Source organism: Streptomyces sp. NPDC032745, from assembly GCF_055579465.1.
The window spans coordinates 294-55,854 of sequence record NZ_JBVING010000020.1; the positions used below are offsets into that span (position 1 = coordinate 294).

55 protein-coding genes (1 of these 55 running past the window's edge) are annotated in these 55,561 nt (G+C 71.9%); 39 read left to right on the forward strand and 16 right to left on the reverse strand.

Translation table 11 applies throughout. The features are described 5' to 3' along the window. Positions 1-368: 368 nt before the first annotated feature. Complete coding sequence (locus tag ACZ5WG_RS36175; protein WP_468728803.1) at positions 369-1,616, reverse strand: MFS transporter; 1,248 nt, start codon at positions 1,614-1,616, stop codon at positions 369-371. A 133-nt stretch (positions 1,617-1,749) separates the two neighbouring features. On the opposite strand from ACZ5WG_RS36175, the gene rpe reads away from it, so the two are divergent. The 5 genes from rpe to ACZ5WG_RS36200 all read left to right on the forward strand — a co-directional run bounded on the left by rpe (position 1,750) and on the right by ACZ5WG_RS36200 (position 4,824). Continuing rightward, on the forward strand, positions 1,750-2,436 hold the full coding sequence (rpe, locus tag ACZ5WG_RS36180) for a ribulose-phosphate 3-epimerase (RefSeq protein WP_468728805.1): 687 nt from the start codon (positions 1,750-1,752) through the stop codon (positions 2,434-2,436). A gap of 125 nt (positions 2,437-2,561) precedes the next feature. Further along, positions 2,562-3,575, forward strand: a complete 1,014-nt coding sequence (locus tag ACZ5WG_RS36185) for a sugar-binding transcriptional regulator (RefSeq protein ID WP_468728952.1) — start codon at positions 2,562-2,564, stop codon at positions 3,573-3,575. Positions 3,576-3,690: 115 nt separating this feature from the next. Then, positions 3,691-3,912 (forward strand): CarD family transcriptional regulator, encoded by a 222-nt coding sequence (locus ACZ5WG_RS36190; RefSeq protein ID WP_053788968.1) that lies wholly within the window; start codon positions 3,691-3,693, stop codon positions 3,910-3,912. 70 nt (positions 3,913-3,982) lie between these two features. Further along, positions 3,983-4,429, forward strand: coding sequence for a guanyl-specific ribonuclease (locus ACZ5WG_RS36195; RefSeq protein WP_468728807.1), 447 nt, complete (start codon positions 3,983-3,985; stop codon positions 4,427-4,429). After that, positions 4,426-4,824 carry a barstar family protein gene (locus tag ACZ5WG_RS36200; RefSeq protein WP_468728809.1) on the forward strand — a complete coding sequence of 133 codons (399 nt, stop codon included), beginning with the start codon at positions 4,426-4,428 and terminating at the stop codon, positions 4,822-4,824. Before ACZ5WG_RS36195 ends, ACZ5WG_RS36200 begins: the two co-directional genes overlap by 4 nt. 67 nt (positions 4,825-4,891) lie before the next feature. Here the strand turns inward: ACZ5WG_RS36200 and ACZ5WG_RS36205 are convergent, their stop codons facing one another. The 5 genes from ACZ5WG_RS36205 to ACZ5WG_RS36225 all read right to left on the reverse strand — a co-directional run bounded on the left by ACZ5WG_RS36205 (position 4,892) and on the right by ACZ5WG_RS36225 (position 8,373). Beyond that, positions 4,892-5,371: a group II truncated hemoglobin gene (locus ACZ5WG_RS36205; protein WP_389593264.1), complete on the reverse strand. Its 480-nt coding sequence runs from the start codon at positions 5,369-5,371 to the stop codon at positions 4,892-4,894. Next, the gene (locus tag ACZ5WG_RS36210) at positions 5,368-5,703 is read right to left on the reverse strand and encodes a putative quinol monooxygenase (RefSeq protein ID WP_030157498.1); all 336 of its coding nucleotides are present in this window, start codon (positions 5,701-5,703) and stop codon (positions 5,368-5,370) included. Before ACZ5WG_RS36210 ends, ACZ5WG_RS36205 begins: the two co-directional genes overlap by 4 nt. 83 nt (positions 5,704-5,786) lie before the next feature. Beyond that, a complete protein-coding gene (locus tag ACZ5WG_RS36215; RefSeq protein ID WP_468728811.1) occupies positions 5,787-6,314 on the reverse strand; it encodes a hypothetical protein in 528 nt (175 codons plus the stop codon). A 68-nt stretch (positions 6,315-6,382) separates the two neighbouring features. Further along, positions 6,383-8,104, reverse strand: coding sequence for an FAD-dependent oxidoreductase (locus ACZ5WG_RS36220; RefSeq protein ID WP_468728812.1), 1,722 nt, complete (start codon positions 8,102-8,104; stop codon positions 6,383-6,385). Continuing rightward, on the reverse strand, positions 8,101-8,373 hold the full coding sequence (locus ACZ5WG_RS36225) for a UBP-type zinc finger domain-containing protein (protein WP_468728813.1): 273 nt from the start codon (positions 8,371-8,373) through the stop codon (positions 8,101-8,103). The genes ACZ5WG_RS36220 and ACZ5WG_RS36225 overlap by 4 nt, the downstream gene beginning before the upstream one ends. 267 nt (positions 8,374-8,640) lie before the next feature. Between ACZ5WG_RS36225 and ACZ5WG_RS36230 the strand changes: the two genes are divergently transcribed. From ACZ5WG_RS36230 to ACZ5WG_RS36360, 27 genes are all read left to right on the forward strand, one after another. Continuing rightward, positions 8,641-9,465 (forward strand): type 1 glutamine amidotransferase domain-containing protein, encoded by an 825-nt coding sequence (locus tag ACZ5WG_RS36230; RefSeq protein WP_468728814.1) that lies wholly within the window; start codon positions 8,641-8,643, stop codon positions 9,463-9,465. An 8-nt stretch (positions 9,466-9,473) separates the two neighbouring features. Then, on the forward strand, positions 9,474-11,117 hold the full coding sequence (locus tag ACZ5WG_RS36235; RefSeq protein WP_468728815.1) for a thiamine pyrophosphate-binding protein: 1,644 nt from the start codon (positions 9,474-9,476) through the stop codon (positions 11,115-11,117). A gap of 53 nt (positions 11,118-11,170) precedes the next feature. Beyond that, positions 11,171-11,602: a nuclear transport factor 2 family protein gene (locus ACZ5WG_RS36240; protein ID WP_267000525.1), complete on the forward strand. Its 432-nt coding sequence runs from the start codon at positions 11,171-11,173 to the stop codon at positions 11,600-11,602. Between the two features lie 35 nt (positions 11,603-11,637). Beyond that, positions 11,638-12,093, forward strand: a complete 456-nt coding sequence (locus ACZ5WG_RS36245; protein WP_229341618.1) for a nuclear transport factor 2 family protein — start codon at positions 11,638-11,640, stop codon at positions 12,091-12,093. 13 nt (positions 12,094-12,106) lie between these two features. Beyond that, positions 12,107-12,487, forward strand: coding sequence for a nuclear transport factor 2 family protein (locus ACZ5WG_RS36250; RefSeq protein WP_468728817.1), 381 nt, complete (start codon positions 12,107-12,109; stop codon positions 12,485-12,487). Between the two features lie 13 nt (positions 12,488-12,500). Next, positions 12,501-14,114 carry a GMC family oxidoreductase gene (locus ACZ5WG_RS36255; RefSeq protein ID WP_468728818.1) on the forward strand — a complete coding sequence of 538 codons (1,614 nt, stop codon included), beginning with the start codon at positions 12,501-12,503 and terminating at the stop codon, positions 14,112-14,114. Beyond that, positions 14,107-14,718 (forward strand): DJ-1/PfpI family protein, encoded by a 612-nt coding sequence (locus ACZ5WG_RS36260; RefSeq protein WP_468728820.1) that lies wholly within the window; start codon positions 14,107-14,109, stop codon positions 14,716-14,718. Before ACZ5WG_RS36255 ends, ACZ5WG_RS36260 begins: the two co-directional genes overlap by 8 nt. Beyond that, positions 14,718-15,149: a VOC family protein gene (locus tag ACZ5WG_RS36265; RefSeq protein WP_266631139.1), complete on the forward strand. Its 432-nt coding sequence runs from the start codon at positions 14,718-14,720 to the stop codon at positions 15,147-15,149. Before ACZ5WG_RS36260 ends, ACZ5WG_RS36265 begins: the two co-directional genes overlap by 1 nt. Position 15,150: 1 nt before the next feature. Next, positions 15,151-16,980: an AGE family epimerase/isomerase gene (locus ACZ5WG_RS36270; protein WP_468728822.1), complete on the forward strand. Its 1,830-nt coding sequence runs from the start codon at positions 15,151-15,153 to the stop codon at positions 16,978-16,980. Positions 16,981-17,017: 37 nt separating this feature from the next. Beyond that, positions 17,018-17,374: an STAS domain-containing protein gene (locus ACZ5WG_RS36275; protein WP_468728823.1), complete on the forward strand. Its 357-nt coding sequence runs from the start codon at positions 17,018-17,020 to the stop codon at positions 17,372-17,374. Next, positions 17,371-19,506 carry a glycogen debranching protein GlgX gene (gene glgX / locus ACZ5WG_RS36280; protein WP_468728824.1) on the forward strand — a complete coding sequence of 712 codons (2,136 nt, stop codon included), beginning with the start codon at positions 17,371-17,373 and terminating at the stop codon, positions 19,504-19,506. The genes ACZ5WG_RS36275 and glgX overlap by 4 nt, the downstream gene beginning before the upstream one ends. A 52-nt stretch (positions 19,507-19,558) precedes the next feature. Continuing rightward, a complete protein-coding gene (locus tag ACZ5WG_RS36285) occupies positions 19,559-19,870 on the forward strand; it encodes an STAS domain-containing protein (RefSeq protein ID WP_266668944.1) in 312 nt (103 codons plus the stop codon). Positions 19,871-19,875: 5 nt separating this feature from the next. Continuing rightward, positions 19,876-20,340 carry an ATP-binding protein gene (locus tag ACZ5WG_RS36290; RefSeq protein ID WP_468728825.1) on the forward strand — a complete coding sequence of 155 codons (465 nt, stop codon included), beginning with the start codon at positions 19,876-19,878 and terminating at the stop codon, positions 20,338-20,340. Further along, positions 20,322-21,587 carry a PP2C family protein-serine/threonine phosphatase gene (locus tag ACZ5WG_RS36295; RefSeq protein WP_468728827.1) on the forward strand — a complete coding sequence of 422 codons (1,266 nt, stop codon included), beginning with the start codon at positions 20,322-20,324 and terminating at the stop codon, positions 21,585-21,587. The genes ACZ5WG_RS36290 and ACZ5WG_RS36295 overlap by 19 nt, the downstream gene beginning before the upstream one ends. Next, positions 21,587-22,330 carry a MinD/ParA family ATP-binding protein gene (locus ACZ5WG_RS36300; protein ID WP_468728828.1) on the forward strand — a complete coding sequence of 248 codons (744 nt, stop codon included), beginning with the start codon at positions 21,587-21,589 and terminating at the stop codon, positions 22,328-22,330. The genes ACZ5WG_RS36295 and ACZ5WG_RS36300 overlap by 1 nt, the downstream gene beginning before the upstream one ends. A 70-nt stretch (positions 22,331-22,400) precedes the next feature. Beyond that, positions 22,401-23,141 carry a type 1 glutamine amidotransferase domain-containing protein gene (locus tag ACZ5WG_RS36305; RefSeq protein ID WP_468728829.1) on the forward strand — a complete coding sequence of 247 codons (741 nt, stop codon included), beginning with the start codon at positions 22,401-22,403 and terminating at the stop codon, positions 23,139-23,141. 36 nt (positions 23,142-23,177) lie between these two features. Further along, positions 23,178-24,662 (forward strand): aldehyde dehydrogenase family protein, encoded by a 1,485-nt coding sequence (locus ACZ5WG_RS36310; protein WP_468728830.1) that lies wholly within the window; start codon positions 23,178-23,180, stop codon positions 24,660-24,662. A gap of 67 nt (positions 24,663-24,729) precedes the next feature. Then, positions 24,730-25,344 carry an NADPH-dependent F420 reductase gene (locus ACZ5WG_RS36315; protein ID WP_468728831.1) on the forward strand — a complete coding sequence of 205 codons (615 nt, stop codon included), beginning with the start codon at positions 24,730-24,732 and terminating at the stop codon, positions 25,342-25,344. A gap of 2 nt (positions 25,345-25,346) precedes the next feature. Beyond that, complete coding sequence (locus tag ACZ5WG_RS36320; RefSeq protein ID WP_468728833.1) at positions 25,347-25,889, forward strand: (2Fe-2S)-binding protein; 543 nt, start codon at positions 25,347-25,349, stop codon at positions 25,887-25,889. Positions 25,890-25,894: 5 nt separating this feature from the next. Further along, the gene (locus ACZ5WG_RS36325) at positions 25,895-28,300 is read left to right on the forward strand and encodes a xanthine dehydrogenase family protein molybdopterin-binding subunit (RefSeq protein ID WP_468728834.1); all 2,406 of its coding nucleotides are present in this window, start codon (positions 25,895-25,897) and stop codon (positions 28,298-28,300) included. Then, positions 28,297-29,121 carry an FAD binding domain-containing protein gene (locus tag ACZ5WG_RS36330; protein WP_468728836.1) on the forward strand — a complete coding sequence of 275 codons (825 nt, stop codon included), beginning with the start codon at positions 28,297-28,299 and terminating at the stop codon, positions 29,119-29,121. The genes ACZ5WG_RS36325 and ACZ5WG_RS36330 overlap by 4 nt, the downstream gene beginning before the upstream one ends. A gap of 25 nt (positions 29,122-29,146) precedes the next feature. After that, positions 29,147-30,412 (forward strand): MFS transporter, encoded by a 1,266-nt coding sequence (locus tag ACZ5WG_RS36335; RefSeq protein WP_468728837.1) that lies wholly within the window; start codon positions 29,147-29,149, stop codon positions 30,410-30,412. After that, positions 30,409-31,923 (forward strand): ATP-binding protein, encoded by a 1,515-nt coding sequence (locus ACZ5WG_RS36340; RefSeq protein WP_468728839.1) that lies wholly within the window; start codon positions 30,409-30,411, stop codon positions 31,921-31,923. The genes ACZ5WG_RS36335 and ACZ5WG_RS36340 overlap by 4 nt, the downstream gene beginning before the upstream one ends. Next, on the forward strand, positions 31,924-32,280 hold the full coding sequence (locus ACZ5WG_RS36345) for a nuclear transport factor 2 family protein (protein ID WP_078987675.1): 357 nt from the start codon (positions 31,924-31,926) through the stop codon (positions 32,278-32,280). It abuts the gene before it with no gap. Positions 32,281-32,397: 117 nt separating this feature from the next. Continuing rightward, positions 32,398-33,045 (forward strand): TMEM175 family protein, encoded by a 648-nt coding sequence (locus ACZ5WG_RS36350; protein ID WP_468728841.1) that lies wholly within the window; start codon positions 32,398-32,400, stop codon positions 33,043-33,045. 71 nt (positions 33,046-33,116) lie between these two features. Continuing rightward, positions 33,117-34,445 (forward strand): IS701 family transposase, encoded by a 1,329-nt coding sequence (locus tag ACZ5WG_RS36355; RefSeq protein WP_468728842.1) that lies wholly within the window; start codon positions 33,117-33,119, stop codon positions 34,443-34,445. Beyond that, complete coding sequence (locus ACZ5WG_RS36360; RefSeq protein ID WP_468728843.1) at positions 34,445-35,602, forward strand: XdhC family protein; 1,158 nt, start codon at positions 34,445-34,447, stop codon at positions 35,600-35,602. Before ACZ5WG_RS36355 ends, ACZ5WG_RS36360 begins: the two co-directional genes overlap by 1 nt. A 24-nt stretch (positions 35,603-35,626) precedes the next feature. On the opposite strand, the gene ACZ5WG_RS36365 is transcribed toward ACZ5WG_RS36360, so the two are convergent. Then, the gene (locus tag ACZ5WG_RS36365; protein ID WP_468728844.1) at positions 35,627-36,832 is read right to left on the reverse strand and encodes a serine hydrolase domain-containing protein; all 1,206 of its coding nucleotides are present in this window, start codon (positions 36,830-36,832) and stop codon (positions 35,627-35,629) included. Positions 36,833-37,074: 242 nt separating this feature from the next. On the opposite strand from ACZ5WG_RS36365, the gene ACZ5WG_RS36370 reads away from it, so the two are divergent. Both ACZ5WG_RS36370 and ACZ5WG_RS36375 read left to right on the forward strand, forming a co-directional pair. Further along, complete coding sequence (locus tag ACZ5WG_RS36370; protein ID WP_468728845.1) at positions 37,075-38,517, forward strand: GuaB1 family IMP dehydrogenase-related protein; 1,443 nt, start codon at positions 37,075-37,077, stop codon at positions 38,515-38,517. Positions 38,518-38,717: 200 nt separating this feature from the next. Continuing rightward, positions 38,718-39,311, forward strand: a complete 594-nt coding sequence (locus tag ACZ5WG_RS36375) for a sigma-70 family RNA polymerase sigma factor (RefSeq protein ID WP_468728846.1) — start codon at positions 38,718-38,720, stop codon at positions 39,309-39,311. Here the strand turns inward: ACZ5WG_RS36375 and ACZ5WG_RS36380 are convergent. The 7 genes from ACZ5WG_RS36380 to ACZ5WG_RS36410 form a co-directional block, all read right to left on the reverse strand. Then, positions 39,233-42,109, reverse strand: a complete 2,877-nt coding sequence (locus tag ACZ5WG_RS36380) for an ATP-binding protein (RefSeq protein ID WP_468728847.1) — start codon at positions 42,107-42,109, stop codon at positions 39,233-39,235. The genes ACZ5WG_RS36375 and ACZ5WG_RS36380 overlap by 79 nt on opposite strands. A gap of 94 nt (positions 42,110-42,203) precedes the next feature. After that, positions 42,204-43,439: a histidine kinase gene (locus ACZ5WG_RS36385; RefSeq protein WP_468728849.1), complete on the reverse strand. Its 1,236-nt coding sequence runs from the start codon at positions 43,437-43,439 to the stop codon at positions 42,204-42,206. Next, the gene (locus ACZ5WG_RS36390) at positions 43,436-45,238 is read right to left on the reverse strand and encodes a sodium/solute symporter (RefSeq protein ID WP_468728851.1); all 1,803 of its coding nucleotides are present in this window, start codon (positions 45,236-45,238) and stop codon (positions 43,436-43,438) included. Before ACZ5WG_RS36390 ends, ACZ5WG_RS36385 begins: the two co-directional genes overlap by 4 nt. A 116-nt stretch (positions 45,239-45,354) precedes the next feature. Further along, positions 45,355-45,630: a hypothetical protein gene (locus ACZ5WG_RS36395; RefSeq protein WP_468728852.1), complete on the reverse strand. Its 276-nt coding sequence runs from the start codon at positions 45,628-45,630 to the stop codon at positions 45,355-45,357. Positions 45,631-45,841: 211 nt separating this feature from the next. Continuing rightward, positions 45,842-46,663 carry a LytR/AlgR family response regulator transcription factor gene (locus ACZ5WG_RS36400; RefSeq protein ID WP_468728854.1) on the reverse strand — a complete coding sequence of 274 codons (822 nt, stop codon included), beginning with the start codon at positions 46,661-46,663 and terminating at the stop codon, positions 45,842-45,844. 107 nt (positions 46,664-46,770) lie between these two features. Next, on the reverse strand, positions 46,771-47,748 hold the full coding sequence (locus ACZ5WG_RS36405) for an SCO0930 family lipoprotein (RefSeq protein ID WP_468728953.1): 978 nt from the start codon (positions 47,746-47,748) through the stop codon (positions 46,771-46,773). Between the two features lie 124 nt (positions 47,749-47,872). Continuing rightward, complete coding sequence (locus ACZ5WG_RS36410; RefSeq protein ID WP_468728855.1) at positions 47,873-48,886, reverse strand: GDSL-type esterase/lipase family protein; 1,014 nt, start codon at positions 48,884-48,886, stop codon at positions 47,873-47,875. Between the two features lie 442 nt (positions 48,887-49,328). On the opposite strand from ACZ5WG_RS36410, the gene ACZ5WG_RS36415 reads away from it, so the two are divergent. After that, on the forward strand, positions 49,329-50,798 hold the full coding sequence (locus ACZ5WG_RS36415; RefSeq protein WP_468728857.1) for an amino acid transporter: 1,470 nt from the start codon (positions 49,329-49,331) through the stop codon (positions 50,796-50,798). A 10-nt stretch (positions 50,799-50,808) separates the two neighbouring features. Then, positions 50,809-51,264 (forward strand): Lrp/AsnC family transcriptional regulator, encoded by a 456-nt coding sequence (locus ACZ5WG_RS36420; RefSeq protein ID WP_150210868.1) that lies wholly within the window; start codon positions 50,809-50,811, stop codon positions 51,262-51,264. 149 nt (positions 51,265-51,413) lie between these two features. Here ACZ5WG_RS36420 and ACZ5WG_RS36425 read toward each other — a convergent pair whose 3' ends face one another. Next, the gene (locus ACZ5WG_RS36425) at positions 51,414-51,728 is read right to left on the reverse strand and encodes a WhiB family transcriptional regulator (RefSeq protein WP_468728859.1); all 315 of its coding nucleotides are present in this window, start codon (positions 51,726-51,728) and stop codon (positions 51,414-51,416) included. A gap of 99 nt (positions 51,729-51,827) precedes the next feature. Then, on the reverse strand, positions 51,828-52,553 hold the full coding sequence (locus ACZ5WG_RS36430) for a GNAT family N-acetyltransferase (RefSeq protein WP_468728861.1): 726 nt from the start codon (positions 52,551-52,553) through the stop codon (positions 51,828-51,830). Between the two features lie 492 nt (positions 52,554-53,045). On the opposite strand from ACZ5WG_RS36430, the gene ACZ5WG_RS36435 reads away from it, so the two are divergent. The 3 genes from ACZ5WG_RS36435 to ACZ5WG_RS36445 form a co-directional block, all read left to right on the forward strand. Beyond that, complete coding sequence (locus ACZ5WG_RS36435; RefSeq protein ID WP_468728863.1) at positions 53,046-53,417, forward strand: hypothetical protein; 372 nt, start codon at positions 53,046-53,048, stop codon at positions 53,415-53,417. A gap of 169 nt (positions 53,418-53,586) precedes the next feature. After that, on the forward strand, positions 53,587-54,387 hold the full coding sequence (locus ACZ5WG_RS36440) for a carbon-nitrogen hydrolase family protein (RefSeq protein WP_468728865.1): 801 nt from the start codon (positions 53,587-53,589) through the stop codon (positions 54,385-54,387). A gap of 51 nt (positions 54,388-54,438) precedes the next feature. Continuing rightward, a protein-coding gene (locus ACZ5WG_RS36445; RefSeq protein WP_468728867.1) for a flavin monoamine oxidase family protein crosses the window boundary here: on the forward strand, positions 54,439-55,561 show its 5' portion. The gene runs 575 nt beyond the window's last position; the window shows 1,123 of its 1,698 coding nt (coding positions 1-1,123); it begins with the start codon at positions 54,439-54,441; its stop codon lies off the right edge, out of view.

Below are 55,561 nucleotides of genomic sequence, written 5' to 3' on the forward strand. Positions count from 1 at the left end.
GCGGCTGCCGCCTGTCGCCCGCCCCCGGCCGGCCGTCCGTCCGTGCCGGAGGGTGGGGACTCGCCTGCCCTCCTCTGGCCGGTCCACCCGTCCCCGGGCGTGTGGACTCGCCCGTCGGCTCCCGGCCGGGCCGTCCGGCACCGAGGGGGCGGCTGCCGCCTGTCGCCCGCCCCCGGCCGGCCGTCCGTCCGTGCCGGAGGGTGGGGACTCGCCTGCCCTCCTCTGGCCGGTCCACCCGTCCCCGAGCGCGTGTCTCCCGACCGTCGAGGGTCCGGTCGGTCTGTTCGACGCCGACCGTGTGTCTTCCGTCCGTCCGTTCCCCTCGGTCCTTCCGGCCCCGCCCCTCGCGGTCCCCGCCCCCGCCCGCCTCACATCCCCTCCACCCGCCCCCTCACCGGCGACAAGGACAGCGGGAGCCAGGCCAGGGACATGATCGTGGCTCCCGTCCAGAGGGTGGTGTGGAGGGTCGTGAGGTCCGTCAGGAGGCCCGACAGGGCCGCGCCCAGGGCCAGGGCGCCGGTCAGCATGAAGCGGAAGGTGGCGTTCATGCGGCCCAGCAGGGGGTGCGGGGTCAGGTGCTGGCGGAGGCTGACGCCCAGGACGTTGTTCGAGCCGATCTTCATCATGGCCACCAGCCACCCGGCCCCCGCCACCCAGAGCCAGACTCCGCGGTCGAGCAGCGGTACCAGCAGGGTCGCCGGGGTCAGGCTCAGGACCAGGGCGCGGCCGTAGCCCACGCGCGCCGCGAAGGGCCGGGCCAGTCGGGCGCCCAGGAGCAGGCCCATGCCGCCCGCGGCCCAGAAGAGGCCGAGGGCGGCCGGGGACAGCCCGAGCTCCCGTACGAAGAGGACCGGGAGCATGGTGTTGATGATCGCGCCGCCCAGGTTGCTGAGGGAGGCGTTCAGTGCCAGGGCGCGCAGCTCGGGGTGGCCCAGTACGTGCCGCAGTCCCTCCCGGATCTGGGCCCGCAGCGGTGTCCGGTCGCCGGCCGGAGGGGCCGGGCTGGCGTCTATGCGGGTCAGGCGGAGCGCGGAGGCGAGGTACGCGGCCGAGGCGAAAGCCAGTGCGAGGGGTGCCGAGAGGGCGGCGACCAGGGCTCCGCCCGCGCCGCGGCCGGCGATGTTGGCGACGGCCATCAGGGTGACGATGGCCGCGTTGGCCCGGACCAGCCCCGCGCGGCCGATCAGCCGTGGCAGCACGCTCTGCGCGCCGACCTCCGAGAAGACGGTGGCGCAGCCGCCGAGCAGCACGACCGTGTACAGCTGCGCGAGCGTGAGCACGTCCAGCCACCAGGCGAGCGGGAGCGAGGCGAACAGGGCCGCACGGGCGAGGTCCGCGGCGATCAGGACCCTGCGGGTGCGCAGGCGGTCCACCCAGGCGCCGGCCGGCAGTCCGATGAGGAGGAACGCGGTGGTGGACAGTGCTGCCAGGGTGCCGACCTGGCCGGCGGTGGCGTCGAGGGCGGTGAGGGCGAGCAGCGGCGCGGCCACGTGGCCGGTGTTGGTGCCGAGCTGGCTGAGGGTGGTGGCGGAGAAGAGGGTGCGGAAGTCCTTGGTGCGCCAGGGCGAGGGGTCGGTGGTCCCGGACCCGGTATCGGTCTCGGTGGCGGGTGTCATGCGGAGAACCGTGCCGGAAGACGATCTATAAGGACAAGTTAATTGTTCTCCGATATTGATTAAGCAGTGCTACGGCCGTCTCGAGTTCCGGGGTCGTGGCCGGAAGTGCGCGCAGGCATGGCAGGCTTGGGGCATGGCCGCTCAGATTTATCCCAGCATCCTGTCCGCCGACTTCGCGCGCCTCGCCGACGAGGTGAAGGCCGTGGAGGGGGCCGACTGGCTGCATGTCGACGTCATGGACAACCATTTCGTCCCGAACCTCACCCTCGGTATGCCCGTCGTGGAGTCCCTGAGCCGCGCTACGGACATCCCGCTGGATCTGCACCTCATGATCGAGGACCCGGACCGCTGGGCCCCGCAGTACGTCGAGGCCGGAGCCGGGTCGGTCACCTTCCACGCCGAGGCCGCCGCCGCGCCCGTGCGGCTCGCGCGGGAGATCCGGGCCAAGGGGGCGCGGGCGTCGATGGCGCTCAAGCCCGCCACGCCGATCGAGCAGTACGAGGACATCCTCCCCGAGCTCGACATGCTGCTGATCATGACGGTCGAGCCGGGCTTCGGCGGCCAGCCCTTTCTCGACATCATGCTCCCCAAGATCCGCCGTACCCGGGAGCTGATCGCCAAGCACGGCCTGGAGCTGTGGCTCCAGGTCGACGGAGGGGTCTCGGCCTCGACGATCGAACGGTGTGCCGAGGCCGGCGCCGACGTGTTCGTCGCGGGAAGCGCGGTCTACGGGGCGGTTGCCCCGGCCGCTGCCGTACGTACCCTGCGGGAGCAGGCGGACGTCGCGATCGCCGCGGCGCCCTGGGCCTGCGACCACTGAAACAAAGGGTTGGTGAACAGCTCGGTGAACGGAAGCTGTCCAGGCTGATCAACGGCCGCCGGATCTGACAGGATGAACGGCGAGTCGAGAGTGTGAACAGCAGTGAGGAGAACGCGGTGTCTGCAATGTCGGCGGGACGGTCAGCCCTGCGGATGGGACCCGCGGAGCTGGTGCAGGCGGCGGCCATGGCCCGCCGCTTCTACCTGGAGGGGAAGTCCAAGATCCAGATCGCCGAGGAGTTCGGCGTGAGCCGCTTCAAGGTGGCCCGGGTCCTGGAGACCGCCCTCGAGCGCGACCTCGTACGGATCGAGATCCGGGTGCCCGCCGAGCTCGATGCGGAGCGGTCCGACGCGCTGCGGTCCCGGTACGGGCTCCGGCATGCGGTGGTGGTCGAGTCCCCGGCGGATGCGACCGAGGACGCGCCGGATCCGGAGAACCTGGGCGCGGTCGCCGCCGACCTGCTCGGCGAGCTGGTCAACGAGGGCGACGTACTGGGGCTGGCCTGGGGGCGGTCGACCATCCACATGGCCGCCTCCCTGCACCGGCTCCCGCAGTGCACCGTGGTGCAGCTGACGGGCGTGTACGACGCCGGTACGGCCGAGCGCGGGTCCGTGGAGGCCGTGCGGCGGGCCGCCCAGGTCTCGGGCGGCGACGCGCACCCGATCTACGCGCCGATGCTGCTCCCCGACCCGGCGACCGCGGCCGCGCTGCGGAACCAGACGGGGATCGCCCGGGCGTTCGAGTACTTCGACAAGGTGACCGTCGCGGCGGTGTCGATCGGGTCCTGGGAGCCCGGGATCTCGACCGTCCACGACATGCTCACGGACGAGGAGCGGGCGCACTACGCCTCGCTGGGTGTCGCCGCCGAAATGTCCGCCCATCTGTTCGACTCCGAGGGCCGGCGCGTGGGGCGGGACCTCGGCGAGCGCTGCATCACCGTCGAGGCGGACCGGCTGCGCCGGATCCCCGAGGTCGTGGCGATCGCGGGCGGGCTGCGCAAGGCCTCCGCGATCGGGGCGGTGCTCCGGTCCGGGCTGGTGACCAGCCTGGTCACGGACACGGCGGTCGCGGATTACCTGCTCACCGAGTCGGCCCCGGGGCTGCGGCCGGCGCTGGACCGGGCCGACCCGGACGACTGATCCGGGGCGGCGGGTCCCGCGGCGGGCGTCGTGGGACGCCGTGAGGCGGATGGTGCCGCAATTGAGATCCGAACAGCGGGCTGTGCGGCGGCCTGTGGGGCGCATACTGGTCTCAATGACAAAGTCAGCAGTACCTCGCCGCCATTTGCCGTCCAGCCCGTTCAAGGCCCCCGTGGAACCGCCGCTCCGGCAGTTCAGCGTCGGCGACCGGGTCTCTCACGATGAGCACGGCCTCGGCCGTGTCGTCGGTATCGAGGAGGGGATCGCTGTCCTGGTCGACTTCGGGTCGGTCCAGAAGAGAATTCTGAGTCCCTACACCAAGATGGCCGCGCTCTGAGGGTGCCGCCGTCGCGGAGACCGTTACCGCGCGATTCGCGAGCGAATCGGATATTTGGCACGATCGGTGCATGATCTTCAGGGACGTGCCCCGGTCGTTGCTGCGTTGCGTCGTGGGGGCGGTGTTCCTTTGCGTTGCGCTGGTCGGCGTGGCGGGGTGCGGTGGGGAGAAGGCCGCGCCGTCCGCCGCGGCCGGGGTGAGTTCAGGGGCTGATGCCTCTGCGCCCGTTTGGGCCAAGGGGATGGCCACCGTACGGGCCGATGCGCTGCCTTCGCAGGCGCGGGACGTGCTCGTGCTCATCGACAGGGGCGGGCCGTATCCGTACCGGCAGGACGGGACCGTCTTCGGGAACTTCGAGAAGGCCCTGCCGAAGCAGAAGCGTGGCTACTACCACGAGTTCACGGTGAAGACACCGGGAGAGCGCGACCGCGGGGCCCGCCGGATCGTGACCGGTGGAGGTGGGGAGTTCTTCTACACGGACGACCACTACGACACCTTCAAGGCGGTTCTGCGATGACCTTGGACCCGCAGCCGCTCGCCCCGGCGGTCGCCGCCGCCGAGAAGGCGGGCTGGACGACCCTACGGGTGGACCTGGCCGGCGTCCGCAGCAAGGCCGAGCTGATGCGGCGGTGGGGGGCGGCGCTGGCCGTGCCGGCGTGGTTCGGGGGGAACTGGGACGCGCTGGCCGATGCGCTGATCGACCTGTCGTGGTTGCCGGAGGCGCCGGGGCGGTTGGTGGTGATGACGTCGTGGTCCTCGTACGCGGCGGCGCGGCCGGGGGACTGGGAGACGCTGCAGGAGGTTCTGGAGGGGGCGGTGGAGTACTGGCGGGAGGCCGATGACGGGGCGCTGGCCGTGCTCGTCGCCGAGCCGGCGGGCGGGGACGGCCCGCGGGGGCCGTCGCGGCCGTGAGCCGGGGCCGGTACTGGGGCTGGACGTGGCGGTGGGGGCAGGGGCTTCGCCCACTGCCCCCACCGGGTCAGCCCTTCGGGATCCACGGGGGCGTTTGGCCCCAGGACCAGACCGGGATCTTTGCCGCGTCCACCGGTGGGGGGTTGGGGCCCGAGTAGATCAGGGCCATGCGGGTGCCCCATTCGATGTAGTAGGCGAACACCGCTCGGAACTCGGGGTCCGTCGGGAGGCCGACCTCGTCGGCCGTGTCCATCAGCAGGTCCACCCAGCGGCGGCGCTGCTGTTCGGTGATGCCGCGGCCCAGGTGCTTGGTGGCCATGTGCTGGTGGCCCCCGTGGTGGGCGGTGTACTCCGCCGGGCCGCCGAAGACCTCCGACAGCCAGACGGCGACGTGCTGGGGGTGCTCCGAGTCCATGCCCGCGAAGACCGGAGCCAGGATCTCGTCCTGCAGGGCGTGCGCGTAGAAGGCGTCCGTGAGGCGGTTCATCGCCTCCGCTCCGCCCATCCACTCGTAGATGGTGGGAGTGGTGCCGGGTGTGGTGCTCATGACTGGGGTGCGGCCTTTCCGGGGCCGGCCACGTCGGTGACGCGGTAGTGCTGCATCTCCTCGATGGCCTTCACGTACGGGCGGATCGCGCTGAAGAACGCCGGGAAGTGCTCGCCCTTGCGGAATCCGTTGAGGTGGGCGTCGACCGACGTCCAGCGGATGCGGAGGATGTAGCGCTCCCGGTCGTTCTCCTCCTCGCAGCGGGCCAGCTCGTAGTCGATGCACTCGGGTGACGCGGCCAGGGCCTCAGCGGCCTGGCGGTACGAGTCCTCGAAGGCCTGCTGGTCGTCCAATGCGATCCGGTAGCGGATGTATTCGACGGTGGTGGTCATGGGGCGTGCCTCTCCCTGTGATCGGGTGCCGGTCGGCTCGCTGTCAGACTTCCGTGATCATGCCCTGGTGGGGAGGATTTTCGTCATTCCGACCCAGACTTCTGGGAGTCCGTGGTGTCGGAGGCCTCGGACGCGCCCGAGACGTCGGGGCCGGCCGCGCGGACCTGCTGGACCTTGGCCAGCGAGTCGCGGAGCTCGGTCAGCCACTCGTCCGTGTTGCGGCCGACGAGGCGGACGCACCAGGCGAGGGCGTCAGCCCGGCTGCGGGCGACGCCGCCCGCGACCAGGGTGTCGAGGACCTGGCGCTCCGGCTGGCGCAGGCGCGTCATCACCGGGACCGCCAGGTGCGTGAACAGGACGCGGTCGTCGCCGGCCTGGACGGCCCAGGCGACCTTGCGGCGGTAGAGCTCCTCCGCCTCCCGGGCGACCTCGATGCGCTGCTCGCGGGTGCGCTCGCGGAACTCCTTGACCGACTCGGTCGCTGGGATGGCGCCGACGACCGTGATCTCCTCGCGGTCGACCGCCACGTCGACCAGGGACTCGTACACGTCCACCGGAAGGCGGTCCGCGAACCACTTGCGAAGCTGCTCGCTCTGCTCGGATGTAATCATGTAATCAACGTTGCATCCGGCAGTCGCTTGATCGCAAGTGATTCGCGTTCGCTCTCAGCCCAGCGCTCTCAGCCCATCGAGCGGTAGCGGTGGATCAGCGAGACCGCCATCGCGCCCTCGCCCACGCCCGACGCCACGCGCTTGACCGAGTGGGCCCGGACGTCGCCCGCCGCGAAGACGCCCGGGACGCTGGTCTCGAGCGGGTACGGGGCGCGCTCGAGGCTCCACTCCGCCGGGAGTTCCCCGCCGTTCGCGATCAGGTCGGACCCGGTGAGCACGAAGCCGTACTCGTCGCGTTCGACCACGCCCGACAGCCAGTCGGTGTGCGGGCGGGCGCCGATGAAGGTGAACATGAAGCGGGCCGGCACCCGCGTGTCCTCGCCCGTCGTCGAGTCGTGGAGGGTCAGTTCCTCCAGGTGCTCGTCACCATCCAGCCTGACCACCGTCGTACGGACCCTGACCTCGATGTTCGGGGTGCGGTCGATCTCGTCGATCAGGTAGCGGGACATGCTCGCGTCCAGGGACTCGGCCCGGACCAGGATGGTGACCCGGGCCGCGTACTTGGCGAAGTGCACCGCCGCCTGGCCGGCCGAGTTCGCGCCGCCCACGATGAACACGTGCTGGGAGATGCACGCCGAGCTCTCGGTGGTGGCCGCGCCGTAGTAGAGCCCCGCGCCCTCGAAGCGGTCCGCGCCGGGGGCCTCCAGGCGGTTGTACGAGACCCCGGTGGCCAGCAGCACCGTTTCCGCGCTGATCTCGGTGCCGTCGGCCAGGGTCAGGATCTTCGCCGGGTCGTCCCGGGTCAGCGAGACCACCTCCACCGGGTGCAGGATCTCGGCGCCGAAGCGGGAGGCCTGGATGGTGGCCCGGCGGGTCAGGTCGCCGCCGGAGAGGCCTGAGGGGAAGCCGAGGTAGTTCTCGATCAGGCTGGAGGTGCCGGCCTGGCCGCCCGGGGCGCGGGAGTCCAGCATCAGCGTCGACAGGCCCTCCGAGGCCGCGTACACGCCGGCCGCCAGGCCCGCGGGGCCCGCGCCGACGATGACGCACTCGTAGTGCGGGCGGGAGGCGGTGGTGGCCAGCCCCAGCCGCTGGGCGAGCGCGGTGTCCGAGGGCGCGGAGAGGACCGTCCCGTCCGGGAAGCGGACGAGGGGGAGTGCCGCGTCGGGCTGGGCGGCGATCAGGGTCAGTGCCTCGGGATCCCGCTCCACGTTGAGGAAACGGAACGGCTGGCCGTTGCGGGTGAAGAAGTCCCGCACGGCGTGGGTGCCGGGGGAGACGAGGTGGCCGGCGACGATGATGCCGTCGTACGCGGGGCGGTAGGTGGCCAGCCAGTCCGAGAGCAGGTCGTCGAGGACCGGGAAGAGCCGTTCGTGCGGCGGGTCCCACGGCTTGAGCAGGTAGTAGTCCAGCCGGACCCGGTTGATGGCGGTGATCGCCGCGTCCGTCTCCGCGTACGCCGTGAGCAGCACCCGGCGGGCGTCGGGGAAGCGGCTGACGGCCTCGAGGAGGAACTCGACGCCGGTCACGTCGGGCATCCGCTGGTCCACGAGGAACAGCGCCGGGTCGTGGCCGCGCTCGTCGAGGGAGTCCAGGATCTTGAGGGCGTCGGCGGCGGAGGAGGCGCCGAGCACCCGGTAGCGGTCGCCGTAGGCGCTGCGCAGGTCGCGGCGTACGGCCCGCAGCACCTGGGGGTCGTCGTCCACGGCCAGGATGACGGGCTTCCGGCTCTCCGCGCGCTCGGCCGCGGCCGCCGTGGCGTGGGCGGTGGCGCTCTCCGGGGCCGCGCTCATGCCGCGTCCAGCATCAGCTTGTCGGTGTAGCACCAGGCCCAGGTCTCGCCGGGTTCGTGCGACGCGGCGATGGGGTGCTCGCTGGTGCGGTAGTGCTTGGTGGCGTGGCGGTTCTTGGAGGAGTCGCAGCATCCGACGTGCCCGCAGCTGAGGCACATCCTCAGGTGCACCCAGGTGTCGCCGATGGCGAGGCACTCCTCGCAGCCCTCGGTACCTGGCTTCACCGGACGTATCTGATCGATGTGTGTGCACAACAGGTCCGTCGTCATCGTCCCCGTCCCTCTCCTCGGTCCTTCGCGCACCCGTGATTCACGGAGCGTCCAGACCATAGGGCGGTGCCCCCGTAATGGTTCACTGATTCGGCCGATGTCAGGAAGTCCCGCGGCTACTTCATGACCTCCGCAAGCGACTACCTGAGGTGCCCGTGCGACCTGCGTTCCTACCTCACGAAGTCGCATACGGGCGCTTTGACGCAGGCCCCGGGCGCAAGCAGTGTGGGTCACGCCAACGACAACAGGCGGCGCCTGGAGGAATCCGTGAGCAGAAAGATTCTGGTCATTGTCTCCGAACACGGTTACTGGGCCGAAGAACTGATAGGCCCCGTATCGAAGTTCGATGAGCGGGGCTACGAAGTCGTATTCGCCACGCCGACCGGAAAGCGTGCGCACGCTCTTCCGCCGAGCCTCGACGCGAACTTCATCGATCCTCCGCTGGGACGCTCGGTCACCACCGAGGAGAACGCCCGGCTGGGCCGGGAGTTCGAGCAGTCGAGCCGGCTGGACTCGCCGCTCGACATCGAGGCGTGGGTCCCCGAGCGGCCGTACACGAGTGACGAGGGCTATCTGCGCAAGCTCGAGCAGTACCACCGCGATCTGGACAAGCTCGAGGCCGACATCGCCGGCTACGACGCGGTCCTCATCGTCGGCGGCAGCGGGCCCATCGTCGACCTCGCCAACAACGAGCGCGTGCACGCCCTGATCCTGGCCTTCAAGAAGGCCGGCAAGGTCGTGGCGGCCGAGTGCTACGGCGTGGCCTGCCTGGCCTTCGCCCGGGACTGGGGCGACCGCAAGAGCATCATCTGGGGCAAGCACGTCACCGGTCACTGCAAGGAGTACGACTACAAGGACGGCACCGGATTCCTCGGTACCGACTTCAACATGGGCCCGCCGCCGTACCCGCTGGAGTACATCCTGCGCGATGCCACCGGGCCGCGCGGCGCGTATCACGGGAATTTCGGCCACCCGCTTTCGGTGATCGTCGACTACCCGTTCGTGACCGGCCGTTCCACCCCTGATTCATATCTGACGGGGCAGAAGATCGTGGAAGTCCTGGAGGACGGTCTCACCCGATACGGGTGGTAGGGGGAATCATGGAAGCCACTCCCGGACGGGAAAGGCTGATCGAGCAGTTCAAGGCCGACGGCCTGAATGTGATGTTCGGAAATCCGGGGACGGTGGAACAGGGATTCCTCGACGCGGTGGACGCGGCGGAGGACTTCCACTACGTCCTCGCCCTCCAGGAGACCGTGGCCGCCGGCATCGCCGACGGCTACGCCCGGGCCACCGGCGGCGCGGCCCTGCTCCAGCTGCACTCCGGCGTGGGGCTGGGCAACGGCATCGGGATGCTCTACCAGTCGCTGCGCGGCCACACCCCGCTCGTCGTGGTCGCCGGCGACGCCGGGGTCCGCTACGACGCCATGGACGCGCAGATGGCGTCCGACCTGGTGGCGATGGCGAAGCCGGTGACGAAGTACGCGACCCGGGTCACCGACCGGCACTCCGTACTGCGCACCATCCGCCGGGCGGTCAAGATCGCCCTGACCCCGCCGCGCGGCCCGGTGTTCGTGGCGCTGCCGATGGACGTGCTGGACGAGCTGAACTCCGAGCCCGTCCTGCCCGCCGCGGTGCCCCTCACGGACGTGGCGCCCTCGCCCGCCTCGGTGGGGCGGGCGGCCGAGCTGCTCGCCTCCGCGGAGCGGCCCGTGGTCCTCGTCGGCGACGGGGTCTCCCTCTCCGGGGCCCAGCGCGAACTGACCGCCGTCGCAGAGCTGCTGGGCGCCGACGTGTACGAGGTGGACTCGTCCGAGGTGAACATCGCGGCCTCGCACCCGCTGCGCCGCGGCCAGACGGGCCACATGTTCGGCCCGCACAGCAAGGAGCTCGTCGCCGACGCGGACGGGGTGCTGATCGTCGGCACCTATGTCTTCCCGGAGGTGTTCCCCGAGCTGGAGAGCCCCTTCCGGGCCGGCGCGAAGGTCGTCCACATCGACCTGAACGCGTACGAGATCGCCAAGAACCACCCGGTGGACCTGGGCCTGGCCGCCGATCCCAAGCAGGCGCTGCGCGCGCTGGCCGGCGTACTCGAACGCCTGCTGACCCCGCAGCAGCGGGCGGCCGCGGCCGCCCGGCTCGACGGCCGCACCCGCGAGCGGGCGCTGTCGGCCCGGTCCGGGGAGGCCGAGCAGGACGGCACGCCGATGGCCGTCTTCCTGCGGACCCTGGCCGAGCGCACCGGCGGGGACCTGATCGTCTTCGACGAGGCGCTGACCACCTCCCCGCTGGTCACCCGGTACCTGCCTCCGGAGCGGCCCGGCGACTACCACCTCACCCGGGGCGGCTCGCTCGGCGTGGGCTTCCCGGGCGCGGTCGGGGCCAAGCTGGCCCGTCCGGACCGCCTCGTGGTCGGCTTCGCGGGCGACGGCGGGTCGATGTACACGTACCAGGCGCTGTGGACCGCGGTCCGGCACGGCATCGACGCCAAGTTCGTGGTCTGCAACAACCGCAAGTACCGGCTGCTCGACGACAACATCGCCCAGTACTGGCGGGAGCGGGACATCCCGGAGCACGGCTTCCCGGGCTCCTTCGACCTTTCCCACCCAGAGATCGACTTCGCCGGGCTGGCGCGGGCGCTCGGCGCCGAGGGGATGCGGGTGGAGAAGCCGGACGAGGCGGTCGCCGCCGTGGGCCGGATGCTCGACCACCCCGGTCCGTTCCTCGTCGACGTACAGATCTGACGCACCGCCGCGACCCACCGCACAGCACACCACCACAGACAGGAGGAGACCGCATGCCCGCCGAGCGGCTGACCGAGGAAGCGATCCGCACCTTCGCGGAGAACTGGTACGTGGCCCTGGACCAGCACCTTCCGCTGGACCAGGTGCTCCCCCTCATCACCGAGGACCTGGAGTTCAAGGTCCCCGAGGACACCTTCCTCGGACACCAGGGCTTCGGCCGCTGGTACGCGGCGGTCACGAACCGCTTCTTCGACGAGGTCCACACCGTCACCAAGGTGGAGCCCGTCATCGAGGGTGACCGGGCGATCGTCCGGGTCCTGGTCAACTGGCAGGCCAAGATCTGGGACCCGCCGGCCGCCCGCAGCCAGTGGCTCGGCTTCGACGCCGACCAGACCTGGACGGTCGTGGCCGGTCCCGACGGACCGCTGATCAAGCAGTACACCGTCAACGACCTGGCCCCGATGCCCGGTTCCGGCTCGCTCTGAGCGCGGGCGCGGGCGCAGGCGAAGGAGAAGCGACGATGACCGAAGTGACACGGGAGCGGGTCGAGGCGGCGTACGCCGCCCTCGGCTCCGGCGACCGGGCCCGCATCCTCGAGTACTACTCCGAGGACCTGCGCTGGCTGGTACCGGGCAGCCATCCGCTGGCCGGCTGGTACGAGAGCCTGGACGCCTTCCTGGAGCTGATGGGGCAGACCCACAAGCTCACGGGCGGCACCTTCCGGATGGACATCCAGGCGGTCCTCGTCGGCGAGGACTGCAGCGCCGACGTCTGCCGCAACGTCGCCCTGCGCGACGGCGCCGACCAGGCGAGCCAGTCCCCGTACGAGCGGATGGACTACCCGGTCTTCCACTTCATGCGGTGGCGGGACGGCCGGATCATCGAGGGCCGCGACGGTCTCTTCGGGGACTCGGCGACCGCCTTCAGCCAGTTCTGGGCGCCGTTCGCGCCCGACGGAACCCGCCGGGACCGATAGGGGGAGGAGCGCGATGAGCGCTGTGGACTCACGACAGATCCTTGAGAAGTACTACGAGTACGCCAACGCCGGGGACTGGGACCGCTGGTGCGACCTGTTCGCCGACGACCAGGTCATGGACGAGCAGCTCGCCGGACACATCGAGGGCCTGGAGGTCCTGCGCTCGATGATGAAGGGCATGGGGACGATGTACCGCGTCTTCCGGAACGAGCCCGTGCACTTCCTCGTCGACGGGGAGAAGGCCGCGGCCGTCTCCCACCTCAGCGCCGTCAGCGCCTCCGGCGAGGCGATCGAGGCCGAGGTCATGAACTTCTTCCGGATCGTGGACGGAAAGATCGCCTACATGGCGAACTACCACGACACCGTCCCCTTCCAGGTGCTGAGCCAGGGCTGAGGGAGGCCGACTCGTGGCGATCGCCGAGAGAGAAGAGTACGACTACGTCATCGTGGGATCCGGCACCGCGGGCAGCGTCCTCGCGAACCGGCTCTCCGAGGACCCGGACGTCTCCGTCCTGGTCCTGGAGGCGGGCGGCAACCGCATCCCGCCCGAGGTGGACGACCCGTCCTCCTGGTACAAGCTGCTCGGCGGGCCCGTCGACTGGGGCTACACCAGCGTCCCGCAGCCCGGGCTCGACGGCCGCCGTACGTACGAACCGCGCGGCAAGGCCCCCGGCGGCAGCAGCAACCTGTACATCATGATGCACATCCGGGGCCACGCCTCGGACTTCGACAACTGGGCCTACCAGGGCGCCGCCGGCTGGGGTTACGAGGACGTCCTGCCGTACTTCGCCCTCCTGGAGGGCCAGGAGGACGCCACCGCACCCACCACCGGCACCCGCGGCCCGCAGCGCATCACCAACGCCGGACAGCACGGCCCCAATCCGGTCTCCCGCGCCTTCATCGACGCGGCCGTCGAGCTCGGGCACCAGGAGATCGCCGACTTCAACACCGACGGGCCCCGGCGCGGCCTCTTCGGCACCGGCTGGCACCACATCGACGTGGCCGACGGGCGCCGCCAGGGCACCCTCGCCGCCTATCTGGAGCCGGCGCTGGGGCGCGCCAACCTGACGCTGCGCACCAGTGCCCAGAGCACCCGGCTGCTCTTCGACGGCGACACCTGCACGGGCGTCGAGTACGTGCAGCTCGCACCGCCCGCCGAGTTCCCCGGCCGGACCGTGCGCGACGGCCACAGCGCCACCGCCGGACCCGGGCTGCACTCCGTACGGGCCCGCCGGGAGGTGATCGTGGCGGCCGGGGCGATCGAGTCCCCGAAGCTGCTGCTGCTCTCCGGCATCGGGAACCCCGAGCAGCTGCGCGAACACGGCATCGCCGTGACCGCGGCCCTGCCCGGGGTCGGGGAGAACTTCCACAACCACGTCCTGACCGGGCTGATGGCCGAGGTCACCCAGGAACTCCCGCCCCCGGCACAGAACCTGTCGGAGAGCGCTCTGTTCCTCTCGTCCCAGCCCGGTCTTCCCGCTCCCGACCTGCAGATCGCCTTCGTCCACGTGCCGTTCGACGTGATCGTCGGCAAGGACCACCCGAACACGGTGAGCATCCTTCCCGGTGTCGTACGCCCCGTCTCGCGCGGCTGGATCCGGCTCGCGAGCGCCGATCCGCTGGCCCACCCGCTGATCAACCCGAACTACCTGGGCGACCGGTGGGACCTGGAGCGGATGGTGCAGGGCATCAAGCTGGCCCGGGAGATCTTCGCGACCTCGGCCTTCTCGCCCTGGTACAAGCAGGAGCTCCAGCCCGGTCCCGGCTACGGCACCGACGAGGACCTGCGGACCTTCGCGAAGCAGAAGTCGGAGAGCTACCACCACCAGGCCGGCTCCTGCCGCATGGGCATCGACGACCTCTCGGTCGTCGACCCCGAGCTGCGGGTCCACGGCGTGCGCAACCTGCGCGTCGTCGACGCCGGCGTGATGCCCGCGGTCCCGTCGGGCAACTGCCACACCGCCATCGCGATGATCGCCGAGCGCGCGGCGGACTTTCTGAGGGGGGTGTCCCGTGCCTGACGCCGTGCTGCGCGAGGGTGCGCTGAGCGGGACCCGGATCGCGGTCCTGGTCGAGAGCGACTTCTACGAGCCGGAGATCTTCTACTACCAGCACCGGTTCGCCGAGGAGGGTGCCGAGGTCGACTTCCTGACCCGGCTGTGGGGCAACGACTCCATCACCTTCTCCGGGCACGAGTACCGGGCGCCGTTCACCGCCGACAAGTCCCTGGAGGGGCTGAGCGACGAGGACCTGCGCCGGTACGCGGCGATCATCGTGCCCTCGGGCATGGTGGCCGACCGGCTGCGCTACACCGAGGACGTCGACGTCCTCGCGCCGGCGACCGAGCTGCTGCGCCGGGCCTTCGAAGAGCCGACGGTCCTCAAGGGGATCATCTGCCACGGCATGTGGCTGGCCTCCTCGATCCCGGGCAAGGTGCGCGGCCGCAAGGTCGTCTGCCACAACAACCTCATCGGCGACGTCCGGAACATGGGCGGCGAGTACGTCGACGAGGACGTGGTGGTCGACGGGGACCTGGTCACCGGCCGCACCGGCGCCCACCACCACCTGTTCGCCCGCCGGATCATCGAGCTGATCGCGGCGGGGCGGGGCCGGGGGGCGGCCTGATGGCCGGGATGGTCTGGTCGCACGTGGGCCTGAACTGCACGGACCAGAAGACCACCGAGGAGTTCTACACCCGGTACTTCGGCTTCACCCGGGCCAGGGTGGTCGATCTCGGGGAGGCACAGATCGTGTTCCTGCGCCGCGGGGACGCGTACCTGGAGCTCTTCGCGGCCGGCACCGAACCGGCACGCCAGGCGCACGAGGACGGGCCGCAGGCCCCGGGCAGGATGCGCCACCTGGCCTTTCAGACCGACAGCGTGGACGCGTTCCTGGCCGAGCTGGGCGACGCGGCCGAAGTGACCCTGGGCCCGCTGGACTTCGACGACTTCATCTGCGGCTGGCGGACCGTGTGGGTCCGCGATCCCGACGGGGTGATCGTCGAGGTCAGTCAGGGATTCGAGGACGACCGCTCACACGACAAGGACGGTGCATGACATGGCGGACGCCGTGAGCTTCTCCTTCTCCGACACCATCGCGGGCTACGTCGGCCGCTTCGACTCCGAGTCCCGCCTGTTGCGGCTGAAGACCTCGGACGGCCGCGAGTTCGACGTCTCCCTCGCCGGGGACCCGAGTGCCGAGCTGGTCCGCAACCTGGACGAGCCGTACATCGACGCCTCCGGGCACATCGACGAGATGCTCTCGCCGGGCCGGTTCCTCTTCGTCTACGGCGTCCACTACCCGGAGCACGGGGGCCGCTTCGAGGCGAAGCGCCTGGTGTTCCTGGGCCGCGGCGCCGAGGACTACCGGTTCGAGGAGGCCAGCTGGTGGGTCAAGCAGATCGAGTCGCTGGCCGACTTCTACAAGCGGGCGCAGTTCGGCGAGGGCCCGGTGGACTTCACCGAGTACCGCACCGAGATCCGGCTCGGCGGCGACAAGACCGCCAGCCACGTCCAGGAGACCGACACGATCTCCCGCCTGGTCTACGGCATGGCCTCGGCCTACCTGCTGACCGGCAAGGACGAGTACCTGGAGGTCGCCGAGCGCGGCACCGAGTACCTGCGCAAGCACATGCGGGTGGTGGACAGCGAGGAGGACGTGGTCTTCTGGTACCACGGCATCAGCGTCGACGGGGACAGCGAGCGCAAGCTGTTCACCTCGGAGTTCTCCGACGACTACGACGCGATCCCGATGTACGAGCAGATCTACGCGCTGGCCGGCCCGATCCAGACGTACCGCGTCACCGGTGACATCCGGATCAAGAACGACGCCGACGCGACCATCCGGCTGTTCGACAAGTTCTTCCTGGACCGCGAGCAGGGCGGCTACTACTCGCACATCGACCCGATCCTGTTCAGCGCGGACCACGAGTCCCTCGGCGAGAACGCCGAGCGCAAGAACTGGAACTCGGTCGGCGACCACGCACCCGCGTACCTGATCAACCTGTACCTGGCGACCGGCGACCAGAAGTACGCCGACTTCCTCGAGTACACCTTCGACACCATCGCGGACAAGTTCCCGGACTACAAGAACAGCCCGTTCGTCCAGGAGCGCTTCTTCCGCGACTGGTCGCACGACACCGCGCACAGCTGGCAGCAGAACCGCGCGGTCGTCGGGCACAACCTGAAGATCGCCTGGAACCTGATGCGGATGAACTCGCTGAAGGCCAAGCCGGCGTACGAGGAGCTCGCCAGGAAGATCGGCGAGATCATGCCGGCCGTCGGCAGCGACGTGCAGCGCGGCGGCTGGTACGACGTCGTGGAGCGCGTGAAGTCCACCAGCGAGGACGGCCAGGGGGCGTATCGTTTCGCCTGGCACGACCGCAAGGCCTGGTGGCAGCAGGAGCAGGCGATCCTCGCCTACCTCATCCTGAACGGCACGGTCGGCGGCGACGCCTTCCTGCGCGAGGCCCGGCAGGCGGAGGCCTTCTACAACACGTTCTTCCTCGACCACGACGAGGGAGCCGTCTACTTCAACGTGCTCGCCAGCGGTACGCCGTACCTGCTCGGCACGGAGCGGCTCAAGGGCAGCCACTCGATGTCCATGTACCACTCGGCGGAGCTCTGCTACCTGTCCGCCGTCTACAACAACCTGCTCATCAACGGGCGGGAAATGGACTTCCACTTCAAGCCCGACCCGACCAACCTGCCCGACCGCATCCTGCGCGTCTCGCCCGACCTGCTGCCCGCGGGCTCGGTGCAGATCGCGTCCGTCGAGATCGACGAGAAGCCGTACCGGGACTTCGACGCCGACGGTCTCACCGTCCGGCTGCCCGACGTCCAGGGGCGGGTCAAGGTCAAGGTCCGGCTGCGCCCGGTGACTTCATAGCGCTCAACGGGGGGCGCCCCGACAAGAGGGGAAAGCAATGTCTCTGAACGTCAAGGAACGCCGCAACAAGGGCGGTACCGTCCTCGTCGCCACCGGCGAGATCAACAGCGAGACCTCCGGACAGCTGCTGCAGGCCCTGCTGCCGCTGGTCCGCGAGGGCCGGCCGCTGCGCATCGACCTCACGGCCGTCACGTACGTGTCCAGCGCGGGCCTGCGCACCCTGCTCGTCGTCTACCGCGAGGCCCAGCACGCCGGGGTCGCGGTCACCCTGTACGGGGTGAGCGAGGAAGTCCGGTTCGTCATGTCGGCCACCGGCTTCCTCGACTTCTTCGAGACGGGCGAGGCGGCGGCCGCGGAGTCCAAGTCGACACTGAAGAGTGCGGTCGCGCGATGACCGAGGCCCAGTCCGAGCAAGTCCTGCGCGTCGACGCGTACCCGACCCACGAAGTGGGCGGGTACCGCGTCCGCGCGGGCAAGCCGTTCCCCTTCGGGGCCAACGTGGTCCCCGGCGGGGTCAGTTTCTCCGTCTTCTCCGACCAGGCGACCTCCATGACCCTGGTCATCTTCAAGCGCGGAGAGCCCGAGCCGATGGCCGAGCTGGAATTCCCCGAGGAGTTCCGCACCGGCAGCGTCTTCGCCATGACGGTCTTCGGCCTCGACCACGAGAACATCGAGTACGGGTACCGGGCCGACGGCCCCTACGACCCGGTCACCGGCCACCGCTTCGACGCCCGGCAGGTCCTCTCCGACCCGTACGCCCGGCTGATCGCCGGCCGCGACGTGTGGGGCGTGGAGCCGGACCGCAGCCGCGGCTACCAGTACCGCTCGCGCGTCTGCCTCCAGGACTTCGACTGGGGCGACGACACGCCGCTGCGGCTCCCCGCCGAGGACCTCGTCGTGTACGAGACCCACGTGCGCGGCTTCACCCGGCACCCCTCCTCGCAGGTCACCGCCCCCGGCACCTTCGCGGGGCTGCGGGAGAAGATCCCGTACCTGAAGGAGCTCGGGATCAACTGCATCGAGCTGCTCCCGGTGTTCGAGTTCGACGAGAGCGACAACATGCGCTCCAACCCGGAGACGGGCGAGCACCTCTTCGACTACTGGGGCTACAACACCGTCTCGTTCTTCGCGCCCAAGGCCGGCTACGCGGCCACCGGACGCTACGGGATGCAGGGCGACGAGTTCCGCACCCTGATCAAGGACCTGCACGCGGCCGGCATCGAGGTCATCCTCGACGTCGTCTTCAACCACACCGCCGAGGGCAACGAGCAGGGCCCGACGATCTCCTTCAAGGGGCTCGACAACGCCACGTACTACATGCTCACGCCCGAGGGGTACTACTTCAACTTCAGCGGCACGGGCAACACGGTCAACTGCAACCACCCCGTCGTGCGCAACTTCGTGCTCGACTGCCTGCGCCACTGGGTCGCCGACTACCACATCGACGGCTTCCGCTTCGACCTCGCGGCCATCCTCGGCCGGGCCCTGGACGGCACTCCGCTGCCCAACCCGCCGCTGCTGGAGCTGCTCGCCTACGACCCGGTCCTGCGGCACACCAAGCTCATCGCCGAGGCCTGGGACGCCGGCGGCCTCTACGAGGTCGGCAACTTCCCGGCGTACGGCCGCTGGGCGGAGTGGAACGGGAAGTACCGCGACACCGTGCGCAGCTTCCTCAAGGGCGACCCCGGGGTGACCGGGGAGCTCGCCACCCGGATCGCGGGCTCGCCCGACCTGTACTCCAGCCGCGGCACCTCCGCCTCGGTCAACTTCCTCACCGCCCACGACGGTTTCACCCTGGCCGACCTCGTCTCGTACAACGACAAGCACAACGAGGCGAACGGCGAGGGCAACAACGACGGGGCCAACGACAACAACAGCTGGAACTGCGGGGCCGAAGGACCGACCGACGACCCCGAGGTCAACCGGCTGCGGCTGCGGCAGATGAAGAACGCCCTGGCCATCCTCTTCACCAGCCAGGGCATCCCGATGCTGCTGGCCGGGGACGAGGTCGCGCGCACCCAGCAGGGCAACAACAACACGTACTGCCAGGACAACGAGCTGTCCTGGTTCGACTGGAGCCAGGTCGACGACAACGCCGAACTGCTCCGGTTCACCCGGGAGATGATCGCGTTCCGCGGGCACCACCGTGAACTGCGCTCCACCTCCCACCCCACCGGCCAGGTCCGCGAGAGCCTCGGACTGCCGGACATCAGCTGGCACGGCGAGCGGGCCTGGCAGCCCGACTGGTCGGCTGAGAGCCGGCTGCTGGCGGTGGCCCGCTGCGGCACCGGGGACGACGACGTGGTGTACGTGGCCATGAACTCGCACTGGGAGTCGCACGACCTGGAGCTGCCCGCGCTGCCGCACGGGCGCAGCTGGCACCTGTTCGCGGACACCGGGGCCGAGGCCCCGCACGACATCCGCACCCCGGGCGGCGAGCGCGAGCTGGAGAACGCCGGGAAGTACCTGATCGGTCCGCGCTCGGTCGTGATCCTGGTCGGCCGGACGCCCGATTCCGAGCTCTAGCAGCCCATGCCCTGACCCAACGCTCCCACCGTACGGCCGAAGGAGACCTCACATGCCGCTTTCCGTGTCCCTGAGCATCGAGGGCGACACCACCGTGATCGAGCTGGCGGGCGAGCTGGACGCCAAGACCGCGCCGGACTTCCACCAGACCATCGAGAAGGCCGCCGGGCACGGCACCGGCACGGTCGAGATCAGGATGGCCGGTGTCGGCTACATGGCCAGTGCCGGACTGCGGTCCCTGGTCTTCGCCCAGCAGAAGGTGGCGGACCACGTGACCATCAAGGTGGTCGGCGCGATCGAGCCCGTGTCCCGGACCATCCGGACCGCCGGGCTGGACCGCAGCATCGTGCTCTCCGATGAGTGAATCGCATGAGTGACATGGTCGAACTGGCGAGGACGCCCGCCGAACTGGAGGTGCCCGCCACCGTGGGGGCACTGGGCGACATCGCCTCGTTCGTCCTGCGGCTGGCCGGCCGGGCGGCCCTGGACAAGGGCGCCGCGTACCGGATCCGGCTGGCCGTGGACGAGCTGGCCACGAACATCGTGATGCACGGGTACCGGGGCGGCGACGGGCGGATCACCGTCCGCGGCCGCTCCGGTCCCGGCCGGGTGCAGATCTCCATAGCGGACTCCGCACCGGCCTTCGACCCCGTCGAGGGCCGCCTGCCCCCCGCCCCCGGGACTCCCCCCGAGCGGCGGCGGGTCGGCGGACTCGGCATCCACCTGGCGCTGACCAGCGTGGACGAATTCAGCTACGTACGCAGGGACGGCCGCAACATCAGCACGCTGACTGTGAACGCTGAGGGGACGGACCCATGCCCTCCACGACCGTGATCATCCTCGACGAGTACCCGCCGCCTCCGCCCGAGCTGCTCGACGCGCTGCGGTCGATGGACGCGGAACTCGTCGCCCGCACCCTGGCGGAGCTGCGCACCGGCCCGCTGGAGGGGCTGCCCGTCGCCGACGTCCTGCTCGCGCCGGCCGAGGCCGACGGGGAGTCGGTGCGCCTCGCGGTGCGGCGGCTGCGCCGCTGGGCCGGGGCCCCCATCGTGGTCGTCTGGACGGTGACGGAGTTCGCCGCCCTGGAGGAGCACGTCCGGCTCGGCCACGACTACCTCGTACCGCCCTTCCTGCCCGCCCTCGTCGGGGCCCGGCTGCACAGCTGCTCGGAGCGCGCCGGACTCGGCCGCACCCTGCGCGAAGCCGATGCCCGCGCCGAACTCATGGGGTACGAGAAGGAGCTGGAGATCGGCCGGGAGATCCAGGCCGGTTTCCTGCCCGAATCGCTGCCGGTCCCCGAAGGCTGGGAGATCGACGTCCGGTTCCGGCCCGCCCGGCAGGTCGCCGGGGACTTCTACGACGTCTTCGAGATCTCCCGCGGCCGCCGCCTCGCCTTCGTCGTCGCCGACGTCTGCGACAAGGGGGTCGGCGCCGCGCTGTTCATGGCGCTCATCCGCTCGCTGCTGCGGCACACCGCGGAGAACAGCGGACTGCAGCACCTGGTGGCCGCCGGGCGGGCCGGCGGCAGCCGGCGGATCCCGGTGGTCGGCGCGACACCGCTGCTCAACGCGGTCACCGCCACCAACGGCTACCTGACCCGCAACCATCTGAGGCAGGGCTATTTCGCCACCCTGTTCTTCGGCGTGCTCGACCCGCTGACCGGCAGCCTCGTCTACATCAACGGGGGCCACAACGCGCCGCTGCTGCTGCGCGCCGAAGGCGGCGACCCGCTCGCCCTGGAGGTCACCGGGCCGGCCGTCGGGGTGCTGCCGGACTGCGTGTACACGCTGGGCTACGCCCAGCTGAATCCCGGCGACACCCTGTTCGTGTTCACCGACGGAGTTCCGGAGGCCCGCTGCCCCAGCGGCAGTTTCCTCGGCGACGAGCGGATGCTGGAGCTGCTCGCCGGCCCGCCGGTGAGCGGCAGGGAGGTGGTCGACCGGATGGACACCGCCGTACGGGAGCACACGGGCACGGCCGAACAGCACGACGATGTCACCATGCTGGCCCTGCACCGGCCACGTGCGGCGCGGGGGCCGCACGCGGACCGGCCTGCGACGGCCCGTACGGCGGTGGCCTGATGACCCGGACCATCGTGGTGCACTCGCACCGCGGCGGTACCGGGAAGTCCTCGGTACTGGCGAACCTGGCCCTGCTCATCGCGGGCGAGGGGCGCCGGGTGGGGGTGGTCGACACGGACATCCAGTCGCCCACCCTGGACCTGCTCTTCCGGCTCGGCCCGGGCCCCTCCCTGGCCGACTACCTGCTCGGGCGCTGCGAGATCGAGGCCACGGCCCAGCAGGCGGGCGTGCCCGGACTGTACGTCGTACCGGCCCGGACCGGGACGGCGGCGCTGCGCGAGCTCATGACGAGCGGCTACGACGTGGGGCTGTTGCCGGAGGGCTTCGACCGGCTGGCCGAGCACTACGCGCTCGACGTGCTGCTGCTCGACACCCACGCCGGGCTCAACAACGAGTCGGTGACCGCCATGGCGAGCGCCGACGTACTGATGATCATGGCCCGGGCCGACCGGATCGACCTCTCCGGAGTCGAGGAGACCATCGCCCTGGCCGGGCGGCTGCCCTGCCGGCGGACCCTGGTCATGAGCATGGCTCCCGAGGGCATCGACGGAGAACTCGTCCGCCGGCGTTGCGAGGAGGTGTACGGCGCCCCCCTGGCCGGAATCCTTCCTTATGTGCCGGAAATGGCCGCCCTGTGCGGTGAACGCATATTCGCCGAAGCTCATCCCGACCACCCCCTGGTCGGTGAATTCCGCACCATCATCTCCGCGTTGGACGCACCTCACGAAGTATCGCGCGCCTGACGCTCCCCCCTTACGCCCCCTGCGGGGGGCGTGTTGAATCGGCAGCGATTCCAGAACAAGGAGAGAAGTCATGAAGATTCTCGTCGTCATGACGGCCAAGGCAACGCTCCATCTGCTGGACGGGGAACAGCACCCCTCGGGATTCTGGGCCGAGGAATTCGTCGTTCCCTACACCCTCTTCAAGGCCGCAGGCCACACCGTGGACGTGGCGACGATCGGGGGCCAGGCCCCCACGGTCGACCAGACCAGCATCGACCCCCAGTTCCTCCAGTGGGTCCGCCCCCAGGGCTCACCGGACGAGGACGCGGCCAACGCCGCCGAGTACGTCAGAGTCATCGAGAACACCCCCCAGCTCAAGAACCCGCTCGCAGTGGAATCCCTCACCGAGAAGGACATCGCCGACTACGACGGCGTCTACGTGAGCGGCGGTCACGGCGCGATCGGGGACCTGCCCAAGTCCGACGAGCTCGCCCAGATCCTGCGGTGGGCCATCGCCGCGGACAAGCCGCTCGCCACCGTCTGCCACGGCCACACCTCGCTGCTCGCCCTGCGCGACGGCGAAGGCCACTGGCCGTTCGAGGGCTACCGGATGACCGCCTTCTCGCACAGCGAGGAGCTGGTCACCAACATGGCCGGCCGCCTCCCGCTGATCCTCGAGGCCGAGCTCACCCGGCTCGGCGCGCGCTACGAGAAGGCCGAGGCGATCTGGGACTCGCACGTGGTCGTGGACCGCAAGCTCACCACCGGCCAGAACCCGTACTCCTCCAAGGCCCTTGCCGAGACGTTCCTGACACAGCTCGCCAAGGACTAGCACGCACGCCCCCGCATCCGACACCGGAAGGCAGCCATGACCAAGCGCGCGCTCAGCGACCAGCCCTTGGCCAACCCCGGGAAGCTGTTCATCGGCGGCACATGGGTCTCGGCCCAGGACGGCCGTACCGAACCGGACATCAGTCCCGTGGACGGACAGGAGATCGTACCGGTGGCCCAGGCCGCCGCCGCGGACGCGGACGCGGCCGTGGCCGCCGCCCGCCACGCGTACGAGGAGGGTCCCTGGAGCAGACTGTCCGCCCAGGAACGCGCGCTGCGGCTGAACCGGGTCGGTGAGCTCATCGAGCGCGACCTGGAGGAGATCGCCCTGCTGGAGACGGTGGACATGGGCAAGCCGTTCGCCTTCTCCAGCACGGTCGACGCCCCCATGGCCGCCCAGCTCATGCATTACTACGCCGGCGCCGTGACCCGCGTCGACGGCTCCTCGCGGGCCCCGGCCGGCGGGCAGCTCGCGTACACCCTGCGCGAGCCGCTGGGCGTGGTCTGCGCGATCACCCCGTTCAACTTCCCGCTGCTGCTGTCGATGACGAAGATCGCCCCGGCCCTGGCGGCGGGCAACACGGTCGTCCACAAGCCCTCCCCGGCCACCCCGCTCACCGCACTGAAGATCGCCGAGCTCTTCCAGGAGGCGGAGATCCCGGACGGCGTGCTGAACGTCATCACCGGTCCGGGCGTGGAACTGGGCGAGACCCTCACCGGCCACCCCGACATCGACAAGATCGCCTTCACCGGCTCCACCTCGGTCGGCCAGACGATCATCCGCAAGGCGGCAGGCACCCTGAAGAAGGTGACGATGGAGCTCGGCGGCAAGTCCGCCAACATCGTCTTCGCCGACGCCGACCTGGACGCCGCCGAGGAGCTCGCCTTCTTCGGCATCTACTACAACAAGGGCGAGATCTGCACCGCCGGCTCCCGGCTGCTGCTCCAGCGCCCCATCCACGACGAGCTGGTCGAGCGCCTGGTCCGGCGCGCGGCCGCCCTCAAGCCCGGCGACCCGCGCGACCCGGAGACCCTGTTCGGGCCGCTGGCCCACCGCGGCCAGTTCGACAAGGTCAGCTCTTACATCGAGGTCGGTGAGAAGGAAGGCGCCCTGCTGCGCACCGGCGGTACCGGCTGGACCCCCGACGGGGCCTCCAGCCAGGGCCTGTACTTCCTGCCGACCATCTTCACCGGCGTCGACAACGGCATGAGGATCGCCCAGGAGGAGATCTTCGGGCCGGTCCTGTCGATCATCCCCTTCGACACCGAGGACGACGCGATCCGGATCGCCAACGACAGCGCGTACGGCCTCGCCGCCGGCGTCCACACCAAGGACCTGCGGCGTGCCCACCGGGTGGCCTCGCAGATCAAGGCCGGCACGGTCTGGGTGAATTGCTACAACCAGTACGACCCCTCCGTGCCGTACGGCGGCTACAAGGCCTCCGGATACGGACGCGAGTGCGGACCGGAATCCCTCGAGAGCTACACCCAGACCAAGTCGGTCTGGATCGGCATGGACTGAACGACCGGCTCACTCGCGACTCGACCGACTGACTCGCGACCGATCCACCGACCGAGTAGGAGCGGCAATGCGCACAGGCATCATCGGCACCGGGCGAATCGGTTCCACCCTCGCGCGGATCCTGGTGGCGGCCGGGCACGAGGTCTTACTGGCCAACGCCAGCGGCCCCCGGTCCATCGGCCCCTTACTGGCCGAACTGGGCCCGGCGGCCTCGGCGGCGCACCCCGCCGAGGTCGCCGACCAGGCCGAACTGCTGGTGCTGATGGTGCCGTACGCGAGCATCCGCGGGCTCCTTCCGCCCGCGGCCGTACAGGACAAGGTGCTGGTGGACGCCACCAACGCGTTCGGCGGCGCGGGCGCCCCCGCGGACCTGGGCGACCGCAGTTCCAGCGAACTGGTCGCCGAGTGGTATCCCGGCGCCCGCGTCGTGAAATCCCTGAACACCATGCATTTCGAGACTCTCGCCGTCGCCGGCACGGAGGGGGGCGAACGCCTGGCCCATTTCACGGCGGGCGACGACGAGAAGGCAAAGGAAATCGTCGCGGGAATCATCACGGATCTCGGATTCGCCCCTGTCGACACCGGCTCGCTGCATTCCGGAGGAATTCTCCAGCAGCCCGGCGGGCCCCTTTTCAACCGGCCGCTCACGGAAGCGCAGGCGCTGGCATGGATATCTCACTGAACGTGAACGGAAGACCCGAGCAGTTCTCGGCCGAGCCGAACGAACTGCTGGTGGAGCGGCTCCGTGACGGCCTCGGGCTGACCGGAACCAAGGTCGGTTGCGACACCGGCCAGTGCGGTACCTGCGTCGTCCAGCTCGACGGCCGGTCCGTCAAGAGCTGCCTGATCCTCACCGCGTCGGCGGCCGGCTCCGGGGTGACCACCATCGAGGGCGTCACCGAGCGGGGCGGGGAACTCACCGGCCTCCAGGAGGCCCTGCGCCAGGAACACGGCACCCAGTGCGGGTTCTGCACCCCCGGCATGGTGATGGCCCTCGGCGAGCTCGTCGAGAACACCGCCGACCGCGAGGCGCCCACCGAGCCCGAGATCCGCGAGTGGCTCACCGGCAACCTGTGCCGCTGCACCGGCTACCACAGCGTCGTACGGGGCGTGCAGCGCGCCTGCTCCGCCGCCCGGGCCGAGATCCCCGAGGAGATCAGCGAGGGCGCCGCCGTCTCCGCGTCGGCCGCCTCCGGATCCGCGTCCGCGTCCGGCAAGGAGGTGTGAGGGAGATGACCGCAGTGACGGGGGAGGTTCCCCTCCAGGGATCGGGCTTGCTCGGACAGCCGCTGGACAGCCGCGAGGATCCGCAGCTGCTGCGCGGCGAGGCCACGTACGTGGCCGACATCGACCTCCCGGGCACCGCCCACATGGCGATCCTCGGCAGCCCGGTGGCCCACGCGAAGATCATCTCCATCGAGACCAAGGCCGCCGAGCAGATGCCCGGCGTGCTGAAGGTGGCCACCGCCGCCGACTACACCGACGTCATGCCGCTGCCCTGCATCTGGATCCCCGGCGGCGTCGAGAGCCACTTCCCGCCCCACCCCTACGGACTTCCCGGCGCCCGCCCGGTCCTGACCGGCGACACCGTCCGGCACGTCGGCGACCCGATCGCCGTGGTCGTCGCCGAGACCCCGCGCCAGGCCACCGCGGCGCTGGCCGCCATCGCCGTCGAGTACGAACCGCTGCCCGTGGTCACCCGGGCCGACGATGCACTCGCCGAGGGCGCGCCCCAGCTGCACGAGGCCGTACCGGGCAACCTGAACGCGTACTGGACCTGCGGCGACAAGGACCGCACCGACGCGGCCATCGCCGAGGCCGAGGTCACGGTGGAGCTCGACCTGGTGAACCAGCGCACCATCAACAGCCCCATCGAGCCCCGCGGCGCGGTCGGCGACTACAACGCCGCCACCGACGAGTACACGCTGTACGCCTCCACCCAGGGCCCGCACAACCATCGCTTCCTGCTCGCCGCGCTGGTCCTCGGCATCCCGTTCAACAAGCTCCGGGTGATCGCCCCGACCGTCGGCGGCAGCTTCGGCACCAAGGGCTACCTCTACCCCGACATGGCCCTGGTCCTGCTGCTCTCCAAGGCGCTCGGCCGGCCCGTGAAATGGGTGGACACCCGCACCGGCCTGATGAACTCCACCGTCCAGGGCCGCGACCACCGCCAGCACGTGGTGCTCGCCGGCACCCGCGACGGCCGCATCACCGGCCTGCGCGCCACCAGCTACGCCAACCTCGGCGCGTACCCGTCCACCATCGGCCCCGGTGTCGCCACCGCCCTGATGGGTCGCTCCATCAGCGGCATGTACGACATCCCCGCCGCCTTCTGCGAGGTCTACGCCGCCTTCACCAACACCGTCTCGCTCGGCGCCCAGCGCGGCAGCGGGCGCGCCGAGGCCGCCTTCCTGATGGAGCGGCTCGTCGACCGGTACGCCTCCGAGATCGGCATGGACCCGGCGGCCGTCCGGCGCATGAACCTGGTGCCCAAGGAGAAGTTCCCGTACGACAACGGCCTCGGCTGGACGTACGACTCCGGGGACTACCAGCTGAACTTCGACAAGGCGATGGAGCTGTCGGGCTACGCCGACATGCCCGCCCGCAAGGCCGAGGCCCGCACCCGCGGCAAGCGGCTCGGCGTCGGCCTCGCCACCTACGTGGCCATCTGCGGGGTCGGCCCCTCCACCCGGATGTCCAAGGAGGGCATGCTCGGCGGCACCTGGGAGAGCGCGAACATCCGCGTCCACCCGACCGGCGAGGTCACCGTCACCGTCGGCTCCGCCTCCACCGGCCAGAGCCACCACACGGTCTTCGCGCAGGTCGCCGCCGACGAGCTCGGCATCGACCCGGCCCTGGTCCAGGTGTACGAGGGGGACACGCTCAAGGCCCCGTACGGCCAGGGCACGTACGGCTCGCGCTCCTACAGCATGGCCGCGCCCGCCGTCGCCATCACCGCCCGGAAGATCAAGGCCAAGCTGGTCAAGGCCGGGGCGGTGTTCCTGGGCGTCCCCGAGGAGAAGGTCGTCTACAAGGGCGGCAAGGTCTACGAAGAGGGCAACGAGGAGAACACCAAGACGTTCGCCGAGCTGGCGATGTCCATGTGGTACGGCTGGGGGCTGCCCCCGGAGATCGAGCCCGCCCTCGACGAGACCAGCCACTTCGACCCGCCGGACTTCAACTACCCCTTCGGTACGCACGTCGCGGTCGTCGAGGTCGACGAACTCACCGGTGAGACGGAGGTGGTGGCGTACACCGCCGTCGACGACGCCGGCCACATCGGCAACCCGAAGATCGTCCTCGGCCAGATCGAGGGCAGCATCACGCACGGCCTCGGCCAGGCGCTGATGGAGGCCGCCGTCTACGACGAACAGGGTCTGCTCATCAGCTCCGACCTGACCAAGTACGCCCTGCCGCGCGCCGCGGACGTGCCGTTCTTCACCCTAGACAAGACCACCACGCCCAGCCCGCACAACCCGCTGGGAGCCAAGGGCGCCGGCGAGATCGCCACCGTGCCGCCCGCCGCGGCCGTCGTCAACGCGGTCGTCGACGCCCTGTCCGACCTGGGCGTGCAGCACATCGACATGCCGCTCACCCCCGAGAAGGTCTGGCGCCGCCTGCGAGGAGAAGCCGAGTGATCCTCACCGAGTTCGACTACGTACGGCCCGTCGGCCTCGCCGAGGCGCTGACCCTGCTGTCCGGCACCCGGGGCGCCCGGGTGCTGGCCGGCGGCCAGACCCTGCTGCCCGGGCTGCGCACCGGGGAGGACACCGCCCGGCTCCTCGTCGACGTACGCCACCTCGAGGAGCTCCGCGGCATCGAGCGGACCGCCGACGGGATCCGGATCGGTGCGCTCACCACGCTCGCGCAGCTCGCCGCCCACCCGGCCGTCCTCGCCGAGGCCCCGGAGGTGGCGGCCGCCGCCCGGGCCAACGGGGACCCCCAGGTCCGCAACCTCGGCACCGCCGGCGGGAACCTCGCCGCCGGCGGGCGCGCCACCGACCTGCCGGTCGCGGCCATCGCCGCCGACGCCCGGGTCGAACTGGCCGGACCCGGCGGGCGGTCGACCGTGACCGCCGAGGAGTTCACCGCCTCCGGGGTGCCCGCCGGGGCCGTGGTCACCGCACTGCTGGTGCCCGCCGCCGGGCGGGCCGCCGCCTTCGAGAAGACCGCCGACCGGGCCACGCGCTACCCGGTCTGCGCCACCGCCGTACGGATCACCCCCGACGGGCCGCGCATCGCGGTCACCGGGGCCACCGCCCGCCCGCTGCGGCTGCGCGGGGTCGAGGACCGGCTGCGCGGGGGCCCGTACACGACGGAGGCCGTGCTCGCGGCCTTCCGCGCCGAGCCCAGGGAGCTGTTCGTCCCCGGGCGCGGCACCTCGGCCGAGTACCTCGGCCACCTCGCGGGGGTGCTCACCGCCCGCGCGCTGCAGAGGGCAGACCAGGCCCTCGCCTGACCGCCCACAACGGGGAGTTGACGCAGTGGCCGAATTGTCCAGGACGACCACGGGGGTACCGGCCGGGCCGACCGCCCAGGCGGCGGCCCCGGCACCCAGAGGCTCCGGCTTCTGGGTGGTCGGGGCGGTGCTCGTCCTGCTGATGCTCTCCTCGTCCGTACCCTCCGCCCTCTACGTGCTCTACCAGCAGAGATGGGGCCTGTCCTCCGGCATGATCACGGTGGTCTTCGCGCTGTACGCGGTCACCGTGCTGATCGGGCTCCTGCTCTTCGGGTCCCTCTCGGACACCCTGGGCCGGCGCCCCGTGCTCGGCGCCGGCCTGGTCCTGGCGATCGTCTCCATGGGGCTGTTCGCCGCAGCGCAAGGGCTCGGGCTGCTGCTCGCCGCCCGCGCCGTACAGGGGCTCTCGGTGGGCCTCGCCACCGGGGCGATGGGCGCCGCCCTGCTCGAACTCGCCCCGCGCTCGCGGCCGGCGCTCGGCGCCCAGGTCAACAGCGCGGGGCCGACGGTGGGGATCGGGCTCGGCGGGATCGGGGCCGGGCTGCTCGTCCAGTACGCGCCCGCCCCGACCGTGCTCAGCTACCTGCTGCTGGTCGCCGCCTTCGCGGTGACGTTGGTGGGGGTGTTCAGGATGCGTGAGAGCGCTCCCGAGGCCCGCTCCGGCGGCCGGATGCGGATCAGCGCACGCCGGATCCACGTCCCGGCCGCCGTACGGGGCCGGTTCGCGATCCTCGTCCTGACCATCGTCGCCGTCTGGTCGGTCGGCGGCTTCTACCTCTCGCTCGGGCCGCACCTGGCCCTGTCCCTGCTCCAAAGCAGCAACTACCTCGTCGGCGGGGCCACCGTGGCCCTGCTCGCGGGCGCCGCCACCGCGGCGCAGCTGCTGCTGGGCCGCACCGAGGCCCTGCGCACCACCGTCCTGGGCCTGTGCGGCCTGCTGGCCGGCCTCGGCCTCGTGCTGCTCGCGCTGGGCCTCGGCTCGGCCCCCGTGTTCCTCGTGGCCACGGCCGTCCTCGGCGGCGGCTGGGGCGCGGCGTTCCTCGGGTCGTTCCGGGCGCTGAGCGCGCTGGCCGACCCGGCGCACCGCGGGGAACTGACCGCCGCCGTCTACGTCTTCGCGTACCTCGCGATGAGCGTGCCGGCGGTGCTCGCCGGAATGCTCACCAACATCCACGGACTGCACCGCACCTCGGTCGGCTTCATGGCCGCCGTCGCAGGGGTGTGTGCGCTGGCCCTGTTCGTCACGCTGCGGCTCGCCGCCCGCACCCGGGCCGAAGGGAGCACCACATGAAGGCTGCCGGCATGAGCGCCGCCGAGCTGCGGTCGGCCCTGCTCGGGCTGGAGATCTTCGCCGGTCTCACCGAGGACCAGCTGGACTGGCTGGCCTCCGTCTCCGAGCCGCGGGTGCTCGCGGACGGGGAGGTCCTCTTCCGGGACGGCGAGGAGGCCACCGGCTTCCACGTCCTGCTCGCGGGCGGGCTGGTCGTCACCAAGGTCGTCGACGGCCGCGAGGAGGTGCTCACCCGGCACTCCACCGAGGAGGAGAGCGCCGCCGCCGAGGAACACGACGGAAAGCCCTCCGCCGCGCACCGCTTCACCGGTGAGCTGCCGCTGCTGACGGACGGGGCGTACGTGGCCACCGCCGCCGCGAGCGGACCGGCGACCACCGTCGTCGCGTACCCGAAGCCGGTGTTCTTCGAGATGCTGACCCGCTGCCACGGGGTGGCGGCCGTGCTGATCCCGGTGCTGGCCTGGCGGATCAAGTCCTCGGAGGTGCAGGCCCGCAAGCGGGCCACCGTCGAGGCGCTCGGCACGCTGGCCGCCGGCCTCGCGCACGAGCTGAACAACCCGGCGGCCGCCGTGGCCCGGGCCGCCCAGGAGCTGGCACCGGCCCTGGAGGGGCTCACCCGGACCGCCCAGGCCTGGGGGGCCGCGGCGACGGGCGCGGAGCGCTCCGTGTTCGACCGGCTGGCCGAGGAGCTCGACAAGCTGCCGCCGCCGGCCACCACCGACCCGTTCGCCCAGGCCGACGCCGAGGAGGAGATCGCCGACTGGGCCGAGGAGGCGGGCACCGAACGGCCCGGGCTGCTCGGCTCGGGGATCTCGGACCTCGGGCTGGAACTGGGCTGGCTGCTGGAGCGGCTGGAAGGGGTCGGGGAGCCGGCCCTGCCCGCGGCCCTGGACCACCTGGCGGCCCTGCTGGAGATCCGCTCGCTCGCCGCGGAACTGCGCGCGGCCGGTCCGAGGATCTCCCAACTGGTCGCCGCCACCCGGGATTACGCCAATCTCGACCGGGCGCCCGAACAGCGTTTCGCGGTGGCGGACGGGATCGAGAACACGCTGGTCGTGCTGCGTGCGAAGCTCTCCGGCATCACCATCGTGCGCGAGTACGAGCCGGGCCTGCCCGAACTGACGGGCTACCCGAGCGAGTTGAACCAGGTGTGGACCAACCTGGTCGACAACGCGGCCGAGGCCATGGAGGGCGCCGGCATCCTCACCCTGCGGGTCCGCGCCGAGGGCGTCTGCCTGGTCGTGGAGGTCGCCGACACCGGCCGGGGCATCCCCGAGGACTCCCTGCCGCGGATCTTCGAACCCTTCTACACGACCAAGGACGTCGGGAAGGGCACGGGCCTCGGACTGCACCTCAGCTACCGCATCGTGACCCAGCGCCACCACGGCTCGATCACCGCCCGCTCGCGTCCCGGCGAGACCCGGATGGTCGTGCGGCTGCCGCTCACCGCGGCCGCCGCCTGCGCCGAAACACCTGATGAACCCACCTCCACCCGCTCCACCACCAGTTGAATGAACGGAGTCGACATGGCCAAGTACGACATCTCCAAGCTGCACCCGGTGTTCGTCCGCCAGATGGAGGCGCTGGCCGCCCTGGACATCGAGGCGGTGATGAAGAACTACACCGACGACGCCGTCCTGCTGCGCTTCGAGGGGGTCTCGGTCGGGATCGAAGCCGTGCGCGAGACGTTCACGGGCTACCTGACGGTGAAGCCCACGCTGGTGGAACTGCAGGAGTACATCGAGACCGAGGACACGATCTTCTACCGCGCGATCATGAATCTGAACGGCGAACCGGAGCACGCGTTCGGGACACTTGTGGTCCGCGATGGCCGGATCTGGCGCCAGACCGCCGGTTTCGGCGGCTGACCAACGATATCTGGGTAGCGTGTGCGGGGAGGGCGGAGGCAGCGCCCTCCCCGTACGCGCAGGCCCCGCGGGAGACCGCCGCGCGGGCCTGGCTGGTGAAATGGCAAAGGGGAGGTCATGGAACACGAAACCGGGCGTGTCGAGGCATTCAGTGACGGGGTATTCGCCATCGTCATCACGATTCTCGTTCTGGAACTAAAGGTTCCGAAAGAAACAGGATCGGACTTCTGGCACGGCGTGTGGGAACAGTGGCCGCACTATGCCGCATACGTGGTGAGTTTCCTCATCATCGGCGTGATGTGGGTGAACCACCACACCATCTTCAGTCACCTCAAGCGGGTGGACCGGCCGCTGTTGTTCCTGAATCTCATGGTGCTGATGGTGGTATCGGTGATTCCGTACACCACCACCGTGCTCGCCGAGCACCTCGTCGAGGAGGGCGGCTCCGCCAACGCCGCCGCGATCCTCTACAGTTCGGTCACCGTCGTCTACGCGCTGGCATTCCTGGCCTTCTGGTGGTACGTCACCCGCGTCGGCCACCTGTTCCACGAACGGGTGGACAAAGACGGCGCCCGGGCCACCCGCGTACGCTTCGGCCTCGGTGCCGTGGCGTACCCCTTGACCGTTCTCCTGTCCTTCTTCTCCGCACCGCTCACTCTCGTCGCACACTTCCTCATCGCGCTCTACTATGCGGCGAACCAGATCCCCATCCCCCTCGTGGTAGAGGAAGAGCGGCTCGAATCTGCCAGCGACCTCAGGAAGTAGCCGCCGTGGCCTACGGCCGTTCTGCACGGTCAAGTAGGGTATTGGATCTAGTGGTCGCGGGGGAGGCCCAGATGGCTCGCGTAGTCCTTCCGGAGGATTCCACGAAGGAAATCTCCGAATTGATCGACGTCCTGATCTCTCTTTTCTTCGAGTCCTTACCCCGGCGGGACCAGCGAAACTGGGCCCGCGTTTATCTCAACGGCCTGGTGCGGACCAGCGGGAAGAAAACAATCCGTAACATCGCCGGAACAGGGGCCAGTTCCGTCGAGCAAAGCCTCCAGCAGTTCATCAGCAAGTCCCCCTGGGACTGGACCCCCGTACGCCGCTCCCTCGCCCAGTACCTCGAACGCACCGCCCAGCGCCCGCTGGCCTGGGTGGTCCAGCCCATGGTCATAGAGAAGGCCGGTGACCGCTCGGTCGGCGTGGGCCGCCAGTTCGTCCCCCAGCTCGGCCGCACCGCCAACTGCCAGCAGGCCAGCGGCATCTGGCTCGCCTCCAGCGAGGCCAGCTTCCCCGTCGAATGGACCCTCACCCTCCCCGGGCCCTGGACGAGCGAGCTGCTGCGCCGCCGGCGGGCCGGCATCCCCGACACCGCACGCTCGCTCACCCCCGCCCAGGACGCCGTACACGCCGTCCAGCGGATGGCCGCCAGCTGGCAACTCCAGCGCCGGCCCGTGGTGATGGAGGTGGCCAACACCGACATCCCGCAGAGCATCGAGTCCTTCGCCCTGCAGGACATCCCCTTCGTGTTCAAGGTCGACGGCTCGCTGCCCGTTTCCTTCGGCGGCGCCGGCCGGCACAAGCCCGGGCCGCACACCGCGCCCGCCCGCGAACTCATCGACTCCCTGCGCTCCCAGCGGCGCGTCGTCGAATGGACCCGGCACGGCCGAGCCGAAGGAGCAGTGACCCTGCTGACCTCGGCCGCCATCCTCGCCACCCCCGGCGAGGACCGGTCCGTACCCCTGACGCCCACGCCGCTGCTGCTCGTCGGCGCGTGGACCGAAGCCGCCCTGCTGCCCTCCGAGTTCTGGATCACCAACATCGGCGACCGGCCGCTGGCCCAGCTCTTCCTCCTCGCCAAACTCACCGACCGGGTATCCCTCGATTTCACCGAGACCTGCGAACCCGTAGGCATCCGTGATTTCGAGGGCCGCTCCTTTCGTGGCTGGCACCACCACGCCACGCTCGCGAGTGTCGCCCACGCGTCGATGCTGCTCGGTGCGCGCGGCAGGATCCCCGACGGCTTCCCCGGGCACGTACGGCCCCCGCTCGGCGGGGCGCCCGGGCCCGTGTCCCGTACCGGAGCACCCGGCCCCGTGGCGCGCACCGGCCCGCCGCCGGTGCTGCCGCCGCGGCCGCTGATCCCCGGCCAGAGCGCGAGACGCGAGTACATCCGCTGATGCTCGACATCGCCGAGGAACTCCGCGCGTGGTGCTCCGCGCACCGTGAATTCGCCCTGGCCACCGTGGTCGCCGTCAGCGGGAGCGCGCCGCGCGGCCCGGGCGCCTCGCTGGCCGTGGACGCCGGCGGCACCGCGCTCGGCTCCCTCTCCGGGGGGTGCGTGGAATCCGCCGTGCACGAGCTGTGCCTCGACGCGATCGCCTCCGGCGAAGGCGGCGTGCACCGCTTCGGGTACAGCGACGACGACGCCTTCGCCGTCGGCCTGACCTGCGGGGGAGTCCTGGACGTGCTCGTCACCCCGGTGCGCGGGCACGACCCGGTACGGCCCGTCCTCGGCTCCGTGCTCGAGGCCGCGGCCGCAGGCGCCCGGGCCGCGCTGGCCCGGGTGGTCTCCGGCCCGCCGCCGCAGCTCGGCCGGGCCCTCGCCGTCCACCCCGACGGATCCTACGAGGGCTGCCTGGGCGGCGGGCCGGCCCTGGACCGGGCCGCCGCCGGGCACATACGGGACCTGCTGCTGGCCGGGCGCACCGGGACCGCCGAGCTCGGCACGGCGGGAGGGCTGTGCGGGCAGCCGCTCACCCTGCTGGTCGAATCCGCCGCGGAACCGCCCCGGCTGATCGTCTACGGGGCCATCGACTTCGCCGCCGCCCTGGCCCGGATCGGGGCCTTCCTGGGGCACCGGGTCACCGTTTGCGACGCCCGGCCGGTCTTCGCGACGCCGGCCCGCTTCCCCGACGCCGACGAGGTGGTCGTGGACTGGCCGCACCGGCACCTGGCCGCGGAATGGGAGGCGGGCCGGCTGGACGCCCGTACAGCGGTCTGCGTCCTCACCCACGACGCCAAATTCGACGTACCCCTGCTCGCCCTCGCACTCCGGCTGCCGCTGGGCTACGTGGGAGCCATGGGATCGAGGCGCACCCACGCCGACCGCGAGCAGCGGCTGCGCGAGGAGGGGGTGCCGCAGGCCGCGCTCACCCGGCTGCGCTCTCCCATCGGGCTGGACCTGGGCGGCGCCACCCCCGAGGAGACGGCCCTGTCCATCGCCGCCGAGTTCACTGCGGTCCGGTACGGCGGATCCGTCGCCCCCCTCGCCCGGCGCCGGGGCCCGGTGCACGCGCGTGCACCGCAGGTCGCCCGGGCGGCCGGGAGGGGATGAAGCCGCTGCGGCTCGCCACCGGGGCTACTCCTGGGGCGGGATGTCGTACACGTTGTCCGGCGTCGCGATGCCGGTGATCGTCTTGGCGAGGAGCGTGCTCGGCTCGCTCCCCCGGTGGTGGATGTCCGTGTTGATCAGGACGACCAGGGTCGCCCGCTGGGCCGGCAGGTAGACGGTCACGTTCTCGTATCCGGGGAGCGAGCCGTTGTGCCCGATCCATCCGTGGTTGTCGAAGATGCCGAGCCCGTAGTCGTTGCCGGCGAGGCCGGTCGGGAGCATCTTCAGCCGCTCCGCCTGGGTGGCGGGGGACAGGAGCGTGCCCGTGGCGACGACCCGGGCCCAGCGCCGCAGGTCCTGCAGGTCGGAGATCATCGCGGCGGCCGCCCACCCCCAGCTCGGATTCCAGTCCGTGGCGTCGACGGTCTTGCCCGTCGGGGTCAGGTCCGAGTAGCCGTGTGCGTGCGGGGACGGGAACTCGGCCGCCCGCGGGAAGAGCGTGCGGCTCAGGTGCGCGGGCCGGTCAACCCGCCGGTCGATGAAGTCGGCCAGGCCGAGCCCGCTCACCTTCTCCACCACCAGGCCGAGCAGGACGGTGTTGGTGTTGGAGTACTGGAACTTCTCTCCGGGCTCGGAGGTGTTGGGGTGCCGGAAGCCGTAGGCGAGCAGCTCCTGCGGTGTGAACTGACGCTTCGGGTCGGCGACCAGCGCCTGCACGAAGCCGGGATCGGCGGTGTACGGGTACAGGCCGCTGCGCATCTCGGCCATCTGCCGCAGAGTGATCCGGCCGCCGCCGGGCACGCCGCCGATGTACTCGGAGACCGGATCGTCGAGTCCGACGAGGCCGTCGTCGACCAGTTCGAGCAGCGCGGTGACCGTGAACGTCTTGGTCTCGCTGGCGATGCGCATGCGCAGGCCGGTCTGCATCGGCCGGCCGGTGGCGGTATCGGCGACGCCGGTGGCGCGCACGTAGCAGCCCCGGCCCGGCAGCCAGAGCCCGACGATCACTCCGGGCACGCCGGCCTCCTGCCGGGTGCGTTCGACGGCCCGGTCCAGCTCGGCCGTCAGCCCGGGGCCGAGACCGTCCCGCGGGCAGTCCTCCCCGTACCGGGCGGAGGCCGCCACCGGCAGCGGAGCCCGGGCGGCCTCGGCCGGAGCCGCAGCCGCGGCCAGGGCCGGCGCGGAGACGAGGAGCAGTGCAGCGGCGAACGCCAGGGCGGGACTGCGACGCATGTCGGGACGCCTCTTCTCGGGATCGCTATCCCTCCCCTCACTCTCCGCCCATCCGGCGCGTCCGGCTCGCCCGCGGGACCGAAGTCCCGTAGGAACAGACCACAGGGCCCGGTATGTCCTGGACGATCAGCCCGGGCGGCATTAATGCCGGGCCATGGGAGAATGAAGTACGTGCGTTTCCTCGGCTGCCCTGCCTGTCGAGGCCGTAGACGGATCCTTCGATCGACTGGGATGTTCAGCACGTGCGTTTCCTCAATGACCAGAAGCCGCCGTACGACCTGACGTACGACGACGTATTCATGGTGCCGAGCCGCTCCGCGGTCGGTTCCCGCCAGGGTGTGGACCTCTCCTCGCCCGACGGCACCGGCACCACCATTCCGCTCGTCGTCGCGAACATGACCGCCATCGCGGGCCGCCGCATGGCCGAGACGGTCGCCCGCCGCGGCGGCATCGTGGTCATCCCGCAGGACATCCCGATCGAGGTCGTCACCGACGTCATCTCCTGGGTGAAGACCCGCCACCTCGTGCTCGACACCCCGATCACGCTGGCGCCCACCCAGACCGTCGCCGACGCGCTGTCCCTGCTGCCCAAGCGGGCCCACGGCGCCGGTGTCGTCGTCGACGCCGACGGCCGCCCGGTCGGCGTCGTCACCGACCACGACCTGACCGGCGTGGACCGCTTCACCCAGCTCTCCGAGGTCATGTCGAAGGAGCTCCTGCTCATCGACGCCGACATCGACCCCCGCGAGGCGTTCAACAAGCTCGACGCCGGCCACCGCAAGCTGGCCCCGGCCGTCGACAAGGACGGCAAGCTCGTCGGCCTCCTGACCCGCAAGGGCGCGCTGCGCGCGACCCTGTACACCCCGGCCACGGACGCCGACGGCAAGCTGCGCATCGCGGCGGCCGTCGGCATCAACGGCGACTTCGTGCAGAAGGCCAAGCAGCTGCTCGACGCGGGCGTGGACACGCTCGTCATCGACACGGCCCACGGCCACCAGGAGTCGATGATCAACGCGATCAAGGCCGTGCGCGCGCTGGACCCGCAGGTCCCGATCGTGGCCGGCAACATCGTGGCCGCCGAGGGCGTCAAGGACCTCATCGACGCCGGCGCCGACATCATCAAGGTCGGTGTGGGCCCCGGCGCCATGTGCACCACCCGCATGATGACCGGCGTGGGCCGCCCGCAGTTCTCCGCGGTGCTGGAGTGCGCGGCGGAGGCGAAGAAGTACGGCAAGCACGTGTGGGCCGACGGCGGTGTCCGCCACCCGCGCGACGTGGCGATGGCGCTGGCCGCCGGCGCCGCGAACGTGATGATCGGCTCCTGGTTCGCCGGGACGTACGAGTCCCCGGGCGACCTCCAGCAGAGCGCCGACGGCCGTCTCTACAAGGAGTCGTTCGGCATGGCGTCGGCGCGTGCCGTGCAGAACCGCACGTCGGAGGAGTCGGCGTACGACCGGGCGCGCAAGGGCCTGTTCGAGGAGGGCATCTCCACCTCGCGGATGTTCCTGGACCCGGCCCGTCCGGGCGTCGAGGACCTGATCGACTCGATCATCGCGGGTGTGCGGTCCTCGTGCACCTACGCCGGTGCGGGCTCCCTCGCCGAGTTCGAGGAGAAGGCCGTGGTCGGCGTCCAGTCGGCGGCGGGCTACGCCGAGGGCAAGCCGCTGCACGCCAGCTGGAGCTAGTTCCCCTTTTCCGGTGGCCCCGGGCCCGTCCTCACGGACGGGCCCGGGGCCACCGGCGTTCGCGGCGCCGCGCCCCCGGGGACCGTTCGGCGTGCCGTTCGACCGGTCGGCGCAGGTGGCGGGCGGATACGCCAAGCGGCGGATAACTCCGGGCGCCGGGTCCGTCACGCTCAGGTCATCCGACCTGGAAGGGGCACCCCGTGGCCAGTACCCTCCGCCGCCGCACCGACGCGCACGCCCTCGCGCGACTGCACAGCGAACACGGCAAAGCCCTCTACGGCTTCCTCCTCGGCCTCACCTTCGGCGACCGGCACCGCGCCGAGGACCTCCTCCAGGAGACCCTCTTCCGCGCCTGGAAGCACCCCGAGGCGCTGGAGAGCGATCACGCGTCCATGCGGCCCTGGCTCTACACCGTCGGCCGGCGCCTCGCCATCGACGCCCGGCGGGCCCGCCAGGTCCGGCCCGCCGAGGTCGGGCCGGACGCCCTGGACGCCCACGTGCCCGTCGCCGACGACCGCACCGAGCAGGCCGTCGCCGTCCTCGACGTCCGCGACGCGCTGAGATTACTCAGCCCCGAGCACCGCGCCGTGCTCGTACAGATCTACTTCCGCGGGGCGTCGGTCTGCGAGGCCGCCGAGGCGCTCGGGGTTCCCGTCGGGACCGTCAAGTCGCGTACCTACTACGCCCTGCGGGCCCTCCGGGAGGCCATGCCCGGCTACGGCCCCGGCCCCGGTACCGGCCCCGCTCGCGGCCCGCGCACCGGCTCCGGGCCCGGCCGCCGCGCCGCCGCCTGAGCGGCCACCGCCGCCCGCGAGCGGACCTGCAGCTTCGCCAGGATGTGCGACACGTGCGTCTGCACCGTCCGCGTGGACAGGAAGAGGGCGCCCGCGATCTCCGGGTTCGACCGGCCCTGTGCGACGAGCAGGGCCACCTTCAGCTCCGCGGGTGTCAGCGCCTCCCACCCGCTGGCCGGCCGCCGCCGCGCCGAGCGGCTGCCGCGCCGGACGCCCAGGCTCCGCAGCCGGGCGTCGGCCCGGGTGGTGTCCCACCGGGCGCCCAGATCCTCGTACGCGGCCACCGCGTGCGTCAGCGCCGACCGCGCCGCCGCCAGGTCGCCGTGCCAGGCACGCGCCACCGCGAGGTCCTCCCAGGCATGGCCCAGCACCAGCGGCCAGCCGCCGCGCTCAGCCCGCTCCAGTGCCTGCGCCAGCAGCTGCGGGTCCTGCGCGAACAACCCCTGGCAGCGCAGCAGCGCCAGCGCCGGGCCCGGGTACTCGGGCAGCGCCGCCGCCGCCCGCCCGCAGGCCGCCACCGCCGCCCGGGCCGTGGCCGTGTCCCCGCTGTCCAGGGCCACGCGGACGATCTCCGACAGCACCCAGGGGCGCTCGTACGCCCCCGCCTCGTCCGGGCTGTCCGCCAGCGCCGGCAGCAGCTCGCGCACCGCGTCGGCCGGGCGCCCCGCGCGCTCCGCCAGCAGGGCCCGGGCCAGCAGCACGTGCCCGCTGTAGCGGCGGGCCGCCGGGACCGCGAACGCGTCCGGCGGGAGCAGAGCGAGCTCGGCATGCGCCGCCTCGCGCTCGTCCCGGTGGCCGCGTACGAGGGCCCGCAGCCCGTGCACCACCACCGGCAGCCAGCCGTCCGAGACCGGCAGCCCGTCCGCGCGGGCCACCCCGGCGAGCGTCGCGTCCCAGTCGCCGAGCCGGTAGTGGAACTCGGCGAGCCGGGCCTCGACGACCACCAGCCGCCCCGTCGAGCGGGTGGAGAGCGCCAGCTCCCGCGCCTCCCGCAGCGCTGCCGCGACGGTCTCCGGCTCGTCGAACCGCAGGTGGGCCTCGGCCTGGTTGGCGAGGAGCAGCAGCCGCATGTCGTTGGCCTCGGGGCTGCGCCGGGCGCATTCGATCCCCTCGGCGACGTGCCGCAGCGACTCCCGGCCGCGGCCCAGGTGGAAGAGTGCGAAGGCCATCGCGTGGTGGGCCTCGGCCCCGCACAGCGGATCGCCCAGCCGGTCGGCCTCCGCCACCACCGGCACGGCCAGCGTGTGGGCCTGCGCCGGGCAGCGCAGATCGGCCAGGGCCAGCACCCGGCAGGCCTGCAGCCGCAGCTTGAGCGTGGCGGAAGGGACCCCTTCCGCCAGGGCGTCCTCGGTGACGGCCAGCGAACGGGCCATGTCCCCCTGGATCATCAGCGCCGACACCAGCTTGAAGGCCAGCGCCGCCCGGTGCCCGGGATCCGTGGCCCGCCCGTGCAGGGTGGCCAGGAGCTCCACCGACTCGGGCCGGCGCAGCATCAGGGCGGCGTCCGCGAGGCTCCCCTCCAGGGCGTCCCGGTCCCCGCAGTCGGCCTGCGCGACGGCCCGCTCCAGCAGCTCGGCGGCCGCTCCGGGCGCCGCCGCGAGCAGGGACTGCGCCGAGTCGGCCAGCCAGTGCACCGCCCAGCGGTCCAACGTCCCGGCGGCCAGCAGCTGTTCGGCGGTCCGCTCCGGGTCGTGCCCGGCCTCGCCCAGGGCCCGGGCCGCGTCCTGGTGCAGGGCGGCCCGGGCCGCCCGGGGGAGCTCCGAGTACAGGGCCCGGCGCAGCGCCGGCTGCCGGAAGCGCAGCCGCTCGCCGGTGTCCTCGAGCAGCCCGGCCAGGAGCGCCTCCTCCAGCTCGGCCAGCACCTCCCGGGCGGGTCTGTCCTGTACGAGGGCCAGCTCGCGCGGGGTGAAGGCCGGGCCGAGCAGCGCCGCATGGCGCAGGGCGGTGTACGCGGGGCGGGAGAGATAGCCGATGCCCCGCGGGAGGGAGTCGGGCGGCTCCGGCAACTCCTGCTCGGGCAGGCTCAGTTCGGCGACCGCGTCGGCCTCCGCGGCGTCGGCCCCGCCGTCCTGCCCGGCCGCGCCGGTGATCTCGATGAACCGGGACCACTGCGTGGTCAGGTCCCGCAGCAGCCGGGGATTGCCGCCCGCCTGCCCTGCGGCCCCGCGCAGCCGCGGCCCGGGCGCCGCCCCCAGCATTGCGCGGAGCAGCTCGGCCGACTCCGTCGCGGTCAGCGGCTCCAGCCGGACGGTGCGCCCGAGTTGCCCCGCGCCCAGCGCGGCGCACAGCTGCTCCACCTCGGGCCGCCGGGGCAGCGGTCTCCGGGTCGCCGCCAGCAGCAGCGGCAGCCGGTCCACCGCCCGGGCCAGGCGCTGCCACAGCAGCAGGCTGGCCGGGTCCGCCCAGTGCAGGTCGTCCAGCACCAGCAGCAGCGGGCGCTGCGCGCACCACTCCTCGACCGCGCACACCAGCAGGTCCATCGCCGCCAGCAGCGCCCCGCCGGGCTGCGCCGCCTCCCTGGCCTCCCGGAGCAGTGCGACCACGGCCGCCCGGCCGGGCCCCTCGGGGTGCAGGCAGTCCAGCGCGGCCCGCAGCGGCAGCTCCGCCGTGAAGGCGTCGGCGGCGCCGTAGCGCACCCGGCTGCCCAGCGCGGCCGCCTCGGCCAGCGCCTCGCGCACCAGGGCGGTCCGGCCCGCGCCGGGCTCGCCCTCCACGATCAGGTGGCCCCCGCTGCCCCGCGCACCGCCGCGCACCCAGTCCCGTAACTCTTCACGCAGTCGTTCACGCCCGACCCGCACGTCGGCGATCCTCCCCGGACGTCTCCCGGCTGCCGCCGGGGCATCCCCACCGGCCGGTCCGCGCCTCTGCCAGGATGGCATGCGCGCGGGGCGATCAGTAGCGGGGGAGCTGCTCACCCGGCGCTGAACTGTGCACGCCCGCACGGTACTTGGGTATCCGCAGAGTGATCTTCATGCCCGCGCCGACCCCCGTCTCGATCACCGGGCCGTACGCGTCCCCGTAGACCTGCCGGATCCGCTCGTCGACGTTCGTCAGCCCGATGCCCGAGGAGGAACCACTCCGCTCCCCGGCCAGGATCCGGCGCAGCAGGGCCGGATCCATCCCGACGCCGTTGTCCTCGATGGTGATCAGGGCCTCCGCGCCGGCGTCCCGGGCGGCGATCGTGATCAGGCACTCCTCGGTGGAGTCCTCCAGCCCGTGCTTGACGGCGTTCTCCACCAGCGGCTGCAGGCACAGGAACGGCAGCGCCACCGGGAGCACCTCGGGCGCCACCTGGAGGGTCACCTTCAGCCGGTCCCCGAACCGGGCCCCGGCCAGGGCCAGGTACTGCTCGATGGAGCGCAGCTCCTCGGCGAGGGTGGTGAACTCGCCGTGCCGCCGGAAGGAGTAGCGCGTGAAATCGGCGAACTCCAGCAGCAGGTCCCGGGCCCGCTCCGGATCGGTGCGCACGAACGAGGCGATCGCGGCGAGGGAGTTGAAGATGAAGTGCGGGGAGATCTGCGCCCGCAGCGCCTTGATCTCCGCCTCCATCAGCCGGGTCCGCGAGCGGTCCAGCTCGGAGAGCTCCAGCTGGACGGAGACCCAGCGCGCGACCTCCGTCGCGGCCCGCACCAGCACCGCCGACTCGCGCGAACCGTAGGCCACGAGCGCGCCGAGCATCCCGTCCTCGCCGGTGAGCGGGGCGACCACCGCCCACTTCAGCGGGCAGTCGGGGCGCGTGCACTCGGTCCGTACGCTCTGGCTGCGCCCCGAGTTCAGCATCACGGTGACCCGGGCCATCGCCCGCCGCTGGTGGTGGTCGGCGCCGGGCCCGTCCCAGGCCAGCACCGAATCCCGGTCGGTCAGGCACAGGGCCTCGGTGCCCAGCAGGGAGCGCAGCCGCTTGGCGGCCTTGCGGGCGGCGTCCTCGGTGAGCCCGGCACGCAGCGGGGGAGCGGCGAGCGAGGCGGTGTGCAGGGTGTGGAAGGTGGCCCGCTCCACCGGGGTCCCGAGGTCCAGGCCGGTCGCCCGCTCGCCGCGCCGGGCGTGCCACCGGCCGGCGGCCCAGCCCAGGCCGAGCAGCGGGGCCGCGCCCGCCGCGGCCACGACCGCGAGCACCGCTCCGGTCATGGAGCACCGCCCGCGCGGGCGCCGGAGCCGGACCCGGAAGCGGCGCCGGAGCCGAGCCCGGCCCCGGCGCCGCTCGCGGATCCCGCCCCGGCCCCGGTCACGGTCTCCGGCAGGTGCAGCCGGGCCAGGGTCGCCGCCGTCCCCGCCGGGACCCGCGACCGGGTGGCCAGCGACACCAGCACCATCGTCAGGAACCCCAGCGGTACCGACCACGCCGCCGGCCACGCCAGCAGCGTGTGCACCCAGCCCGCCGGGGGCAGCCCCGTCCGCGTCGCGAGCACCGCTCCCAGCGCCGCCCCGCCGCCGGTGACCAGCCCCGCCACCGCACCCGGAGGGGTCAGCCCGCGCCACCAGATGCCCAGCACCAGCAGCGGGCAGAACGACGAGGCCGACACCGCGAAGGCCAGCCCCACCGCGTCCGCCACCGGCACGTCGGTCAGCGCCACGCTCCCGGCCAGCGGCACCAGCATCGCCACCAGCACCGCGATCCGGAACGTCCGTACCCCGCGCGTCGGCAGCACGTCCTGGTGCAGTACCCCGGCCACCGCCATGGTCAGCCCCGAAGCCGTCGACAGGAACGCGGCGAACGCGCCCCCGGCCAGCAGCGCCCCCAGCAGGTCGCCGAGCACCCCGCCCAGCATCCGCTCCGGCAGCACCAGCACCGCAGCGTCCGCGTCCCCGGTGAGGGCGAGTTCCGGGGCGTACGTGCGGCCGAGCACCCCGTACACCGGCGGCAGCAGGTAGAAGCAGCCGAGCAGCCCGAGCACCACCAGCGTGGTGCGCCGCGCGTCGCGGCCGTTGGGGCTCGTGTAGAAGCGCACGGCGACGTGCGGCAGGCCCATGGTGCCGAGGAAGGTGGCCAGCACCAGCCCGTACGTCGCGTACAGGCCGAGAGCCGGCCGGTCCCCGTCCAGCGGCTCGGACCAGCGGGAGGCGTCCGGCCCGGACGTCGCCCGGGTCTGCGGGACCCGGGTGTCCGGGGCGAACTCGAGCCGCGCGCGGGCCCGTACGGAGTGTTCCCCGGGCTCGAGCGTCATCGGGGCCGCCGCGTACGCCCGTCCGTCCACCTGCCCCGTGACCTTCAGTGTCAGCGGCGCGTCCAGGGACAGCCGGACGTCCTCGGCGAGCGTGACGGCGGTGTGCTCGCGGAAGACCGCCGGGGCGTCGAACGAGGCCCGGGGCGCGCCGTCCCCGGCCCAGGCGGCGAGCAGGAAGAAGGCGGGCACCAGCAGCGCGGTGAGCTTGAGCCAGTACTGGAAGGCCTGCACGAAGGTGATGCTCCGCATCCCGCCGGCCGCGACGGCCGCGGTAACCACGAACGCGACGACCACCCCGCCCACCCAGTGCGGGGCCCCGGTCAGGATCTCCAGGGTCAGCCCGGCGCCCTGCAGCTGTGGCAGCAGGTACAGCCAGCCCACCCCGACCACGAACAGCACCGCGACGCGGCGCACCGCCTGCGACTCCAGCCGGGCCTCGGCGAAGTCGGGCAGCGTGTACGCCCCCGAGCGTCGCAGCGGGGCCGCCACCATGGCCAGCAGCACCAGGTACCCGGCGGTGTAGCCGACCGGGTACCAGAGCATCTCGGGCCCCTGGAGCAGCACCAGCCCGGCCACCCCCAGGAAGGAGGCCGCGGAGAGGTACTCCCCGCTGATCGCAGCCGCGTTGAGCCGGGGCCCCACCGTCCGCGAGGCGACGTAGAAGTCGGAGGTGGTCCGCGATATCCGCAGGCCCAGCGCGCCGACCAGCACGGTGACCAGGACGACGACGGTGACCGCGGTCAGCGCGTACGTCTGGTTCACCGGTCGGTCCTTCGGCACGGGGAGCAGGGGGTACCGGAGTCTACGCACGCCCGCGGACCGGGCAACAGGCGTGATCCCGGCCGATCCCGCCCCTTCCCACCGGCCGAAAAGGGGCGTCAGCGTGCGGGGTCGCGATGCTCCGCGCAGTCCCGCAGGGCTATCTCCAGCTCCACGTACGAGTCCTCGGCGCGCCGGAAGGCGAGGGTCAGGGCCGCCTCCGCGCGGGGCGGCAGCTGCTGCCGGACCCCCTCGTTGGCCTCGTACAGCACGTCGGCCCAGCGCGCGGCGGCGCTGCGCAACCGGGCGAGCAGCACCTCGGCCTCCGCGGGGCCGGCGGGCGGGGTCCGGGGAAGTGAGGCCAGCGCGTCGAGCAGCGCCTGGATCTCGGCCATCCGCACCCCCCGCTCGTTCCGGCCTGTTCCTTCCGGACCGGCGGCTCCACGATAGGTGCGGGCCGGGTCGGCCGCGGGCGCCGGAGCCCGCCCTGCGACCGACGGCAGCAGCGGGGCGCCGTACGCCCCTTGCGGTGCGACGAACGGCGCCCCGGCACGCCGGACGGTCGGCGTGCCGGGCCGTCGACCGCGTGGCTGTGCGGCCGTATGGCTATCCGGTCGCCTGGCGCATCAACAGGTCCCGCAGCTGCCGGGCGTGGCGGCGGCTGACCTGGAGCTCGGCCGATCCGACGCGGACGCTGGTGGTGCCGGCGTCGAGCCGGAGCTCGTCGATCCGGCCCAGCGCCACCAGGTGGCGGCGGTGTATGCGGACGAACCCGCGGGCCGCCCAGCGCTCCTCCAGCGTGGAGAGCGGGATGCGGACCAGGTGGCTGCCCTCGTCGGTGTGCAGCCGGGCGTAGTCGCCCTGGGCCTCGACGTACGCGATGTCGGCGATCGCCACGAACCGGGTGACGCCGCCCAGTTCGACGGCGATCTGGTCCGCGGTGCGGTCGGCGACGGTGACCTCGGGGGCGGGGCGGCGCTGCACCGGGACGACCGGACCGGCCGCTTCCGCCGGCTCGGGCGGCTGCGCGGCGGACCGGCCGAGCTGGGCGCAGGCCCGCCGGACGGCCTCGGCGAGCCGCTCCGGGCGGACGGGCTTGAGCACGTAGTCCACGGCCTTGAGGTCGAAGGCCTGTACGGCGAACCCCTCGTGGGCGGTGACGAACACGATCAGCGGCGGTCGTGCGAACCCGGCCAGCAGCCGGGCGATGTCGAGGCCGGTCAGCCCCGCCATGTGGATGTCGAGGAAGACCACGTCGATGCCGTCGGGCCCGTCCGGGCCGGTCTCCAGGGCCCGGGTGATCCGCCGCAGGGCCTCGGTGGCGTCCGAGGCGCCCTCGGCGCTGAGCACCCGGGGGTCGGAGCGCAGCAGGTAGAGCAGTTCCTCGAGGAGCGGCTTCTCGTCGTCGACGGCCAGTACGCGCAGCATGCGGTGGAGTCTATGGACGAGTGCGCCGGGGCGGAACGGTGCGCGGCCCGCCTGCCGGGGGGAGGGGGCAGGGGGCCGCGCGGCTCGAGAGCGGGGGGAGGAGGGGGTCAGGAGGTGGTGATCAGCTTGCCGTCGGGCGAGACCGCGTACCAGGTGCCGCCGACGCCCTGGCCGTTGATGTCGCCGGCCTTCTTGTCACCCGTGAAGGTGTAGACGGGCCAGCAGTCGATCGCCTGCTGCTTCATCCCGTCGGGGCGGTCCAGGACGGAGTAGCCCTTCTCCACGATGCCCTTGGCGTTGGCCTTGTCCACCGGGGGCACCACCGGCCACTTGGCCACGCAGTCGCCGGTGCAGTTGGAGGCCATCGGCCAGGCGGTGTCCTTCTTGAACCGGTAGACGGTCATCCCGTTGCCGTCGACGATGTGCTCGCCGAGCTTGGGGTCCTTGGCCACCGTCAGGGCACCCGTGGCCTGGCCCGCACCGGCGGGCGCGGCGGGCGCGGCGGGCGCGGCGGCCGCCTTCGCGGCCTTCTTGCCATCGGGGGCGAAGGCGAACCAGGTGCCGCCGACGCCCTGCCCGTTGGTCTCGCCCGCCTTGGTGTCCTTGCTGTAGCGGTACACGGGCCAGCCGGCGACCGTCAGCTGCTTGCTGCCGTCGGTGCGGACGACCTCGCCCAGCAGCGCCGCGTCCATGCCCGCGGCGGCGGTGGCGTCGCCGGCCGGGACCGCCGGCCAGGTCTTCGCGCAGTCGCCGTCGCAGTTGGACTTCGGCGGCTTGGCGGTGTCCTTGTCGAAGCGGTAGAGGGTGAAGCCGGCGCTGTCGGCGAGGATGGCGCCGATCTGCTCGTTCTGGGCGACCGCCAGCTGGCCGGCACCCTTGGCGCTCGCGCTCGCGGTGTCCGCTCCGGCGGCGGATCCCGCGCCGTAGTCGGAGCCGTAGTCGCCGGCTCCGGAGGCGGGAGCCTGGGACGCGGCCCCGGCCGGCTTCGCGTCGCCGGCCTTGGTGTCGTCCCCGCCGCAGGCCGTCGCCGTGAGGGCGACGACAACTGCCACGGCGGCGAGGGTGGTTCCGCGCTTGATGCCCATCTTGATCTCTCCCACGTCTGGTGTCTCCGTGTCCGCCGCCCGTCTCCGGTGCGTCGGCAACTCTGCGAAGGACACGCCCTGTCGGGGTCGATCTGTTCAAGCGGATTCCTGTGGGCTGTTTCACTCACCCGGCGTCGAACCCGGACCGCCGCAGAGCCGTGACCACAGCGAGGCCCAGGACCTGGTGTCCGGCGTCATTGGGGTGCAGCCCGTCCGCCAGGTGCTCCGGACCCAGCAGGTCACGGCCCGGCAGCAGGGCGAGGCGGTCGTCCCCGGCGGCGATCCTGTCGCGGGCGGCCCGTTCCATCGCATCGCGCAGGGCGCCCAGGGTGGCGCCGAGCCGGTTCGGGGTGCGTTCGGCGTCGGGCCGCAGCACGGGGGAGACCAGCAGCAGCGGGGTCCGCGGGTGCCCCTGGCGGACCAGGTCGAGGAACGCGCGGGTGGTCTCGTACAGCAGTGGCGCCGAAAAGGGCACGCGGGACCAGCAGTTGGTGCCGAAGGCGAGGGTGAGGACATCGGCGGGGAGGCCGGCGAGCTGCTCGGCGGTGGCGAGTTCCCCGCGGGCGGCGCCCGCGTACCCGAGGTTGACGGTGTCCCAGCCCAGCGCCCGGCCGGCGACCGCGGGCCAGCCGTGGGCGGGCCGGGTGGACCACCAGCCCTCGGTGATCGAGTCGCCGTGCACCACCCAGCGCGGTGCCGGCGGCGCAGGGGCCACGGAGCCGCCGACCCCGCGCAGCCCGAGGATCAGCGGGGACTGCCCCTCGGGCGGGTGCAGGGTGAACGGGCCGGGCCCGCCCGGGAGTTCGATGCGTACGACGGCTTCCACGGCCGGTTCCGTCCACACCTCCCGCACCACCCCGTGGCGGTCCCACAGGGCGAAGCCGTGCGCGAGGTCGCGCAGCGCGTCGGTGGGGCCGGGCACGGTCGCCCGGTAGCGGATCTCCACCGCGTGCGCCGCCTGCGCCGTGAACTCCAGACGCACCCCTATCGGCAGGGTGGCCCGCTCGCCGGTGTCCCAGGGCAGCCGCATGCTGTCCGCCGGGTCGGCCCGTACCGGGCGCCCCTTGTCCAGCCAGGCGACTCCGCGCAGGAACGGCCCCGGGTCCAGCCAGTGCGTGGCGGTGCTCTCGGCGATCACTGCGCGCCCTCCGCTCGTCGGTGGGTGTCGGGGTCGGAGGGGTCCGCGGCCCCCGGTGCCACCGCGTTCACCCGTACCCCGCACGGGCCCGGTTCACCGCCGTGGAGCGCACCTGCGCGATCAGGCCCGACCCGGCGGCATGCTGCGGTAGATCTGACGAGGTGTCAATAACGGGGGTGAGGGTGCCGTGCGCACTGATCGATCATCCGTGCGCAACAAAGGACCATCCAGGACAGATCCGCGCAACGATCGTGCGGCAATGTGCAAGGATGGTGCATTACGGGCGGTATCACTCAGCTCGTAGGCTCACTCGCTGTACGTGGAGTGGCGTGGACCGCCTGCTCGGCGGTCCTCCCCATGCCCAGGCTCATGTCTGTGTCCTGCTCCGGACCGCTGCGGTCGATGCCTCAGTCCCCATCCGCAGTGTCTAAGGAGTCCCCTCGTGCTCGAAACCGGCCAGGCGCCACCGCTCGCCGAGCCCCGCAAGCCTGTGAACCCTCTGCTGCGCCGCAAGCCGGTCGAGCAGATGGTCGCCGAGGGCGGCCAGGGCGAGGGCGGCAACCTGCGGCGCTCGCTCACCATGTGGCAGCTGACCATGATCAGCATCGGCGCCACGCTGGGCACCGGCATCTTCGTCGTCCTCGGCGCGGCGGCGCCCAAGGCCGGCCCGGCCGTGACGATCTCCTTCATCCTCGCGGGCCTGACCGCGCTCTTCTCGGCCCTCTCCTACGCGGAGCTGGCCGGATCGGTGCCGGTCTCCGGCTCCTCGTACTCGTACTCCTACGCCACCATGGGCGAGTTCATCGCCTGGATCTGCGGCTGGTGCCTGGTCCTGGAGTACGCCGTCTCCGTCTCGGCCGTCGCCGTCGGCTGGGGCCAGTACCTCAACGAGCTCCTCGACGGGACCATAGGCATCACCCTCCCCGAGAAGCTCTCCGCCGCCCCGCTGGGCGACGGCGGCTTCATCAACCTGCCGTCCCTGCTCGTCGTCCTGCTGGCCATGGTCTTCCTGCTCCGCGGCGCCAAGGAGAGCGCCCGGATCAACACGATCATGGTCGTCGTGAAGATCGTCACGCTGGTGCTGTTCATCGGCATCGGCGTCATGGGCATCAAGTCCGGCAACTACGCCCCGCTGGCCCCGCTCGGCATCACCGGCATCAGCGCCGCCGCCTCCACGCTGTTCTTCTCGTACATCGGCTTCGACGCCGCCTCCACCGCCGGTGAGGAAGCCAAGAACCCGAAGAAGGACCTGCCCCGCGCGATCATGCTCTCGCTCGGCATCGTCACCGTCCTCTACGTCCTCGTCGCCTTCGTCGCCGTCGGCGCCATGCCGTGGCAGGACTTCGAGGGCACCGAGGCCGCGCTCGCCCAGATCATGACCGACGTCACCGGCCACAGCTTCTGGGGCGTCGTCCTCGCCGCCGGCGCCGTGGTCGCCATCGCCTCCGTCGTCTTCGCCGTCCTCTACGGCCAGACCCGCATCCTCTTCGCGATGTCCCGCGACGGCCTCGTTCCCAAGGTCTTCGCCAAGGTCGACGAGAAGACCGGCGCCCCCCGCGCCAACGTGGTGATCGTGTCCCTCTTCTGCGGCGCGCTCGCGGCGTTCGTCCCCCTGGGCGACCTGGCCGACGCGACCAGCATCGGCACCCTCTTCGCCTTCGCCCTCGTCAACGTCGCCGTCGTGATCCTGCGCCGCACCAAGCCCGACATGCCGCGCACCTTCAAGGTGGCGCTCTTCCCGGTCACTCCGATCCTCGGCTTCCTCGCCTGCGGCTGGATGATGTACAGCCTGCCGGTCGCCACGTGGGTCGCTTTCGGTGGCTGGATGGCGGTCGGCCTCGTGGTCTACTTCCTGTACGGCATCCGCCGCTCCCGACTGGCCACGGCAGAAGTGGCCACAGCAGAAAAGTGATCCACCCGCAGTGCGACTGAACGATCTCGACGAACGCATCGTGCACGCCCTCGCCGAGGATGCCCGCCGCTCTTACGCGGACATCGGCTCCGAGGTCGGCCTCTCGGCCCCCGCCGTGAAGCGACGCGTGGACCGGCTGCGCGCCGAGGGAGCCATCACCGGCTTCACCGTCCGCGTCGACCCCGCCGCGATGGGCTGGGAGACCGAGGGCTTCATCGAGATCTACTGTCGCCACAACACCTCGCCGGACGACATCCGGCGGGGGTTGGAGCGGTACCCCGAGGTGGTGTCCGCGTCGACCGTCACCGGCGACGCGGACGCCCTCGTCCAGATCTTCGCCTCCGACATGAGGCACTTCGAGCGGGTGCTCGAGCGCATCGCGGGCGAGCCCTTCGTGGAGCGCACCAAGTCGGTGCTCGTCCTCTCCCCGCTGCTGCGCCGCTTCACCTCGGGCGCGCCGACGTAACCGCGCCCGCCCCGCACAGCCCTGCGCCCCGGCACACCCGTGCCGGGGCGCAGCCGTGTCTGCGGGGCCGCACGGGGCAGGCCGCCCGCACGGGGCAGGCCGGGCCCGCACGCAGTGCTGCCGCACCGCAGGGGCGCCCCCGCGCCCGCTCAGCGGTGGGCGGCGTCCACGGGCGCAGCCCGGGGGCGCTCTGCCGGGTCGACCAGGGCCCGGCGTTCCTCCTCGGTCAGCCCGCCCCACACCCCGAAGGGCTCGCGCGTGCGCAGCGCGTGCTCCAGGCACGCGGCGCGCACCGGGCAGACCGCACAGACCCGCTTCGCGGCCTCGTCGCGGTCCTCCCGTTCCTCGCCCCGCTCACCCGCCGGATGGAAGAACCGGCCGGTGCCCAGATCCCGGCAGGCGGCCCGTAGCTGCCACTGCCAGTGATGGTGCGCGGCGCCGGGCAGGCGGGAGACGTCGGTCATGGCAGTTCCTTTCGCTGTCCTCGGCATGTCCTCCCGTGTGACCGCTCCGCGCGATGTGAAACCTGCCGCTTCGTCCCGGCCGTACGGCGCCGCCCTCCGTCAGGCCGCGGCGTCCGGGGTGCGCAGCCCGATGAAGAGCGGCCGGCGCCGCAGGGTGAACCCCATCGACTCGTACAGCGCGATCGCCCCGGTGTTGTCCGCCGCCGCGTGCAGGAACGGACGCTCGCCGCGCTCCCGGATCCCGGCGGCCACCGCCCGGATCAGCCGGCCCGCGAGCCCCTTGCCCCGGTGGTCCGGGTGCGTGCACACCGCGCTGATCTCCGACCAGCCCGGCGGCCGCATCCGTTCCCCCGCCATCGCGACGAGCCGGCCCTCGTGCCGGATCCCGAGGTACGTGCCCAGCTCGACGGTGCGCGACAGGAACGGCCCCGGCTTCGTCAGCTCGACCAGCTCCCGCATCTCCGGTACGTCGGCAGGCCCCAGCAGGACCGCTTCTGGCGCGGCCTCGGCCCGTACCGCCCCGCCGTCCAGCTGCACGCCCGGTATCGAGGCCGCCGTCGTCCATCCCGGGGGCGGGGTCGGCAGCCCGGTGACCCAGACCGGGGCGCCGGGCCCCGCCAGCGCGGCCAGATCGGCCCAGGCCCGCGGGTCGTCCGGGTCCGCGAGCGCGGCGAACGGCGAGGCCTCCGCGACGTACCGGGCCGCGAGGCCTCCGGGCCCGGTCTCGGCGAAGGCACGGCTCGGGCCGGTCAGCGCGGCCCAGACCGGATTGTCGAGTACGTCGAATGCACGGACGGGCGTGGCCGTGTCGGTGTCGGGCGACATGGGGTGGCGAACTCCTTCCCTCGGCAGCGGCCGCAGGCCCGTCCGCGTTCTTGACGGCCCCGCGCACCGCCACGAGACTGCTCGTGACGACGGTCACCCCAGTCAGCGTCCGTCGCGGGCGGGTTTATGCCCCAAGGGCGGGACGGAGCCGGTGGAGATGGCCAGGACGGCGGTCGCGGGGGTACGGATCCTCCGCCGCTGGTGGCTGACCCGGCGCCTGCACATCGACCTCCTGCGCGTGTGCAGCGCATTCCGCCCGGGCATCTGACACCCGGCCCTCCGTACGCCGCGCACGGCATCCCCGCCGCCGCGGGCCCGGTTCCACGGACCGCCCGCCGCGCACACCGACGACGCGCACACCGCCGCCGCACGGTGTGCGCCGCCCGCGCCCGGCCCCACGCCGCGTACGCGCCCCCGCACGGCCCCTGTGACCCGGCGCGCGCCCCGCCGCCGGGACGTCCGCCACGCCTTCGTGCCTGCCCCAGGAGAGTCATGCTCCACACGGTCCTGCCCCGTACCGGTCCGGCCCCCGTCCTGCGAGGCCGCATCGGCGCCGGCTTCTCGCCGGTGCCGCACCGCTACCGCCTCTACCTGTCCGCCGGCTGTCCCCGCTCCCTGCGCGTCTCGGCCGCCCTCGCCCGGCTGGGCCTGGAGGGCTCCGTGGCCACGACCGTGCTCGGCCCGCCCGCCTCGTACACCGCGCTGCGCCGGGCCTACGAGGCCGCCGGACACTACGACGGCACGCTCGCCGTCCCCGCCCTGTGCGACAGCTGGAGCGGTCGCATCGTCGGCAACGACACGGACGATATCCTCGACGACCTGCGGCGACTGCGCGCCCACCCGGCCTTCCGCTGCGCCACGTAACCCCCGGCAAACGGGAAACCACGGGAGCCCCGCGCAACGAATCTCCGCCCCCGCCGCAAAACACGCAACGAATCGATGAGCGGAGCGCAACGGTCACGGCTTGTCGGGGTCGAACGCGCGAACGTACCTTCAATAGGACCCCCACCCCTCCTGCCACAGAGGTACGCCCATGCCCCCGCTGCGCACCGCCCTCCTCCAGAGCTCCGGACGGCTCGGCGACACCGCCGAGAACCTCAAGGCGCTCGACGAGGCCGTGGAGCGCGCCGCACAGGCGGGTGCCGGACTCCTCGTGACCTCGGAGATGTTCCTGACCGGCTACGCGCTGGAGGTCCAGGACGTCGCCGCCCTCGCCGAGGCGGCCGACGGCATGTCGGCCCGTGCCATCGGCGAGATCGCCCGCCGCCACGGGGTCGCCGTCCTGTACGGCTACCCGGAGCGCGAGGGCGAAACCGTGTACAACGCGGCCCAGCTCGTCGGCCCGGACGGGGTCCGGCTGGCGAACTACCGCAAGACCCACCTGTTCGGCTGCTTCGAGCAGGACGCCTTCACGCCCGGCGACACCCCCGTCGTCCAGGCGGAGCTGAACGGCCTCCGCATCGGCATCATGATCTGCTACGACGTGGAGTTCCCGGAGAACGTCCGGTCCCACGCACTGGCCGGCACCGACCTCCTCCTGGTGCCGACCGCGCAGATGCACCCGTTCCAGTTCGTCGCCGAACAGCTGGTCCCCGTAAGGGCCTTCGAGAACCAGATGTACATCGCGTACGTCAACCGCACCGGTCCGGAAGGCGAGTTCGAGTTCGTCGGACTCAGCTGCCTGGCGAGCCCCGACGGGGTCACCCGGACCCGGGCCGGCCGCGGCGAGGAGCTGGTGATCGGCGAGGCCGACCCCGAGCTGCTGACCGCCTCGCGCGAGAACAACCCGTACCTGCGCGACCGCCGCCCGGGGCTCTACGCCTCCCTCGTCTGAGTCCCGCCAGCGCCCTCCCCCCTGCCCCACCCCCGCAAGGAGCCGTACCCCATGACGTCCACGGTGCCCACCACCGCCGTCCCGCACAGCGACGGACAGCCGCCGATCACCATGTTCGGCCCGGACTTCCCGTACGCGTACGACGACTTCCTGGCCCACCCGGCGGGCCTGGGCCAGATACCGGCGACGGAGCACGGCACCGAGGTCGCGGTCATCGGCGGCGGCCTGTCCGGCATCATCTCGGCGTACGAGCTGATGAAGATGGGCCTCAAGCCCGTCGTCTACGAGGCGGACCAGATCGGCGGCCGGCTGCGCACCGTCGGCTTCGAGGGCGCCGGCACCGAGGGTCTGACCGCGGAGATGGGCGCCATGCGCTTCCCGCCGTCCTCCACCGCGCTCCAGCACTACATCGACCTCGTCGGCCTGGTCACCGAACCCTTCCCGAACCCGCTCGCCGAGGCCACCCCCTCGACGGTCGTGGACCTCAAGGGCGAGACCCACTACGCCGAGACGATCGCCGACCTCCCGCAGATCTACCGCGACGTGTCGGCCGCGTGGAACGCCTGCCTCGACGAGGGCGCCGACTTCTCCGACATGAACACCGCGATGCGCGAGCGGGACGTCCCGCGCATCCGCGAGATCTGGGCGAAGCTCGTCGAGAAGCTCGACGACGAGACCTTCTACGGCTTCCTCTGCAAGTCCGAGGCCTTCCAGTCCTTCCGCAAGCGCGAGATCTTCGGCCAGGTCGGCTTCGGCACGGGCGGCTGGGACACCGACTTCCCGAACTCCATCCTGGAGATCCTCCGCGTCGTCTACACCGAGGCGGACGACCACCACCGCGGCATCGTCGGCGGCTCGCAGCAGCTGCCGGTGCGCCTGTGGGAGCGCGAGCCCGAGAAGATCGTCCACTGGGCCCAGGGCACCTCGCTGTCCTCCCTGCACGAGGGCACCCCGCGCCCGGCGGTGACCCGCCTGCACCGCACGGCCGGCAACCGCATCACGGTGACCGACGCCGACGGCGACATCCGTACGTACCGCGCCGCGATCTTCACGGCCCAGTCCTGGATGCTGCTGTCGAAGATCGCGTGCGACGACACGCTCTTCCCGATCGACCACTGGACGGCGATCGAGCGCACCCACTACATGGAGTCGTCCAAGCTCTTCATCCCCGTCG

Excerpts from the sequence above, each read along its gene's own strand:
- ACZ5WG_RS36400 (WP_468728854.1), bottom strand. The coding sequence starts at position 46,663 with ATGCTGCGCGTACTGGCCGTCGACGACGAGAAGCCGCTCCTCGAGGAA.
- ACZ5WG_RS36185 (WP_468728952.1), top strand. The coding sequence starts at position 2,562 with ATGTCGGCGGGACGGTCAGCCCTGCGGATGGGACCCGCGGAGCTGGTG.
- ACZ5WG_RS36340 (WP_468728839.1), top strand. The coding sequence starts at position 30,409 with ATGAAGGCTGCCGGCATGAGCGCCGCCGAGCTGCGGTCGGCCCTGCTC.
- ACZ5WG_RS36270 (WP_468728822.1), top strand. The coding sequence starts at position 15,151 with ATGGCGGACGCCGTGAGCTTCTCCTTCTCCGACACCATCGCGGGCTAC.
- ACZ5WG_RS36310 (WP_468728830.1), top strand. The coding sequence starts at position 23,178 with ATGACCAAGCGCGCGCTCAGCGACCAGCCCTTGGCCAACCCCGGGAAG.
- ACZ5WG_RS36350 (WP_468728841.1), top strand. The coding sequence starts at position 32,398 with ATGGAACACGAAACCGGGCGTGTCGAGGCATTCAGTGACGGGGTATTC.
- ACZ5WG_RS36405 (WP_468728953.1), bottom strand. The coding sequence starts at position 47,748 with ATGGGCATCAAGCGCGGAACCACCCTCGCCGCCGTGGCAGTTGTCGTC.
- ACZ5WG_RS36190 (WP_053788968.1), top strand. The coding sequence starts at position 3,691 with ATGACAAAGTCAGCAGTACCTCGCCGCCATTTGCCGTCCAGCCCGTTC.
- ACZ5WG_RS36175 (WP_468728803.1), bottom strand. The coding sequence starts at position 1,616 with ATGACACCCGCCACCGAGACCGATACCGGGTCCGGGACCACCGACCCC.
- ACZ5WG_RS36215 (WP_468728811.1), bottom strand. The coding sequence starts at position 6,314 with ATGATTACATCCGAGCAGAGCGAGCAGCTTCGCAAGTGGTTCGCGGAC.
- rpe (WP_468728805.1), top strand. The coding sequence starts at position 1,750 with ATGGCCGCTCAGATTTATCCCAGCATCCTGTCCGCCGACTTCGCGCGC.
- ACZ5WG_RS36395 (WP_468728852.1), bottom strand. The coding sequence starts at position 45,630 with ATGGCCGAGATCCAGGCGCTGCTCGACGCGCTGGCCTCACTTCCCCGG.
- ACZ5WG_RS36325 (WP_468728834.1), top strand. The coding sequence starts at position 25,895 with ATGACCGCAGTGACGGGGGAGGTTCCCCTCCAGGGATCGGGCTTGCTC.
- ACZ5WG_RS36210 (WP_030157498.1), bottom strand. The coding sequence starts at position 5,703 with ATGACCACCACCGTCGAATACATCCGCTACCGGATCGCATTGGACGAC.
- ACZ5WG_RS36235 (WP_468728815.1), top strand. The coding sequence starts at position 9,474 with ATGGAAGCCACTCCCGGACGGGAAAGGCTGATCGAGCAGTTCAAGGCC.
- ACZ5WG_RS36220 (WP_468728812.1), bottom strand. The coding sequence starts at position 8,104 with ATGAGCGCGGCCCCGGAGAGCGCCACCGCCCACGCCACGGCGGCCGCG.
- ACZ5WG_RS36435 (WP_468728863.1), top strand. The coding sequence starts at position 53,046 with ATGCTCCACACGGTCCTGCCCCGTACCGGTCCGGCCCCCGTCCTGCGA.
- glgX (WP_468728824.1), top strand. The coding sequence starts at position 17,371 with ATGACCGAGGCCCAGTCCGAGCAAGTCCTGCGCGTCGACGCGTACCCG.
- ACZ5WG_RS36365 (WP_468728844.1), bottom strand. The coding sequence starts at position 36,832 with ATGCGTCGCAGTCCCGCCCTGGCGTTCGCCGCTGCACTGCTCCTCGTC.
- ACZ5WG_RS36275 (WP_468728823.1), top strand. The coding sequence starts at position 17,018 with ATGTCTCTGAACGTCAAGGAACGCCGCAACAAGGGCGGTACCGTCCTC.
- ACZ5WG_RS36240 (WP_267000525.1), top strand. The coding sequence starts at position 11,171 with ATGCCCGCCGAGCGGCTGACCGAGGAAGCGATCCGCACCTTCGCGGAG.
- ACZ5WG_RS36305 (WP_468728829.1), top strand. The coding sequence starts at position 22,401 with ATGAAGATTCTCGTCGTCATGACGGCCAAGGCAACGCTCCATCTGCTG.
- ACZ5WG_RS36430 (WP_468728861.1), bottom strand. The coding sequence starts at position 52,553 with ATGTCGCCCGACACCGACACGGCCACGCCCGTCCGTGCATTCGACGTA.
- ACZ5WG_RS36245 (WP_229341618.1), top strand. The coding sequence starts at position 11,638 with ATGACCGAAGTGACACGGGAGCGGGTCGAGGCGGCGTACGCCGCCCTC.
- ACZ5WG_RS36290 (WP_468728825.1), top strand. The coding sequence starts at position 19,876 with ATGAGTGACATGGTCGAACTGGCGAGGACGCCCGCCGAACTGGAGGTG.
- ACZ5WG_RS36425 (WP_468728859.1), bottom strand. The coding sequence starts at position 51,728 with ATGACCGACGTCTCCCGCCTGCCCGGCGCCGCGCACCATCACTGGCAG.
- ACZ5WG_RS36200 (WP_468728809.1), top strand. The coding sequence starts at position 4,426 with ATGACCTTGGACCCGCAGCCGCTCGCCCCGGCGGTCGCCGCCGCCGAG.
- ACZ5WG_RS36205 (WP_389593264.1), bottom strand. The coding sequence starts at position 5,371 with ATGAGCACCACACCCGGCACCACTCCCACCATCTACGAGTGGATGGGC.
- ACZ5WG_RS36265 (WP_266631139.1), top strand. The coding sequence starts at position 14,718 with ATGGCCGGGATGGTCTGGTCGCACGTGGGCCTGAACTGCACGGACCAG.
- ACZ5WG_RS36295 (WP_468728827.1), top strand. The coding sequence starts at position 20,322 with ATGCCCTCCACGACCGTGATCATCCTCGACGAGTACCCGCCGCCTCCG.
- ACZ5WG_RS36250 (WP_468728817.1), top strand. The coding sequence starts at position 12,107 with ATGAGCGCTGTGGACTCACGACAGATCCTTGAGAAGTACTACGAGTAC.
- ACZ5WG_RS36440 (WP_468728865.1), top strand. The coding sequence starts at position 53,587 with ATGCCCCCGCTGCGCACCGCCCTCCTCCAGAGCTCCGGACGGCTCGGC.
- ACZ5WG_RS36300 (WP_468728828.1), top strand. The coding sequence starts at position 21,587 with ATGACCCGGACCATCGTGGTGCACTCGCACCGCGGCGGTACCGGGAAG.
- ACZ5WG_RS36355 (WP_468728842.1), top strand. The coding sequence starts at position 33,117 with ATGGCTCGCGTAGTCCTTCCGGAGGATTCCACGAAGGAAATCTCCGAA.
- ACZ5WG_RS36360 (WP_468728843.1), top strand. The coding sequence starts at position 34,445 with ATGCTCGACATCGCCGAGGAACTCCGCGCGTGGTGCTCCGCGCACCGT.
- ACZ5WG_RS36385 (WP_468728849.1), bottom strand. The coding sequence starts at position 43,439 with ATGACCGGAGCGGTGCTCGCGGTCGTGGCCGCGGCGGGCGCGGCCCCG.
- ACZ5WG_RS36345 (WP_078987675.1), top strand. The coding sequence starts at position 31,924 with ATGAACGGAGTCGACATGGCCAAGTACGACATCTCCAAGCTGCACCCG.
- ACZ5WG_RS36315 (WP_468728831.1), top strand. The coding sequence starts at position 24,730 with ATGCGCACAGGCATCATCGGCACCGGGCGAATCGGTTCCACCCTCGCG.
- ACZ5WG_RS36285 (WP_266668944.1), top strand. The coding sequence starts at position 19,559 with ATGCCGCTTTCCGTGTCCCTGAGCATCGAGGGCGACACCACCGTGATC.
- ACZ5WG_RS36195 (WP_468728807.1), top strand. The coding sequence starts at position 3,983 with ATGATCTTCAGGGACGTGCCCCGGTCGTTGCTGCGTTGCGTCGTGGGG.
- ACZ5WG_RS36225 (WP_468728813.1), bottom strand. The coding sequence starts at position 8,373 with ATGACGACGGACCTGTTGTGCACACACATCGATCAGATACGTCCGGTG.